56 protein-coding genes (2 of these 56 only partly in view) are annotated in these 57,671 nt (G+C 43.4%); 25 read left to right on the top strand and 31 right to left on the bottom strand.

Annotated elements, in window-relative coordinates:
- The 8 genes from QMA41_RS02360 to rmf all read left to right on the top strand — a co-directional run.
- Positions 1 to 1,781 carry the end of an NAD-glutamate dehydrogenase gene (locus QMA41_RS02360; protein ID WP_281628747.1) on the top strand. Its footprint begins 3,061 nt before the window's first position, so the window shows 1,781 of its 4,842 coding nt (coding positions 3,062–4,842); its start codon lies beyond the left edge, outside the window; its stop codon occupies positions 1,779 to 1,781.
- A gap of 85 nt (positions 1,782 to 1,866) precedes the next feature.
- Positions 1,867 to 2,877 (top strand): quinone-dependent dihydroorotate dehydrogenase, encoded by a 1,011-nt coding sequence (gene pyrD / locus QMA41_RS02355; RefSeq protein ID WP_038511585.1) that lies wholly within the window; start codon positions 1,867 to 1,869, stop codon positions 2,875 to 2,877.
- Between the two features lie 175 nt (positions 2,878 to 3,052).
- A complete protein-coding gene (locus QMA41_RS02350; RefSeq protein WP_281629155.1) occupies positions 3,053 to 3,604 on the top strand; it encodes a cell division protein ZapC in 552 nt (183 codons plus the stop codon).
- 461 nt (positions 3,605 to 4,065) lie between these two features.
- On the top strand, positions 4,066 to 6,189 hold the full coding sequence (rlmKL, locus tag QMA41_RS02345) for a bifunctional 23S rRNA (guanine(2069)-N(7))-methyltransferase RlmK/23S rRNA (guanine(2445)-N(2))-methyltransferase RlmL (protein WP_281628746.1): 2,124 nt from the start codon (positions 4,066 to 4,068) through the stop codon (positions 6,187 to 6,189).
- A 10-nt stretch (positions 6,190 to 6,199) separates the two neighbouring features.
- On the top strand, positions 6,200 to 6,442 hold the full coding sequence (locus tag QMA41_RS02340; RefSeq protein ID WP_029236078.1) for a glutaredoxin family protein: 243 nt from the start codon (positions 6,200 to 6,202) through the stop codon (positions 6,440 to 6,442).
- Complete coding sequence (locus QMA41_RS02335) at positions 6,420 to 8,336, top strand: ABC transporter ATP-binding protein (protein ID WP_281628745.1); 1,917 nt, start codon at positions 6,420 to 6,422, stop codon at positions 8,334 to 8,336. The genes QMA41_RS02340 and QMA41_RS02335 overlap by 23 nt, the downstream gene beginning before the upstream one ends.
- Positions 8,337 to 8,342: 6 nt before the next feature.
- Positions 8,343 to 9,923: a DUF3466 family protein gene (locus QMA41_RS02330; protein ID WP_006962149.1), complete on the top strand. Its 1,581-nt coding sequence runs from the start codon at positions 8,343 to 8,345 to the stop codon at positions 9,921 to 9,923.
- Positions 9,924 to 10,087: 164 nt separating this feature from the next.
- On the top strand, positions 10,088 to 10,261 hold the full coding sequence (gene rmf, locus QMA41_RS02325; protein WP_006962151.1) for a ribosome modulation factor: 174 nt from the start codon (positions 10,088 to 10,090) through the stop codon (positions 10,259 to 10,261).
- A gap of 142 nt (positions 10,262 to 10,403) precedes the next feature.
- Here rmf and fabA read toward each other — a convergent pair whose 3' ends face one another.
- Together fabA and QMA41_RS02315 are read right to left on the bottom strand one after the other, a co-directional pair.
- On the bottom strand, positions 10,404 to 10,922 hold the full coding sequence (gene fabA / locus QMA41_RS02320) for a bifunctional 3-hydroxydecanoyl-ACP dehydratase/trans-2-decenoyl-ACP isomerase (RefSeq protein WP_004743352.1): 519 nt from the start codon (positions 10,920 to 10,922) through the stop codon (positions 10,404 to 10,406).
- Positions 10,923 to 11,013: 91 nt separating this feature from the next.
- Positions 11,014 to 12,657 carry a Lon protease family protein gene (locus tag QMA41_RS02315; RefSeq protein WP_281628744.1) on the bottom strand — a complete coding sequence of 548 codons (1,644 nt, stop codon included), beginning with the start codon at positions 12,655 to 12,657 and terminating at the stop codon, positions 11,014 to 11,016.
- 167 nt (positions 12,658 to 12,824) lie between these two features.
- Between QMA41_RS02315 and matP the strand changes: the two genes are divergently transcribed.
- The 5 genes from matP (at position 12,825) to QMA41_RS02290 (ending at position 16,227) form a co-directional block, all read left to right on the top strand.
- On the top strand, positions 12,825 to 13,271 hold the full coding sequence (gene matP / locus QMA41_RS02310; protein ID WP_006962156.1) for a macrodomain Ter protein MatP: 447 nt from the start codon (positions 12,825 to 12,827) through the stop codon (positions 13,269 to 13,271).
- A 9-nt stretch (positions 13,272 to 13,280) separates the two neighbouring features.
- A complete protein-coding gene (locus QMA41_RS02305; protein ID WP_019275519.1) occupies positions 13,281 to 13,592 on the top strand; it encodes a DUF3634 family protein in 312 nt (103 codons plus the stop codon).
- Positions 13,593 to 13,703: 111 nt separating this feature from the next.
- Entirely contained in the window at positions 13,704 to 14,963 is a 1,260-nt protein-coding gene (locus QMA41_RS02300) for an HDOD domain-containing protein (RefSeq protein WP_281628743.1), read from the top strand.
- 232 nt (positions 14,964 to 15,195) lie between these two features.
- Positions 15,196 to 15,597 (top strand): GFA family protein, encoded by a 402-nt coding sequence (locus QMA41_RS02295; RefSeq protein ID WP_038511569.1) that lies wholly within the window; start codon positions 15,196 to 15,198, stop codon positions 15,595 to 15,597.
- 3 nt (positions 15,598 to 15,600) lie between these two features.
- On the top strand, positions 15,601 to 16,227 hold the full coding sequence (locus tag QMA41_RS02290) for a LysE family translocator (protein WP_039952383.1): 627 nt from the start codon (positions 15,601 to 15,603) through the stop codon (positions 16,225 to 16,227).
- A gap of 62 nt (positions 16,228 to 16,289) precedes the next feature.
- Here the strand turns inward: QMA41_RS02290 and QMA41_RS02285 are convergent, their stop codons facing one another.
- Complete coding sequence (locus QMA41_RS02285; protein WP_006962169.1) at positions 16,290 to 16,472, bottom strand: hypothetical protein; 183 nt, start codon at positions 16,470 to 16,472, stop codon at positions 16,290 to 16,292.
- A gap of 1,245 nt (positions 16,473 to 17,717) precedes the next feature.
- Between QMA41_RS02285 and QMA41_RS02280 the strand changes: the two genes are divergently transcribed.
- From QMA41_RS02280 to QMA41_RS02270, 3 genes are all read left to right on the top strand, one after another.
- The gene (locus tag QMA41_RS02280; RefSeq protein ID WP_281628742.1) at positions 17,718 to 18,827 is read left to right on the top strand and encodes a hypothetical protein; all 1,110 of its coding nucleotides are present in this window, start codon (positions 17,718 to 17,720) and stop codon (positions 18,825 to 18,827) included.
- 113 nt (positions 18,828 to 18,940) lie between these two features.
- On the top strand, positions 18,941 to 19,735 hold the full coding sequence (locus QMA41_RS02275) for a transporter substrate-binding domain-containing protein (protein ID WP_281628741.1): 795 nt from the start codon (positions 18,941 to 18,943) through the stop codon (positions 19,733 to 19,735).
- 100 nt (positions 19,736 to 19,835) lie between these two features.
- On the top strand, positions 19,836 to 20,144 hold the full coding sequence (locus QMA41_RS02270) for a hypothetical protein (RefSeq protein ID WP_171750473.1): 309 nt from the start codon (positions 19,836 to 19,838) through the stop codon (positions 20,142 to 20,144).
- Between the two features lie 44 nt (positions 20,145 to 20,188).
- On the opposite strand, the gene QMA41_RS02265 is transcribed toward QMA41_RS02270, so the two are convergent.
- The 3 genes from QMA41_RS02265 to QMA41_RS02255 all read right to left on the bottom strand — a co-directional run bounded on the left by QMA41_RS02265 (position 20,189) and on the right by QMA41_RS02255 (position 21,601).
- Positions 20,189 to 20,761 (bottom strand): NAD(P)H-dependent oxidoreductase, encoded by a 573-nt coding sequence (locus QMA41_RS02265; RefSeq protein ID WP_281628740.1) that lies wholly within the window; start codon positions 20,759 to 20,761, stop codon positions 20,189 to 20,191.
- Positions 20,762 to 20,823: 62 nt separating this feature from the next.
- Entirely contained in the window at positions 20,824 to 21,168 is a 345-nt protein-coding gene (locus QMA41_RS02260; RefSeq protein WP_171354095.1) for a MerR family transcriptional regulator, read from the bottom strand.
- 100 nt (positions 21,169 to 21,268) lie between these two features.
- Entirely contained in the window at positions 21,269 to 21,601 is a 333-nt protein-coding gene (locus tag QMA41_RS02255; protein ID WP_006962185.1) for a hypothetical protein, read from the bottom strand.
- A 254-nt stretch (positions 21,602 to 21,855) separates the two neighbouring features.
- Here QMA41_RS02255 and QMA41_RS02250 point away from each other — a divergent pair, with 254 nt between their 5' ends.
- Positions 21,856 to 22,866: a substrate-binding domain-containing protein gene (locus QMA41_RS02250; protein ID WP_281628739.1), complete on the top strand. Its 1,011-nt coding sequence runs from the start codon at positions 21,856 to 21,858 to the stop codon at positions 22,864 to 22,866.
- A 110-nt stretch (positions 22,867 to 22,976) separates the two neighbouring features.
- Here the strand turns inward: QMA41_RS02250 and QMA41_RS02245 are convergent, their stop codons facing one another.
- The 8 genes from QMA41_RS02245 to QMA41_RS02210 form a co-directional block, all read right to left on the bottom strand.
- A complete protein-coding gene (locus tag QMA41_RS02245) occupies positions 22,977 to 23,309 on the bottom strand; it encodes a hypothetical protein (RefSeq protein ID WP_281628738.1) in 333 nt (110 codons plus the stop codon).
- A gap of 95 nt (positions 23,310 to 23,404) precedes the next feature.
- Positions 23,405 to 23,875 carry a hypothetical protein gene (locus QMA41_RS02240; protein ID WP_144397560.1) on the bottom strand — a complete coding sequence of 157 codons (471 nt, stop codon included), beginning with the start codon at positions 23,873 to 23,875 and terminating at the stop codon, positions 23,405 to 23,407.
- Positions 23,876 to 24,086: 211 nt separating this feature from the next.
- Positions 24,087 to 24,629, bottom strand: coding sequence for a hypothetical protein (locus QMA41_RS02235; RefSeq protein WP_281628737.1), 543 nt, complete (start codon positions 24,627 to 24,629; stop codon positions 24,087 to 24,089).
- Positions 24,630 to 24,883: 254 nt separating this feature from the next.
- Positions 24,884 to 25,081 carry a hypothetical protein gene (locus QMA41_RS02230; RefSeq protein WP_281628736.1) on the bottom strand — a complete coding sequence of 66 codons (198 nt, stop codon included), beginning with the start codon at positions 25,079 to 25,081 and terminating at the stop codon, positions 24,884 to 24,886.
- A 114-nt stretch (positions 25,082 to 25,195) separates the two neighbouring features.
- Complete coding sequence (locus tag QMA41_RS02225) at positions 25,196 to 25,531, bottom strand: hypothetical protein (protein ID WP_043007986.1); 336 nt, start codon at positions 25,529 to 25,531, stop codon at positions 25,196 to 25,198.
- A gap of 170 nt (positions 25,532 to 25,701) precedes the next feature.
- Positions 25,702 to 26,238 (bottom strand): hypothetical protein, encoded by a 537-nt coding sequence (locus QMA41_RS02220; RefSeq protein ID WP_281628735.1) that lies wholly within the window; start codon positions 26,236 to 26,238, stop codon positions 25,702 to 25,704.
- Positions 26,239 to 26,285: 47 nt separating this feature from the next.
- Entirely contained in the window at positions 26,286 to 26,900 is a 615-nt protein-coding gene (locus tag QMA41_RS02215; RefSeq protein ID WP_281628734.1) for a hypothetical protein, read from the bottom strand.
- Between the two features lie 17 nt (positions 26,901 to 26,917).
- The gene (locus QMA41_RS02210) at positions 26,918 to 27,457 is read right to left on the bottom strand and encodes a hypothetical protein (RefSeq protein ID WP_281628733.1); all 540 of its coding nucleotides are present in this window, start codon (positions 27,455 to 27,457) and stop codon (positions 26,918 to 26,920) included.
- A gap of 207 nt (positions 27,458 to 27,664) precedes the next feature.
- Here QMA41_RS02210 and QMA41_RS02205 point away from each other — a divergent pair, with 207 nt between their 5' ends.
- On the top strand, positions 27,665 to 27,946 hold the full coding sequence (locus tag QMA41_RS02205; protein WP_281628732.1) for a hypothetical protein: 282 nt from the start codon (positions 27,665 to 27,667) through the stop codon (positions 27,944 to 27,946).
- A 257-nt stretch (positions 27,947 to 28,203) separates the two neighbouring features.
- On the opposite strand, the gene QMA41_RS02200 is transcribed toward QMA41_RS02205, so the two are convergent.
- The 5 genes from QMA41_RS02200 to QMA41_RS02180 all read right to left on the bottom strand — a co-directional run bounded on the left by QMA41_RS02200 (position 28,204) and on the right by QMA41_RS02180 (position 34,354).
- Positions 28,204 to 28,719 carry an adenylate kinase gene (locus tag QMA41_RS02200; protein WP_281628731.1) on the bottom strand — a complete coding sequence of 172 codons (516 nt, stop codon included), beginning with the start codon at positions 28,717 to 28,719 and terminating at the stop codon, positions 28,204 to 28,206.
- Positions 28,720 to 28,975: 256 nt separating this feature from the next.
- Positions 28,976 to 30,904, bottom strand: coding sequence for a hypothetical protein (locus QMA41_RS02195; protein WP_281628730.1), 1,929 nt, complete (start codon positions 30,902 to 30,904; stop codon positions 28,976 to 28,978).
- A gap of 86 nt (positions 30,905 to 30,990) precedes the next feature.
- Entirely contained in the window at positions 30,991 to 31,278 is a 288-nt protein-coding gene (locus QMA41_RS02190) for a hypothetical protein (RefSeq protein ID WP_281628729.1), read from the bottom strand.
- A gap of 189 nt (positions 31,279 to 31,467) precedes the next feature.
- Positions 31,468 to 32,685 (bottom strand): alanine racemase, encoded by a 1,218-nt coding sequence (alr, locus tag QMA41_RS02185; protein ID WP_281628728.1) that lies wholly within the window; start codon positions 32,683 to 32,685, stop codon positions 31,468 to 31,470.
- A 37-nt stretch (positions 32,686 to 32,722) separates the two neighbouring features.
- Positions 32,723 to 34,354, bottom strand: a complete 1,632-nt coding sequence (locus QMA41_RS02180; RefSeq protein WP_281628727.1) for a methyl-accepting chemotaxis protein — start codon at positions 34,352 to 34,354, stop codon at positions 32,723 to 32,725.
- 426 nt (positions 34,355 to 34,780) lie between these two features.
- Here QMA41_RS02180 and QMA41_RS02175 point away from each other — a divergent pair, with 426 nt between their 5' ends.
- The 7 genes from QMA41_RS02175 (at position 34,781) to QMA41_RS02145 (ending at position 44,277) form a co-directional block, all read left to right on the top strand.
- On the top strand, positions 34,781 to 36,622 hold the full coding sequence (locus QMA41_RS02175) for a carotenoid oxygenase family protein (RefSeq protein ID WP_281628726.1): 1,842 nt from the start codon (positions 34,781 to 34,783) through the stop codon (positions 36,620 to 36,622).
- 65 nt (positions 36,623 to 36,687) lie between these two features.
- On the top strand, positions 36,688 to 38,298 hold the full coding sequence (locus QMA41_RS02170) for a D-arabinono-1,4-lactone oxidase (RefSeq protein ID WP_281628725.1): 1,611 nt from the start codon (positions 36,688 to 36,690) through the stop codon (positions 38,296 to 38,298).
- 101 nt (positions 38,299 to 38,399) lie between these two features.
- Positions 38,400 to 39,455: a hypothetical protein gene (locus tag QMA41_RS02165; RefSeq protein ID WP_019277113.1), complete on the top strand. Its 1,056-nt coding sequence runs from the start codon at positions 38,400 to 38,402 to the stop codon at positions 39,453 to 39,455.
- Between the two features lie 893 nt (positions 39,456 to 40,348).
- A complete protein-coding gene (locus QMA41_RS02160; protein ID WP_006962203.1) occupies positions 40,349 to 40,855 on the top strand; it encodes a hypothetical protein in 507 nt (168 codons plus the stop codon).
- Position 40,856: 1 nt separating this feature from the next.
- Positions 40,857 to 42,272, top strand: a complete 1,416-nt coding sequence (locus QMA41_RS02155) for a leukocidin family pore-forming toxin (RefSeq protein ID WP_043008012.1) — start codon at positions 40,857 to 40,859, stop codon at positions 42,270 to 42,272.
- A 196-nt stretch (positions 42,273 to 42,468) separates the two neighbouring features.
- Positions 42,469 to 42,918 (top strand): hypothetical protein, encoded by a 450-nt coding sequence (locus QMA41_RS02150; protein WP_021456295.1) that lies wholly within the window; start codon positions 42,469 to 42,471, stop codon positions 42,916 to 42,918.
- Positions 42,919 to 42,921: 3 nt separating this feature from the next.
- The gene (locus QMA41_RS02145) at positions 42,922 to 44,277 is read left to right on the top strand and encodes a hypothetical protein (RefSeq protein WP_281628724.1); all 1,356 of its coding nucleotides are present in this window, start codon (positions 42,922 to 42,924) and stop codon (positions 44,275 to 44,277) included.
- A gap of 92 nt (positions 44,278 to 44,369) precedes the next feature.
- Here the strand turns inward: QMA41_RS02145 and QMA41_RS02140 are convergent, their stop codons facing one another.
- The 12 genes from QMA41_RS02140 to QMA41_RS02085 form a co-directional block, all read right to left on the bottom strand.
- Positions 44,370 to 45,608 carry a hypothetical protein gene (locus tag QMA41_RS02140; protein WP_281628723.1) on the bottom strand — a complete coding sequence of 413 codons (1,239 nt, stop codon included), beginning with the start codon at positions 45,606 to 45,608 and terminating at the stop codon, positions 44,370 to 44,372.
- Positions 45,609 to 45,834: 226 nt separating this feature from the next.
- Positions 45,835 to 46,668: a hypothetical protein gene (locus tag QMA41_RS02135; protein ID WP_281628722.1), complete on the bottom strand. Its 834-nt coding sequence runs from the start codon at positions 46,666 to 46,668 to the stop codon at positions 45,835 to 45,837.
- On the bottom strand, positions 46,652 to 47,107 hold the full coding sequence (locus QMA41_RS02130; RefSeq protein WP_281628721.1) for a hypothetical protein: 456 nt from the start codon (positions 47,105 to 47,107) through the stop codon (positions 46,652 to 46,654). The genes QMA41_RS02135 and QMA41_RS02130 overlap by 17 nt, the downstream gene beginning before the upstream one ends.
- A complete protein-coding gene (locus QMA41_RS02125) occupies positions 47,100 to 47,492 on the bottom strand; it encodes a hypothetical protein (protein ID WP_006962210.1) in 393 nt (130 codons plus the stop codon). Before QMA41_RS02125 ends, QMA41_RS02130 begins: the two co-directional genes overlap by 8 nt.
- 3 nt (positions 47,493 to 47,495) lie before the next feature.
- Positions 47,496 to 48,815: an EscN/YscN/HrcN family type III secretion system ATPase gene (locus QMA41_RS02120; protein ID WP_043008023.1), complete on the bottom strand. Its 1,320-nt coding sequence runs from the start codon at positions 48,813 to 48,815 to the stop codon at positions 47,496 to 47,498.
- Positions 48,799 to 50,844 (bottom strand): EscV/YscV/HrcV family type III secretion system export apparatus protein, encoded by a 2,046-nt coding sequence (locus QMA41_RS02115; protein WP_065740124.1) that lies wholly within the window; start codon positions 50,842 to 50,844, stop codon positions 48,799 to 48,801. The genes QMA41_RS02120 and QMA41_RS02115 overlap by 17 nt, the downstream gene beginning before the upstream one ends.
- Positions 50,845 to 50,846: 2 nt before the next feature.
- Positions 50,847 to 51,203, bottom strand: coding sequence for a hypothetical protein (locus QMA41_RS02110; protein WP_038511470.1), 357 nt, complete (start codon positions 51,201 to 51,203; stop codon positions 50,847 to 50,849).
- Positions 51,204 to 51,311: 108 nt separating this feature from the next.
- Positions 51,312 to 55,037 carry a type III secretion system effector BopA family protein gene (locus QMA41_RS02105; RefSeq protein ID WP_281628720.1) on the bottom strand — a complete coding sequence of 1,242 codons (3,726 nt, stop codon included), beginning with the start codon at positions 55,035 to 55,037 and terminating at the stop codon, positions 51,312 to 51,314.
- Positions 55,027 to 55,458, bottom strand: a complete 432-nt coding sequence (gene sicP, locus QMA41_RS02100; RefSeq protein ID WP_171347611.1) for a chaperone SicP — start codon at positions 55,456 to 55,458, stop codon at positions 55,027 to 55,029. Before sicP ends, QMA41_RS02105 begins: the two co-directional genes overlap by 11 nt.
- Before the next feature lie 25 nt (positions 55,459 to 55,483).
- Positions 55,484 to 56,497 carry an HrpJ domain-containing protein gene (locus QMA41_RS02095; RefSeq protein WP_281628719.1) on the bottom strand — a complete coding sequence of 338 codons (1,014 nt, stop codon included), beginning with the start codon at positions 56,495 to 56,497 and terminating at the stop codon, positions 55,484 to 55,486.
- Between the two features lie 16 nt (positions 56,498 to 56,513).
- Positions 56,514 to 57,164 carry a type III secretion protein gene (locus QMA41_RS02090; RefSeq protein WP_281628718.1) on the bottom strand — a complete coding sequence of 217 codons (651 nt, stop codon included), beginning with the start codon at positions 57,162 to 57,164 and terminating at the stop codon, positions 56,514 to 56,516.
- Positions 57,161 to 57,671: the 3' portion of a type III secretion system domain-containing protein gene (locus QMA41_RS02085; RefSeq protein WP_281628717.1), read on the bottom strand. Its footprint extends 68 nt past the window's final position; the window shows 511 of its 579 coding nt (coding positions 69–579); its start codon lies beyond the right edge, outside the window — the gene reads right to left on this strand; it ends in the stop codon at positions 57,161 to 57,163. The genes QMA41_RS02090 and QMA41_RS02085 overlap by 4 nt, the downstream gene beginning before the upstream one ends.

Raw genomic sequence — 57,671 nt, 5'->3', positions numbered from 1 at the left:
GGAAAGAGCGTGATCGTCTATTTAAGTTACCTCGTTCAAGCTGGGAAGATTACAACGCTAAGCTGATCTCTAAAGGTGGTGGCATCTTCTCTCGCCGAGCGAAGTCAATTGCTCTGACACCAGAAATCCAGAAGATGATCGGCACTAAGAAAGCGTCACTGGCACCAAACGACCTCATCAAGATGCTGCTTAAGATGGAAGTTGATCTTCTTTGGAATGGTGGTATCGGTACCTACGTAAAAGCGTCAAACGAAACGCACACTGATGTGGGCGACCGTGCTAACGACGTTCTGCGTATTGACGGACGTGACCTACGTGCAAAAGTTGTCGGTGAAGGTGGTAACTTGGGTATGACTCAGCTGGGTCGTATCGAGTATGCTCTGACTGGCGGCCGCGTAAACACGGATTTTGTTGATAACGTTGGTGGTGTGGATTGTTCGGATAACGAAGTTAACATCAAGATCTTCCTCAATGGCTTAGTAGCCAATGGCGATCTAACGGTTAAGCAGCGTAATAAGATCCTTGAGTCCATGGAAGATGAAGTGGGTGAGATTGTTCTTGATGACGCTTACTGCCAATCTGAATCTATCTCTGTGACTGAGCAGCAGGGTACGTCTCTCGTGAAAGAGCAAATTCGCTTTATTCATGATTTAGAGAAAGCGGGTCATCTAGACCGTGCACTTGAATACATCCCAGATGATGAAACGTTACTTGAGCGTGAGAAGCTAGGTAAAGCATTGACTCGTCCTGAGCTATCAGTGCTAGTTGCTTATGGCAAGATGGTTCTGAAAGAAGAGCTAGTTCATGATGACATCGCTAACGATGATTACCATGCACAGCAACTTGTTAATTACTTTCCAACTGAGTTACGCCGTAACTACTCACAGCAAATGGATAATCATCCACTACGTGCTGAGATTATTGCAACAGCGCTTGCAAATCAGATGGTTAACGAAATGGGTTGTAACTACGTAACGCGTCTACAAGAAGAGACGGGAGCACATGTTGTTGATATAGCAAATGCTTACGCAGCGTCACGTGAAATCTTCGGTTTAGGTGATGTGCTTAAGTCACTGCGTGAGCTCGACAACGAAGCGTCAACAGAAGCACAATACGATATGATGTTCTATGTTCGTCGAACGCTACGTCGTCTGTCTCGCTGGTTGTTACGCAACCGCACTGGTCGCCAATGTGTGAAAGCACTGATCGAACTTTACCAAGGTGATGTTGAAACGATCAAAGCCAAACTCGATGATATGCTGGTTCCATCTGAAGTCGAAGAGCACAACGAAATGGCTCAGGCGTGGATTGAGCAGGGTATTAGTCCTGAAATTGCTAATTATGTTGCACGCTTGTCTAGCCTATACTCAGTACTGGATATTTCTACAGTATCTCGAGAAAAGGGCAAATCAGTAGAGCAGAGTGCTAAGTTGTACTACAACTTGGGTGATCGTTTGTCTCTTCACTGGTTCTTGAAACAGATCAATGGCCAGGCTGTTGATAATCATTGGCAGGCATTGGCAAGAGCTGCATTCCGTGAAGATCTTGATTGGCAGCAACGTCAGCTAACGGGTCAGGTATTAAGTTGCAGCTGTGCACCAGAAGATCTCGATGTGATGAAAGCTCTGGATGATTGGATCGAAAATAATGAAATTTCGCTCCATCGTTGGGAAAACATCCTTAATGAGTTCAAAGTTGGTTCAGTGCATGAATTTGCTAAGTTCTCTGTAGCTTTACGTGAATTGATGCTGCTTAACTTAAACTGTTCAGCTAACGAGTAATCGACACATATTTCGTTGAATTATTCGGTAAAACAGTAAATAATACAGCCCCGTTTATACGGGGCTTTTTTCTATCGGAGGCACAATGCTTTACCGTCTAGCCAGAACTGGCTTTTTCCAACTTGATGCCGAAAAGGCACATGATCTCGCAATTCAAAACTTCAAACGTTTCACCGGCACTCCTCTCGATCTTCTTTATCGTCAACAACTTCCTAATCGTCCAGTCGAATGTATGGGCCTGACTTTCCGTAACCCTGTTGGCTTAGCGGCGGGTTTGGACAAAAACGGCGAATGTATTGAAGCTTTCGACGCAATGGGATTTGGCTTTGTTGAAGTCGGCACGGTAACACCGAGACCTCAAGCCGGTAACGATAAGCCGCGTCTTTTCCGTTTAGTGGAAGCTGAAGGTATTATCAACCGAATGGGCTTTAACAACTTAGGTGTTGATAATCTGGTTGATAACGTAAAGAAAGCCAACTTCGATTGTGTGCTTGGTATCAATATCGGTAAGAACAAAGATACACCGATTGAAAAGGGTGCCGAAGACTATCTGATCTGTATGGAAAAAGTGTATGAGCACGCAGGCTACATTGCAGTGAATATCTCATCACCAAATACTCCTGGATTACGCTCACTTCAGTACGGTGAAGCGTTGGATGAACTGTTGTCTGAATTAAAAGTGAAGCAGGCCGAGTTAGCAGAGAAGCATAACAAATATGTACCACTCGCACTAAAGATCGCACCGGATCTTAGTGATGATGAGATCAGCCAGATCTGCGAATCTTTACTGAAGAACAACATTGATGGCGTTATCGCGACAAATACGACATTGGATCGCAGTGTTGTTGAAGGAATGAAGCATGCCAACGAAGCGGGTGGGTTGAGTGGCCGTCCGGTTCAATCTCGAAGCACCGAAGTTGTTCGTCGTTTACATGAAGAGTTGGGAGAGCAAATTCCGGTCATCGGGGTAGGTGGTATTGACTCATACGTTGCAGCGAAAGAGAAAATGATGGCAGGCGCACAACTTGTCCAAGTTTACTCAGGTTTTATCTATCATGGTCCAACACTTGTGAGGGATATTGTTAAAAACCTATGATGACTTTGGTGACGCTGTCACACGAACATAAAGCTTGAATTTACTCAGTTTCTGAAGAGGGGATGATTTATCATTTCCTCTTTTTTTTTGCTTATTAGCGAATAGAATTTCGGTAAATGTATGGGAAGGTAATTTAGTGTTTTACCTGAATTGACTTTTACACGAGATTGGAATGATGCTTAAACCGAGCGACAAATGGACTTGGTACTATGATGACACAGAGCAGCACCTGATGCTGGATCTGGGTGATGATATGGTATTCAAGACAAATCTTTCCAAAAAGTTGATTGTAGATTGCGCAATCGGTGTTAACGAATTCTCCGTTGACGACGCATCTGCTTACCAAACATACAAAGAGCAAATTGCTCATCTAGACCTTTCAGAGCCTCGCCAGGCTGAATTAGCACTCTATTGCGTAGCCGCAAAGCGCTTTCATAAGCCAGTCCAACCTAAGAGCTGGTTCTTTGATTGCATCTCTGATGGCTTAAATGTGCCTGTGGAAGGCGATTTCGTCCAATTATCGAACAGCTACAATGATGGTTACTTTCTCGTTCTAGAAGTAGGAGACAACTCTAGCTTATGCGCCTCTATTAATTTGGAAGCGTTCGTTCTCAATGGAGTCAAATCTTTGGGGTTTGGCCAAGCGATTAAAGTCATGCATGATCGCATGTCGAGCGCTAATCATATTCTCTCTGGTCAGACACAACCTATGGCTCTGGTCAGCTAACGATTCGTTCCTTTGTTTCATTTCCCTGTCGGCCTTCGAGCCGACTTTTTTTTGCTTAAAAGAACCTTCCAATGAGAATGGAGGTAGGGGATAACGTGAGTCATCCATAATTTTTCGATTTATCTATCAATAAAATATTCCCACTTGTGATACTTCTACGCTCCTCATTTAACCTTTTATTCCCCAATTAGCCATTTTTTGTAATTAAATTACGCAAATTAAACATCTTGGTATAGTCCAATTTTGATGTAAATAAGTATTCACTACCAACTTAAGCCTTAACTCGCTGTACAAAGTTGTGTCAGCTCCAAACTTCAGTTTGAAAGTAAATGATCCGCATGAATATGCTGATGTTTTGTTCAATTGAGTGTATTGAGGGAGAGATAAAGGTGGATTGAGCTAACGTAATTGATGTGAGACAGGTATAATGAAGGGTCATTTATCAAGAATTTAAGAACACTATGCATCAATATCTTGCGGTTACGTCCAACGGTTTGGAAAACTTGTTGGTTGAAGAGTTAACTAAGCTAGGGATCACAAATGCCAAACCTGTTCAAGCAGGGGTACGCTTTAAAGCATCAAATGAGCAAATTTATCGTTGTTGCTTATGGAGTCGCTTAGCGTCGCGTTTCGTTCGTGTGCTATCTGAGTTCACTTGTAACGATGATATGGATCTCTATCTAGCAACGTCTTCCGTGAACTGGGTAAATCAATTCCATAGTTCAAAGATGTTTGTTGTTGATTTTAATGGTACCAACCGTGAAATCCGCAATAGCCAGTACGGTGCAATGAAAGTGAAAGATGCTGTAGTGGATAGCTTCGAGAAAAAGAACTTGCCAAGACCGTCGATCAGTAAAGATCGTGCAGATCTTCGCATCCATGTTCGTCTACATCGCGATAAAGCGATTCTTGGTGTGGATATGGTGGGTGGTGGCCTGCATCAACGCGGTTATCGTCCAGAATCTGGTCGTGCGCCACTTCGCGAAACCCTAGCTGCTGCCATTATTCTACGTAGTGGCTGGAGTGCTGATAAGTCGCTGTTAGACCCTATGTGCGGCTCTGGCACGCTATTGATTGAGGCGGCCATGATGGCGGCAAACATGGCACCTGGGGTAAACCGCGAGAAGTGGGGCTTCGAATCACTAGAAGACTTTGAACCTGAGCTTTGGGCAGAGATTAAATCGGAAGCAGCAGTACAGGCGAGAAGGGGCGTCAAAAAAGTTGACACTAAGTTTTTCGGCTTTGATAACGACGCGCGAGTGCTTAAAACCGCAAAGGACAACGCGCGTCGAGCAGGTGTCGATTCTCTAATTGAATTTAACCTTGGTGATGCTGCGCAAGTTAAGCGCCCTCAAGAGTTTGAAGCAGGTGTTATTGTTTCAAACCCGCCATACGGTGAGCGTTTAGGAACGCATCCAGGTCTAATCGCTCTGTACACCGCTTTTGGTGCTCAACTAAAATCTGAATTCGGAGGCTGCCAAGCGTCTATTTTCTCTAGTTCTGATGAGCTTCTAAGCTGTTTACGCATGCGTGCAGATAAGCAGTTCAAACTGAATAATGGTGCGTTACCTTGTCACCAGAAGAATTACTCGATTAGTGATCGTCCGGTAGAAAATAAAGGTGACAATGTCACTGAATCGGTGATCGCACCTGATTTTTCTAACCGCTTGAAGAAAAATATTGCCAAAATTGGTAAATGGGCGCGTAAAGAAGAACTCGATTGTTATCGAATTTATGACGCAGACTTACCTGAGTACAATGTTGCGATAGATGTGTATCTCGATCACCTTGTTATCCAAGAATACGCAGCGCCTAAGAACATCCCTGAAGAAAAAGCAAAACGTCGTTTGACGGATATCATTCGTGCAGCTATTCAAGTGACGGGCACGGAAGCAAACAAGGTTGTACTTAAAGTTCGTGAGAAGCAGAAAGGGCGTTCGCAGTATCAAAAACTGTCTCAAGAGTCTGAAACGCTCAACGTTCATGAATATGGTGTGCAGCTTAAAGTAAATCTTCACGACTACCTAGATACAGGCTTGTTCTTAGATCATAAGATTACTCGTCGTAAACTCGGTGAAATGGCTCAAGGTAAAGATTTCTTAAATCTGTTTGCTTACACCGGATCTGGAACAGTGCATGCCGCTTGTGGTGGTGCTAAATCGACGACGACAGTGGACATGTCAAATACCTATCTCGAATGGGCGAAAGAAAACATGAAGCTCAACGGGCAAGTAGGACGTCAGCATAGATTCGAGCAAGCTGATTGCCTTCAGTGGCTCGAACGCTCAACGGCACAATTTGATCTTATCTTTATTGATCCTCCTACATTTTCCAACTCTAAGCGTATGGAACAAAGCTTTGATGTACAGCGAGACCATATTCAGTTAATGAAGAATCTTAAGCGCTTACTTCGTAATGGCGGCACGATAGTGTTTTCAAACAATAAACGTCACTTCAAAATGGATATGGAAGGTTTGGATGAACTTGGTTTAGTTGCGAAGAATATTTCGCACCAGACTCTTCCAATGGATTTTTCTCGTAATAAACACATTCATAACTGTTGGGTTTTGACTCACAAGGAATAGTAGGTCACAGGTGATCACTTTATACAGCACAGAAGGGTGCCATCTATGTGAGATGGCATTTGATCTTACAAAACAGCTTAATATTTCTCATCAGGTCGAGATTGTCGATATTGCTTTCGACGATGAACTGTTTTCTCGTTACGGCGTCACTATTCCGGTGCTGAATTATCAAGGTAACGAGCTTAATTGGCCGTTTGATTTACAACAATTACAGCTTTGGTTAAACGAAAATGGCATTACTAACAATAAATAACGGATTACTGGCTTATGGCGATCATCCTCTTCTAGACAATGCAGATTTTGCGTTGCAAGAGAATGAACGAGTTTGTTTGGTTGGTAGAAATGGCGCGGGTAAATCCACCTTAATGAAAGTGCTTGCAGGTGAGGTGGTGCTTGATGACGGAAAACTAACGGTTACCCAAGATGTTGTCGTTTCACGCTTAGAACAAGATCCACCACGTAATCAGGAAGGCACTGTGTTTGATTACGTTGCTGGTGGACTAGCAGAAATCGGCGAGCACTTGAAGATCTATCAAGATCAGCTCGATCTGATTGCGGTTGATCCATCAGAGCAAAACATCAATAAGCTTGCACGTATCCAAGAGAACCTCGAACACTCTGGTGCGTGGCGCTTTGAAGACCGTATCAAGAACGTGCTCGCAGCGCTTAAGCTCGATGGTCACACCAAACTGACCGACCTTTCTGGTGGTTGGCAACGTAAAGCAGCACTTGCAAGAGCACTGGTACGCGATCCAGATGTATTGTTACTTGATGAGCCAACTAACCACCTTGATGTCACAACGATTGAATGGCTGGAGAATTTCCTCAAAGATTTTCGTGGTTCGATTATCTTCATTTCTCACGATCGTGCCTTTATCAAATCTATGGCGACGCGCATTGTCGACCTTGATCGCGGCAAACTTGCTTCGTTCTCAGGCAACTACGATAACTACCTAGTCGATAAAGAAGAGATGCTAAGAGTCGAAGAGATGCAAAATGCAGAATTCGATAAAAAGCTCGCTCAAGAAGAAGTTTGGATTCGTCAAGGCATTAAGGCTCGTCGTACACGTAACGAAGGACGTGTACGTGCGCTTAAGAAGCTACGAGAAGAGCGAAGCGATCGCCGTGAAGTACAGGGCAAAGCGAATATCCAGATTGATGATGCGTCACGCTCAGGCAAGATTGTCTTCGAAGCGACGAATATCAATTATGACATTGAAGGTAAGTCGATTGTTAAGGATTTCTCTTTCAATATCATGCGTGGTGACCGTATCGCACTGATTGGCCCAAATGGATGTGGTAAGAGTACTTTATTAAAATTATTACTTGGCGATATCGTACCAGACTCAGGGCGACTTCATTGTGGTACTAAACTCGAAGTCGCTTATTTCGATCAATACCGCGAAATCTTAGATCCTGAGAAATCTGTTATCGATAACTTGGCGGATGGTAAACAAGAAGTGATGGTCGGTGGACGCCAACGCCACGCACTTAGCTACTTGCAAGACTTTTTGTTTGCACCTAAGCGAGCTCGTACACCGGTAAAAGCGTTGTCGGGCGGTGAAAAAAATAGACTTTTACTGGCACGTATCTTCTTAAAAGCTAACAACTTATTAGTTCTCGATGAACCGACCAACGATTTAGATATCGAAACGTTGGAACTTTTGGAAGATTTGCTTGCCAATTATCAGGGTACGTTGTTGCTTGTCAGCCACGATCGCCAGTTTGTTGACAACACTGTGACAACTAGCTGGATTTTTGAGGGCGAAGGTGAAATCGAAGAGTTTGTCGGTGGCTACCATGATGCCCAGCAGCAGCGTGAACAAACGAAGAAAGCTCGCGCGGTTGAAAAACCAATCAAAGCTGAGAAACAGGTTGAGGAATCTCCCAAAACAGCGCCAGTAAAGAGTAAGCCTAAGAAGTTATCCTATAAACTGCAGCGTGAACTTGAAGTGCTGCCGGCAAAACTCGAACAATTGGAAGCTGAGATAGAATCAATGCAAGAGCAGGTGAATGATCCTGACTTTTTCTCTCAGCCATTAGAGCAGACACAACCGATTTTAGATAAGCTTTCTGCGGCAGAGCAGGAACTTGAAGTTGCTTTCGAACGCTGGGAAGAGCTCGAAGCAATGCAACAGGAAAGTTAACAAACAATGAGTAGTAAAATCTTTAAACTATCGTCCATTACATTAGCCGTAGCCGCTTCTTTTGGGGCGCATGCCGCAATATATAATGTTTATGATTACCAACCGGTGGTCAATGGTAATGCCAAAACATATGGCGTAGCTATCGAGCCTGGAAGCACGGATTGTTGGGGAAATGCGTGCACTCAGACGACTTCGCAAATTGCTTATGAAGAAAAGTTGTATTACGAAGGTTTTAACTATCGAGATGAAGCACCGTTTCGCTACGAGTTTGGTTATGATCTATTAGAAGAGGGTTATGATGGTTTTACTAGCTACTGTGGTAGCTATTTAGGCTACAATAGTACTCTTTGTGATGATTGGGCTACAGATCAGTATACCAACGGATATGCTCGAGAAAGCTCTACTGTAAACAATTCAATGGCGTATATTGAAAGTGGATCATCTCAAGTCCAGAGCGCCGAAAATAATGTGATTGTAAATAGTTTTGCGTCTGGCACTGGAGATGCGATCGGTACTTATTATGGTGGAAGTCTGAAAAACCGCACCGTTGCATATTCGGACACATCACTAGATTCGACTGGTTATGATCAGAGCAAAGTGTGGGCTAAATCCGGCAGTCTTTATGTAGGTAGCGTTTCTAAGCAGTCAACCAACAATACGAACGACTATTATTCTTATGGAGCTGTTTGGAACGGTAGTACTTTAAAACGTATAAATTGGGTTTCAGATGTAGGTGAAGATGGACGCAGCATGCCACAAGGGAGTGCACGTGATCTGGCTGATGTATCAGGTACCACATATGCTGTAGGTTACAACTCTGATTCAGATGAAAAGCCGGTCGCCGCTGTCTTTAATTTGACTGACTTGGATAGCATATCAACTAGCTTTGTGAGCCGATTCCAAAATGAAAGTAATTATCTTAACTCTATTCTGACTTCGATAAATACCAATGGTATTGCGATAGGTGAAGTCAAGTATGCGACGCCATTAAATGGTGCTTATGCAAACAGTCTGTTTTACATAACAGACCCTGCTAATCCCAATAGTAGTTACAGTGAATTCTCGGGCTCAATATTCTTCTCTGGCGCAAATGGTAAAGCTGGTGCTATCAATAATAACGACGAGGCTGTCGGGGCGATAGACAACCAAACCCATCAGGAAAGCGGTGGTGGTAAGCCTAGATCTCAAAGAGCATTCATTGCGCCATTAAGCTCAAATGCGAAAGCTCCTCTGAATAACAGAGCTTGGTACTTAGATGATCTTACAAATGATGGTAGTAGCTCATCGACAAACAACCAATTTCGTATTATAGATGCGACGGACATTAACGATTCGGGTGTAATTTCGGGCACTGCTCTTTATTGTTCAGGTGGATATGAAACTACGGCTATTGATTCAAAATGTAATGGTGGTATAGACGGCTCAGAAAAGATCGTCGCAGTTAAACTTGTTCCTATTAATGGTGCAACGGCTTCTGACATCCAAGCTCGTCCTGTAACTCAAGAAGACAAAGTTGATCGCCAAGGTGGTTCACTAGGCTTCCTAGCTCTGACTCTACTTGGTTTCTTAGGGTTCCGTAGAAAATAGGTTAAATTTTAATCTAGGGCACAGGTTCACATTTTTGGATCTGTGCCTTTTTTATACCTTGAGAAAGGCGGATTTTTGATCGATTCTTAATTGTGGAGTCATAAAAGCTCCACAAAAAGTTAATAGTAGTACGTTAGAAAAACTTTATGTATGAGGACGACACTATGAAGAGACAAAAGCGTGACCGCTTAGAAAGAGCTCAGTCTCAAGGCTATAAAGCAGGCTTAAATGGCCGCTCAACGGACTCATGTCCTTACCAACAGATGGATGCTCGATCTTATTGGCTCGGTGGTTGGCGCGATGCCAGGGAAGACAAACACTCTGGTCTCTACAAATAAAAGACTCAATCCACATACGACATAAGGAACAAACAAAAACCCCAACAATTGGGGTTTTTGTTTAGTCACTTAACGCACTATAACTAAATATTTTGATGACAAAAAAGCGACTCAAGAGAGTCGCTTTTAAAAGTATTCCAAATTAGAAAGCAGACGTGTCTTGGAACAAGCCAACTTTAAGATCTTTCGCTACGTAGATCTCTTTTCCATCAACAAGTACACGACCGTCAGCTAGGCCCATAACAAGCTTGCGATTTACAACACGCTTCATATGAATCTCATATGTGACTTTCTTCGCTGTCGGTAGAATTTGACCCGTGAACTTCACTTCGCCAACACCAAGAGCACGGCCTTTACCTTTACCGCCAACCCAGCCAAGGAAGAAACCCACTAGCTGCCACATTGCGTCAAGGCCTAGACAGCCAGGCATTACTGGGTCACCAGGGAAGTGGCAATCAAAGAACCATAGGTCTGGAGTAATATCGAGTTCTGCTAGAATCAGACCTTTACCGAAATCACCTTCAGTTTCAGACATCTTAGTCACGCGATCCATCATCAGCATGTTTGGTGCTGGAAGCTGAGGATAGCCTGGGCCAAACAGTTCACCTTGGCTTGAGGCTAGTAGATCTTCGCGGTTATAAGAATCACGTTTGTTTTGCATTATCAATTACTCCAAATTTTGATAGCAGCATGTTAGTGAACACGTGTACGCCAAACAACTCCGATCAGTCTAAATGTGACTAATCTTTGTTCTAAGAGAACCAGTTTTTGATGCGCTCCACAAATCCTTGAGGAAGTTCATGTTTTTCAAAGTTTTCAATTCGTTCTGCGATCTTATGAATCACGCTTGTTTCATCATCGCCACGGAAAGGCTTACCCATAATGATAGGAATTGCTTCATCAACGGTTTCGACAGACCAGATGTGAAACTCATCATTTTTAATGCTTTCTACTACATCTTTATTAAGGGCTAAGTGTTTTAGATTCGTTTTAGGGAGGATGACGCCTTGTTTGCCTGTAAAGCCTTGGTGTTTACAAACGCGATAGAAACCTTCAATTTTCTCATTTAGGCCACCAACTGCTTGAACGCGACCAAATTGATCTACCGCACCAGTGACTGCGATCTGTTGATTAATTGGATATTCAGATAGGGCACTCACAAAAGAGCACAATTCCGCGAGTGTGGCGCTGTCGCCATCAACCTCACAATAGGACTGTTCAAATACAACTGAAGCCGAATAAGGCAACGGCTCATCCAATTGTAGCGCGCTTGAGACAAATGCTTGCATGATCATCATGCCTTTTGCATGGAGGTTACCACCTAGCTCAGCTTTCCGTTCCACATCGGAAATATCGCCGTCACCAAAATGGATAACACATGAAATACGCGCTGGCTCACCATATGAAAGCGGGTGTCCGGAAACATCAATGACAGTTAAACCATTAACCTGGCCAACACACTCACCTTGGGTTTCAATGATTACCTGGCCATCTAATATGTCTGATAAGGCGCGCTCGGGCAGATAAGATTCGCGCTGATACTTCGAATCTAATGCCTTGTCGAGTGCACTCTCATCAATTATCTGGTCGTTAGAATGGATTGAAGCTTCTTGAAATATTGATAGGTACCACAGAGGCTCGATCGGCATATAGCGCTGATCTTCAGTGTACCTAGCTCCTGCAACCATTAATCTATGAATTGCCTCAGAAGCGAGAGTCGGTAGGCTGTGTTCTTTCAACAGAGACGACAAGTAACCCAAATACAGTTCGATGGATTGTTCACTTAACGTGATTTCGTGTTCAACCTCTGTATAAGAAGCTAAGCCCGTATAAAGTTCACCATCCATGTATTCTAGGTCAGCGATCTGATCTCTGTCGCCAACGACAACGAGTTTTACGTCATAAGAGTTGCTTGGAATATCGTTAGCGATATTACGTGGTGTCGTATTGATTGGGCTAACACTCTCACCTAGAAAAACCGATTTGAATACAGGCCAACTGCTTGGGTTGGCTAAAAGCATATTAGCGGAAACGATTAAGAATCCACTATCAGCTTTGGCTAATAATCCTTTCCGGTGTGCGACAATTTCGCCAGATTTATTACACGAATAGGTACCAAGAAGTTCGTTTATGTTGATGCTTTCTGTTGAAATGACGCTACTGTCAGAAACGAAAGATAAACTACGCTTAATATTAGAACGGTAGAAAGCGTTATCTGGCGAGTTTACAACGAGAATTCTGGCGAAACCTTTGATAGCAGCAAAGGTAGATAAGGCTTGTTTTAATCGAGGCTGAACGTCGAGAAAACCCACATCGGGTAGGCTTTCAAATCTCGATATTACATCGTCATAACTTGTGTATTGTGGAGTGACTGCACGCCAGCTTTCTTGGATCATCAACAGTATTCATGTACTTGAAAAGGTCAGAAATTATATAGAAAAACGGTTAAGTATGACATAGCGAATTTAATGTGATGATCTAGGTCGATTTTTCTACAATAAAGATTGTAACTAAAGTAATGGTGAGTTACGCTGTCACCCAAATTGAATGGAAACTGCTTACAATGAAATATCAACAACTTGAAAATTTAGAATGTGGTTGGAAGTGGACGTATCTCATCAGTAAATGGAAAAATGGAGAGGCGATCACTCGGTATGTTGATACGAGTGAAGCAGAGGCCGCGGTTAATGAATTGCGCCATTTAGAGCATGAGCCAACAAAAGTGTTGGAGTGGATTGAGCAGCATATGTCGCTTGAGCTGGATAATAAGCTCAAGCAAGCCATCCGTGCTAAGCGTAAGCGCCATTTTAACGCGGAGCAAATCCATACCAAGAAAAAATCAATCGATTTGGATTATCGCGTTTGGGAGAAGCTTTCGACTCGCGCAAACGAACTGGGCTGTACATTGTCTGATGCCATTGAATACTTGCTATCTGAAGCATCACGCAGTGAGAAAGCCAGCAAAGCGGTCAATAGCCTCAAAGAGGATTTGAGTAAGTTACTAGACTAAGGAGCATATATGCTTTACGTGATTTTGGTTGCTGCAATTGTTGTATTCTGGTTAGTGGCGGTTGATAGGCCAGTGTTGCGTGTTCAGTTTAAGTCTGGGCACATCACCAAAGAAAAAGGGCACTTTCCTCCGACTTTTCGCCACAATATATTAGATATTGCAGAGCGCGAACCTTTTGACGGTGAGCTGAAAGTCTATCAGCAACGCACAGGTTCCAAGTTGGTTTTTTCAAAGCAAGTTCCTAAGAAAGTGCAGCAACGGATCAGAAACGTATTTCCACATCAAGGCTTTCGATCAAAAGGTAAAAAGAAAGCGCATTAAGTTCAGTCATACTGAGAAAGCCCCCAGCTAATTACTGGGGGCTTTTCTTTTCCATACGCAGTAGCTTTTATTCTTTCATTTTTTGCATATCAATAAGTGGAACGGCATGTTGTGCTAGTATTACATCTATCACCCAGAGCCGAGCTTTCACACTTGTTACTCACTAATAAGAAATACAATGAAGAGGCTAATCAGCTTGCGAGCAAAATTGCGGCATCGACTAGAGAACGTTATGCCAAATGGCTGGTAAGTATAAAGTATGTGCTTGATCAGTCTGATGTAGATTCTGTGCTTAGTCGACAGAGCGAGTTTTGCGATACAGTGATTCTTAACGAGAAAGAGCGTGTAATGAAAAACCAGCGGCTGCTTCTCGAGTGTGAAAGCAGTAAAGTCGAGGAGAGGCGTCAAGCGGCTGAAGAAAGGCAAAAGATACATGAAAACGTAATCGGGGACATTTCAGAATCCGCTATTAATAGAATGATGGACAAACTATCTGAACTGGAGGTTTTAAAGCTCTTTGGACGTTTTCCCGATTTTTCATATTTTTTAAGTACTGCTTATTCGCCTTCGGTAAGTTACAGCAAACTTGACGTTTTAGCTGTAAACGATAACCAACTGAAAAATAATCTTTTCGAACTGTGTAAGAATCCCAAGTTTTGTGCCCGCCTCGGAAAATCTGTACGGAGTTTTACCGACACGAAGATGGCGATAGGACTTCTAGGGATCGACAATAGCCGAGTTCTGTTTCCAATACTAATGGTTAAGCCTTTACTCAGATGGGATGAGCCTACTACCAAACTGATTGCCCCTAAGCTATGGCAGCATATGATTTTGACTGCAAATGTTACTCGATTTCGCTTGGAAGAAGCCGAAGTCAGATCGCCAGAACAGGGGGTAGCAATTGGCATTTTGCGAACTATTAGCCAGTTTGCCATCGTGAACAACTTTCCGATGATGTTTGAGGATGCATTGGTTGAGCGAATGCAGTTTTATCGTGATAAAAACCTTCGTGAAGAATATTACGCTTGCGCAGAAATTAAGCCAATAATGAGCATTCTCCCTGATGTTATTATTGGCTTAGAAAAATCACTAACGCGTAAAGTCGTTGAGTTTATAGATTGGTCACCTACAAACGTACATTTAAAAAATGCTCTCTTAGAAGATTTGGAAGATACTCCGATGTTAGAGAGGAGCCCTTATGGTGTTGCATTGGCTCAAGCTCAGGCTTACTCGATATACGATGCTCTTGAGCGTAGCAACGTATTTGTTGAGAAACATAAACCTTTTTGGTTCGCTAACGTACAAATGCCGCCAGATGCATTAAAGGCCATTCGCAGCAGTCATCCAGGGCGCATTGAGTTAAGTTCTTAGGCTAAATAGTATGCTTTCTAAAGCACTATAACTAAAAACATTTGCTAATCTGTAAATAGGTTAGCCATAACTTACTGAAGGCTCAGAGTGTTACCTCCGACAAATTCAGCCAGTAGAAAGCTGAAAGTACAATTCCGTGATGTTACACACGAGTTATGATTACGTTTGCACATTATCTCTCAGGTTTTATTAAAGTGATGAATGTCATTATTGATTTGAGGGAGTATGCATAATGAAAGGTACTTGTCTGTGTGGTTCTGTTGAAGTGCGGGCTGAGGAAGAACATGAAGTCAGTTTGTGTCATTGCAATATGTGCCGACAATGGAGTGGTGGACCATTACATGCAATACATTGCCACTCGAAAGTTCAGTTTTCCGGAAACTCGATAAAACGCTATCGATCTTCGGAATGGGCAGAGCGAGGTTTCTGTTCCACCTGTGGTACCCATCTTTTCTATTATCTTATACCTGGTGATGAATACGTCTTGTCGGTGGGCTTGTTCCAAGAACATAGCTTTTCACTTAAAAACGAAATCTTTGTCGATGAGAAGCCAGGTTACTATGAGCTGAATTCAGGATCTCATAAGATGACCGCGCAACAGGTTTTTGAACAATTCGCGCCCAAGGAGTCATAAGTAATGTTTCCGATGGATGTCTTTGTAACTTACACACTTGCTTGTATTGTGCTCGTTTTATCTCCTGGGCCAGACAATTTGCTGGCAATAGGGCGAGGGTTAAGCCAAGGAAAGTTAGCTGCTGTGGTATCAGGTAGTGCCTCCGGTACAGGTATTCTGTTTCACGTCTTGGCTGCAACATTTGGTTTGACCGTCTTAATTCAGACTTCAGAGTTAGCTTTTTACATTGTCAAAACGGTTGGAGCAGGTTATCTGATATGGTTGGGTGTTAAGGTTATTCGAAATCGTCAGTTGTTTACGTTGGAACCAGCTAAAAAACAACCATTGAAAGTGATATTTTCGACTGGATTCTTGTCTGCATCGTTGAATCCAAAACCTGGCATGTTCGTGTTAGCGTTTATCCCGCAGTTTGTTAACCCCGATTTGGGATCAGTCACCATACAAATGATAGGTTATGGAGTATGGTTTGCTGTACTTACCGGATTTGGTTTTTCGTTAATGGGTGTTTTTTCATTTCAACTCTCAGATTGGTTTCATCGTAAACCTAAGCTTGTGACATCAATGAATCTAGGGGCTGGAGCCACTTTCATTGCATCTGGATTAGCGGTGGCATTCATGAAGCAAAAATAGGTTGTTTGTTCATGTTAATAAAAAAGAAGCTCTCAGCGCTGTCGTTGAGAGCTTCTTTTTTATCATGATTCGATAACGATATCAGAGTCGTCCGTCGTAAACAGGTTTGCTTTGTTTTGTTTGATGAGCTGTGCCGCGTATGAAGGGGTGACAGCATGAACATCGCCTTTAGCTTTTAGTGTATATGCTTCCCAAGCTTGATCACGGTATTTACCAGTTTGAGTATATTGAATTAGTACTTTCATCTTGACCTCACTATGTAACGGTTGGTGAACCTAGTTTTAACAGTAATGCGATCATTACAGTTATGCACCTGCTAAAAATGCAACATAAGATTAACCTCTTTAGTAATATCATGTGGCACGGCATTCGCAACATCGGCCTGCTTGAGTTGAGCTTCATTTACGAGCTTGATGAAAAAAGTTTTGGGATTAACTTCTCAATTATAAGTATTTATATCACTAACTGGTCTTACATGTATTAAATTTGGATTATTGCTAGATTATTAATGATTATGCATATAAGTAATTGAATTTAAAACTTTGAACGATTCATTTTAAAAATTTAAAGTATTGATTGTGATTGAAACATAAAGATTATTTCTATATAAATAACCGTTAATCGACTTATATAGATTCAAGTGTCTATATGCCAAGCTTTTTGCTGAACGAGCCTCACAGAGATGCATTGTGACGGCTTTCATAAAAAAATGAATTTGTTACTGTAAGCGGGCCTTGGGAATAATCCAAGTGCCTTACGTTTGCTGTTTCGGGTAAGCAGGCCGGCTCTTAATGAGCCGGTTCTTTTTTATTTTTACCTTTAAGCATGGCTGTTTAGAGCTGTACTCGTTTCGGCCCCCTAGTACGACAACATCCTCGATAGAACGTCATTTTCTGGCTTATCTAAGCTCCTAGCCAACAAGATGTACCATTGCAAATCCAATTTAATGACGAAACTCTAAATTTTTAACCACTTCTCATCTTCACGTAGAGCAATGATTTGTGAACAGGTTTACTTCGGGTTAGTTCACATGCAAAGCTAATGATATTTTTGTTATTCATGAGGCTATGGCTATGGTGAATATGTTGAACGGAAATATCCTGAAGACACCTTACGATCACTTTCTATGAAAGTTTCTAGGCTCAGTCATGAGCCTTTTTTTTCGCCTAATGCTTAGACGCGACGCACTTTCATTGTCCTGAAGCAATTCAGCAATCGGATTGAAACATCGCATGGTTATCTTGCTCTTGGCAATCAGGCAGATGCTATGTCGCCAATAATGTTACATGCTTTCATCCAAGACTATAGCGCTTGGAAGCTCCACTTTTTCACCGCTCATCTTATGAGCGGTGCTTTTTACTATCACCATTCATGTGTTTCCATTTATCTAGTAAAACATCAACTTACATAAAGACTACATATCACCGACAGTAACTTACATTTTATCCATTTATATTGCTCCTGATTAATAATTAGCAACAGGAATGCATATGAATATAAAACTGCTCACGTTACTAACCGTTCCAATGGTGACGCTAGCTGGGGTCAGCTCAGACTCCATGTTTAAATCGCTTGTAAAAGATAAGCCTAAGGCCGATTACGTGTTTAGTGCTCAAGAGCGTGCAGAATTGCTTGCAGAGAGGTTACCGATACTTAGCTCTATGCAACTAACCTATGAAGGACAAACATACTCCAAGATAAAATACGCTGATGAGTATGGTCGGGATACGTTAGTGCAACTAGAAAGTGTATCAGGAAAAACCGTCACTTTAATGATTGATGACATGTCAGATGCCGATGCAAGGTGCCTTATTTACTCTGATAAAAATGAATTTGATAGCTTTGATTGTGGCCCCAAAAAAATTGCAGTGTCCTCGAACAAAAGCTTGGTGGAATCGCAAACACAATTGGGCATGAAAACCCTGCGCTTGGAGTATCACCAAGAGGCACTTGAGTACCTTACGATGATCGGCTCTACCATCTTGACTCCGATTGTGACGCCAGCAGAAGTAAAGATAAAAACATCGTTTGCATTTGATGACTTTTACAACGATGCAGTGTGCGGTGGTCATTGCCAACAACGTATTGAGTCGACATTAGGTGTGACTACTTTTACTCAATTACAATCAATAGTGGATCAATATCAGGGAACACCAATGACCATGGTATTTGACAGCCATATTGGTGGTAGCGCGGATGACGACATCAATATGTATACAGGCTTGCTGATCAAAGACAACAATATGAATACGTTGGTCACTGAGAATGGCTCCGTATTCTCTGGAGGCACAGACCTCTTTGCTGCAGGGAACAAGCGTACTCTAGAGCGAGCCAGTGATGTAGGTCGGATTGAAATGGCTCAGCAAATAGGAGTTCATAGCTGGTTTGATGATGACTTAAAAAAATCCGCTAAGCAGATTCCTTACACGGACGAAAGCCACCGTAAACAGGCCACATACTTTACCCGAGTTATGGGTGACAAAGGCATCGACTTCTATTTGTTTACACTGGATTCTGCGCCAGCGCAGGGTGCGCATTGGATAACAAAATATGAGTCAGATAAGTATGACTTCATTAACGAAATCATCGATCAGCCGTAATGTATTCAAATGGAAGCTATCAGCAAACTACGTGTTTGTATCTGCGAAGAATTTATAGGACATTCACACGATCACGCTCTATGCTTTCTTTAGTTAAGTGAAAGGTAGAGCGTATGAATCAACTTACTCGCAAACTGTGCCTCTTTCTGGCGATGGCTTCTATTTCCATTCATGTTTCAGCCACAACAACGATCAGGCTGGCTTACTCAGATGTTGAATCTTATCCGTTTCAAATGGGAGATGGCGCTGACGTTGCAAATCCGCCTGGCTTAGCGTTGGATGTACTTAACCAAGTTGCCAAGAAATTAGACCTAAACATCGAGTATATACGCCTTCCAGGTAAACGCGTTCTGCAAGATATAGGAGCAGGGAAAGTCGATGGAGGGTTCATCTTTTCCTACAACTCACAACGGGCGAAATATGCTCGCTATCCAACAAGTGATGGTAAACCTGATGGGAGTAAACGTATCGCTACCATAGGGTATTACTTCTATACACTTGACGACAAACAACTCAATTGGGATGGAGAGAACCTAGCAGACACCGATCAAAAGGTCGGTGCGCACTTGGGTTTTTCTATTGTCAGAGAGCTAAAGAAGAAGCAGCTAAAAGTTCACGAAGTCAAAACAACGGAACAGTTGTTTAATATGCTGCAATTGGATCGTTTATCCGCCATTGCTGTCCAAGATACGATGGCTCAGCAGTTTTTGAGTAGTCAGAAAATCAGCAACATTAAACAAGTCCAACCTGCGATCACAACGAAGGATTACTATTTAGTATTGAGTCACGAGTTTGTTGATGTGAACCCTGAATTGGCGAGTAAAATCTGGAATGCAATTGAAGAATTGAGAGATGATACCTTTTCTAATCAAGGAGATAAGTATCTAGAATCACATACACACCCATAGTGACACTGTCATATCCATATCTATGTAATACGTCTTGAACAGGCGATAAGTGAGAGATAGACTGCTCTTCTTTACGTCGCAAATGCCAATTAGGTAAATTATGCAAAAAACATCTCTTGTCGCTCTACTCATCAGCTCCGCGTTTCCAGCGATGGCGGCGAATAATCCAAACATTGAGTTCATGACCCATATCACCTGCAAAATGGGAGGGTGTACCATGGTTTGTACTTCTGCCGAAGGGAAAAAGGACGTAAAAGCAAAGGGGATTAACAGTGCTGATGTGGTGACATACAAAAGTGGTACTGTGCAGCACAATTTAGTTGTTGGCTTTCAAAAGGTGGTAGTCACTTCACCCGCGGGTACTGAGTCGTGCACTCTAAACAACATTGATAAAATAGAGACTCAGTAGATGGTTAATCGGCGAATAACGTTTAATGTTATTCGCCCAAACAACTATACCATTTGAGATGCTAGTTCGCGCACCTTTGCTTGCCAATCCACAATCTTGTCGTTATCTACAAAACTGGCAGAACATAGAAAAACCGGTTCTAAACACTCTATCCCACAAAATTGAAGCGTAAATTGATTCAGCTGTGCCAAAACTGGATCTGCCTGCACTTGAGCGTATTCTTCTGGAGCATCCATCGTCAGAATTAGTTGAGATGCTTTACCTTCTAAAAGTGGAATTACTTTTGGGTTGCCACTTTCATATTTAAAAGCGAATCCAGGTAGAAGAGAGCGGTCAATCAGGCCCTTAAGCTTAGCTGGTATGCCTCCCCACCAAATTGGGCTCACAATCGTGATATGGTCCGCCCAGAGAAGCATCTCTTGAAACTCCTGCAAACTAGGCTCAAGCGTTTTCGAAGAGTCGTATCCGCCAGATAGATCAGGGTCAAAAGTCATTGATCCTAAATCAAATCGACGAACGTGATGTGCAGGAGCCACACCGCTTTGATAAGCATCAGATATTGTGTGGCAAAGGCTTTGTCGCTTTGGGTTACCGTTGAGTATTAATACGTTTTTCATCATCTTTCTCCTTTGAGTGGGATGATGAGTGTAAAGTCTGCCCATAGGGGGAGAGTCAACCACTATTCACATGAATTGATCGCTTCAATACAGGACTCTACATTTTTAAGCTTTTCGGCGAGTAGCGTTTGTTCTCGCAATAATCTTTTTCTTACCTCAACCAGAAAGCCTTCAATGCGCTGCCAGTCAACTTGATTGTTCTTGTAGACGATGATGCCCTTAAGATCAGAAAGCTTAACTCCGAGAAGCTTTGCCTGAACAATTAGGTTAAGAATGTCCACATCTGAATGTTTGTAGATTCTGTAGCGCCCTTGGCGCTGTGGCGTTTGGATAAGCCCTAACTCTTCGTAAAGCCTGATGGCTTTTATCGACAAGCCGGTTTTGCGGGAAACTTCACCTATAAACATGAAACCTCTGGGAGCGTATGAGTGTTTAAGAGCAAACGATGATGTGATGGCGTATTTTCACAAAGTAGGGCAATGATGCATCATTACCAAACTAGAGAAATCAAACATACTCTACAAATAAATGCTTCTTATAATGCTCATCAATCAGCTCACGTATCTCCTGAACAAAATACTCATGCTTTTCGTAAAACTTGTCACCGAGCAATAAGGTGTGCTGTACGACGTCATTCACTAACTCAAGTCGGGAACTTGGCAGCAAAAAATTGGTTTTATCATGCCTGATTTTAACCAACAGATCTCCAAGCCTTCTCAGCTCGGCCAATATGGCCTTTTGTGCTAAGCCTTTCTTATGCATATGGGCTTCCCAGAACCAGATGATCAAATGATCTTCACAAGCAATGGCTTTACTGTCTGGCTGGTTAATGGTATCCATTCGAAATAATCCGTTGTCTATAGATGCAACATAGTCATGCGCATTTTTTACTCACCTTGTGAGTCACTATGCATACATGAACGCAATAACAATGAACTTTATCAAAATAATTGAATATGAAAAAGTCATGCTTACATAGATTTACATAGACAAGGTTGGTGCAATAGCTACCTAAGTTCACTCCCAAAATTCGCTTTATGAGCTAACTTTTTAATATAGGTAAAACTCTAAAGCATATTAAGGGTAGGGTTAGCATGATCAGCTATATAAGAAACGTGACTATTTTCACTCTGTTACTCAGCTTTGCTAGCCTTTCTGAATCAAAGCTATTGCGCTTTGCCGTCGTCCCCAAAGAAGAGAACAACCCATTTTTTGAGGCAAGCCGAGAAGGCTGCATGGCTGCTGCAAAAGAGCTCAAGGATGTAGAATGCGTTTATCGAGGCCCTAAAAGCGTAGATATACGTAAGCAAGACAAAATCATTTCTGACTTGCTGGATGAAGGGATAGACGGTATTGCTATTGCGGTGCCTCAGGGTAAGTTTATGCTTGAACACAGTATGCAGAAAGTGCAAGAACTTGGTATTCCGGTGATCACTTATGATGCTGACTTCTCAACAGAAACTTTATCTAGGTATCCGAAATTAAGAGCGGCTTATATAGGCACTAACGACTTTGATTTAGGAAAGGCGCTGGGTGAGCAACTTAAGTCTCAACTACCGAATGGCGGGACTATCCTTATTCAAAGCGGTCGGCCTGATTCACCGAATTTAAATCTCAGAGTGATGGGAATACGCTCAGCCTTATCAGGTAAAGAATACGCGCTACCTCCTGGTGAGCGCCTAAAAGGAGAGAACGGGTGGACGGAGTTTAGTAAACCACTTCACAATTTCGGTCAGTTCGAAAGAGCACTTGAGGATCTCAAAAACGTACTCAACTCCTATCAAGAACGCGAAATTAACGCCATCGTGGCAGTAGGGGGCTGGACTCAGTTTTTAGAAGAGTATAGAGATGTCGTTACCCCTCACAAACAGGCCATACTCGACAAAGACATCGTTATCATCACTGCAGACACAGCCCAAGAACAACTCGTGTATTTAAAAGACAACCTAGCGCACGGCAATGTTGGTCAAAATCCCTATGAGATGGGCAAGCAAGCAATATTGACCCTCTACAAGCTTGTGAACAAACAAGCTGTAGAGGAGGTGATGTATATCCCAATGACTTACTGCACGCCCGACAACTATCAGAGTTGTACCGAGAATTAGCCTTAGGGGAGGTATTTGTGAAGTGATATCTTCAGCAAGCTGGTAGTAGTGTTTCTATGTATAATACTAACAGAGATTAGTTCTCGACCACTGGAAGAGGACAAGCTAATTTATCGTTTTATATATACTGTCTCTACAGCTGGAGAGCCGTATAAACATGTTTTTGACTCAATTAATACTTCTGCTCCTGAGCTCAAAGCGGCTAACAAAATCGAGAACTGTCGTTTTCCTGCTCCTGAATCTGCATCTTTTATTCTCAAATAATCTTTGCTGTCGCAGCCAGTACCTGCTTCTCCAGCATTCACAAGTTTAACCAAAGGTTTGTTTCCTTGACCTTGTACTATTTCTTCTACTGTGGTCCAAGGCGAGTTTCCAAACGCGAAAGATAGGCTAGAGAATAAGAAAAGTACACCTACCATCGCAGGCTTAATTGCACAATCCATGTAATGAACCTTATTATTTATAAAACAGATATTTTAAATCGTAAAAGAGCGAAATCTCAATAGGTTGAATGACGAGTGTTCGATAACATCTAAAACTAATCATTTTCGTTAGAACTGCATATAGCGCTTTCGTCCTTCTTCCGAATCACAACATACTGCCACCAATGGCCGACAGAAAATACAAAAATGATCAATGCAACTAAGTAAACTATCTCAGCAACAAGGGATAAGAGATTAACTGCTGAATATATGTATTCTTTTGAACTTTCTGCAGCAGCTAACCTGCCTTGTGCAAGCGCTACTTCCTTCAGCGATTTGGAATCATAGTACTTGTAATAATTAACTTCTGCTTGGGCAATAATAAAGCTAGATTGAACTTTCTCTTCAAGTGGAACCAGTGCAAATGTCTGCGCTAGATAGGAGGTAGCCAAAAAAGCGACTGAAGCGGCAACAGCTCTAAATCCGAATATATGAATAGCTTTTTCTCGAACAGCAGCATCTATGGCAATTTGTACATGTTCATAAATTGAACGGAATAGGAACCGTAATTGTTTACGTATATTCAAACCAGTTAAAACCTCGAAGTATCTGGATATACATCCAGCCATAACTCTATATGCATCAGAGGACATTTATTCAACATGTCCAGCATATTCACAATGCATTGCACTAACTAGGCAGCCAGGGTTAGATTGTAGGCTTTCTATTGCAATCCTTATTGCATTCAAACTATCTTCCACAAGTAAAGCTTCAATTGATTATTTGACTAGAAAGGTTTCAATGTTCGTTGCCTACTAATGATCTAACCATTTTGTCATAGCGATTAGTTCGTATTGAAAGGGCAATAAAGAAAGAACTAGGAACAATCAGTATCATTCCTGCAATACTCTCCCCTGAGTTACCAAATGCTAATAGCCAAAACGAAATAACGAACAAACCTATGGCCAAAACTAGTCCAGCACCTCGGAGTAACTTATCAAACGCCATGAATGGGCGAATTTTACCTAATCCAGAGTACTGAAACTTTCCGCCTTCGAAGCTAACCATTCCAGGAGTTTTTTTTAGCGCATAAATAATCTTTGAACAGTTATCATCGTTAACTAAGACTACAATATCGGAGTAATTCATCCTCAAACCATGAATAGACCTAAACAACTCAGTCACTGAATGCTTATTTTGTTTCTCAAGTGCAATTTCGAATGACGCTAGTAGTTCAGCATTGATCTTTCTAACCTGACCGAAATTGTAGAGTGTAGCGACGACCGTACCTATCGACGCGATCATACCAAAAAACAAGTTTCCGGCTTCTGGTATCTCCATAGTTTCCTCCGTGAGTGATGGCGCTGCTCATTTGCCACTTAGCGCACAAAAATTCCTAGCGCAAATCATAACCTTCCGGCAAAGAGCAATAAACTATCACAATCACAGAACGGATTAGAATTCGCACTTTAACTCTTGTTAGACAGGTCGATGAACTCTTTGACAAACGTATCGACGATACCCATACCGACTACTACGCCTTCTTGAGTGGCTTCAAGTGCCATCTGTTTCGCGTCGATTTTGCCTTTCTTTTGCTACTCTTTCTCGAGTGCGTCGACTTTTCTGTCGAATATCGAGCTGGCCGCTTTGAAGTTGTCGATCGCGTATTGCTTCAACGTTGAGGCAAGTTTAAGGGTAGGGACGTTAGCCCAATTGGGGGATTGCTCTTCAAGGGTTTGACGGGTGCGCTTGATGTCGTCCACCAAGCGCGAGAATTGTGTTCTTAGAGACATGGCTCGTTACCTTAACTGACGTTAAAAGAAACAAGCAGGGAGTTATGTATTCATCAAGGTGATTATAAAGAAAATGCCAAGGGTTGGGAATCACTCTTAAATGCTTTGCTATACTTATTTGGCTATGATGTACTTTAAGTTTTCAATTCCCCCTCTGATAGTACAACTATTTGTTCCAGCTACCAAAACAGTTTTTTGTGCAGCATAAGCGGTAAGGACAAGACTTAACGTCATTTGTCCCTCAGGCGTCGTTCCATCGAAAACGTAGTTGTACCATTGATTTGTGTGGCACTCGGGCAAATTAGATGGATTGGTATCTACCGTAATTAGAACTTGTTTTCCAAATTCAGGACCAGATAAAACTTGCTTTATCTTTGTCAGGTTAGCCTCGCTTGCCAACGTTAAACTTGGCAAAAGGTAGGCTAGTAATAACAAATGTATTTTCTTCATATATATTTCCTTCATTTCAAATTGAACGTTTGTACGGGAAATTATCCCCATCCAGTAACCAGTTTCGGGTAATCCCAGGCTTTAGCTGCAACTTTAAATGCTTGTTATGTGTTTACTCAAAGTAACCTTCAGAAGCAATTGCAACCGATTGAAAGTACAACCCTTCACCTCTATTCTCCACTTATCGTACCTCGACTCGATGTTAATGTTTCAAATAACGAGATATCGAACTTCTCCATCAAATGTTCTTGAAATGCTTCAGCTTGTTCGTATGCATGCACAACAAAGTCAGGATTCAAATATTCATCCCAATCGGCCTTCATGGCTTTTTGGGCTTCACCTTTGTTTCTTACCAACACATTTCGTTCTATGAGCTTACTGTGGGCTAACTCATTTCTAATATCTTTTAATTGTTTAAGTGTCCTCAATGGCTCTCGTTCCAAATCTAATGGCTCATCAATTGTCTTATATATTCGCTTAAGTTTTTCATACCAATTCTTCTTCTCATTCCAGTGCCTAATTTTTTTAAAACCAACATAGTTGACAAAAGCTTCGACCGCGAAGGATGTAGATATAATGCAGTTTTTACAATGTAGCCCCAAGCCTTCTTGATCTGACTCTGCCACTTTTGTTTTTACTATATCTATATTGAAATGTGCTAAATTGAATAGATTATTATGAGGGTTGATATTAACTCTTAGTCCCACGTAGCCTCCTAAAAACAATGTCTCTTCTAATTATATTCTGCTACCGTTTAAGGCTTAGTAGCTTCTTCTTTGAGTTTTATTTCCGCTACACAAACTTCGTGTAGCACATGCAAAACAAAGATCACCTGCTGAATGTTTATATACTCAGTATTTCTCTCATAGATGTATCGCCAGTTTACAAAAGCGTGATTTATTTTTTTCAGATGATCTTTAAACAAAACGCCTTGTTCCATTTTATATTGCTTCGACCGCAAACTAGATTCTTTATTAATCTTGTCTTTCACCTTATTGTGAAGAGATTTAAACAAAGATGTTAGTACATGAGATTCACTTATGCTTCCTCTGAGTTCTTGTAAACATTTTAAGTACAATTCAGCGCTAAATGCCGCATTCACGACAAATGGAGTAATGCTTTGAGGATTTCTTGGCAATGACTCTAAGTCTTTAGCGTAGAGATAGGCAGAAGTATTTTCGAACGACTTAGCTTGCTGATAGATAGATTGGTACTTAGGAATATCGCGCCACAATCCTTTTGATTTGATCAGTTCTTTTGCCAACCTGGCTGCTTCTTCTCGGTCTTCTACGTCTTCTACGTAACCAATGCATTGGTTGTTGTACAATACTGCTTTCATACCCGGTGGTGGTATGTGTTCAAACGTCATATCTGGACTCCTAGAAATTATTGATTCTCGTTTGCTTCGATTTTCTGAAAGGCAATTCTGAATTGTCCATCGGAATCGTGTTTCTCAAAGCAAATGTAGTTTGAAAACAATTGAGAGTAACCGTAATGCTCTAACATCTTTTCAATATCAGATGCACAGTAGTCATTTTTTCCTAGGTGGTTTGGTGACATTTTCCATTCATTGCCAATGAAACCGTGTGTGTCGAAAAACGCTAGTTGCTTTTGCCCATTTGAGTAATAAACGAGTATAAAACGCACTAGCTCATTGTATAGATGCCCATCAAAAGAATTGCTGAACTTTGTAGCTATTCGATGCGAAGTCTGCGCATCAGTGATTTTTTCATCCAAGCATTTTATTATTTTGTTGCCTAGGTTCGCATAGAATTCAATCTTACCGAAGAAGAATTGAGGGACAAATCTGTCACCATCAACCTCAAGGTTAGAGTATGGTGGCAGTGCTATCCCAACAGATTCGCCTGATTTGAGTATCATTGGCTCTTCGGGCTTATAAACTTCATACTTTATATCGTTCTCCAAAACTGCCTCTATTGACCAGATAGAAACAGTTTTGTCTTTTCTATTAGAAATGACAACTTGATCTATTTGTTCATCGCAATACTTACTGTTACTTACACGGTAGTTAATTGTTATCTTATGTCCGATTTTCTGATGAGCAAAATAAATAGATAAGCCAAGGCTCAGTGTAGCAACGATAACTCGCCAATTATCATTAACCCAACCAAGATGATAACTACGCGAGAATTACTCAACCGATTAATGGTTGAAAAACAACTACATAGCTTACGTGACGTCGCACGTTTTTTAGATATAACGCATTCTACAGTCCATAAGTGGGACAAAGGCGGCACAATGAGTGATGATATGTCTTGTGAAATAGCAGATATCTTAGGTCTAGATGTAGAACTTACAATGCTAGCAATCATCGCAGAACGTTCAAAAAATGAAGGTGCAATCAACGCATTAAGACGTTTAGAGGAAGCCGCTGATAGTAAAAAGATTGCCTGATTAAAGAGACAAAAAGTAAAGGTAACTGATTGAATTAACGAACAAAGTTACCTTTCTTTTTTGCCTCCCTTAGTGCGCATTATGTATATTATGTTAAATTAAGTGTTCATCTACGTGAAATCTGACTCGTTTATTGCCATTACTCCTCTCTTTCTTGAAATCCATTCAACATAATTGTATTTACCATAAAATACCTAATATACAACTTAACCATCTATCGATGATTAAGCTGTATATTACGAGTCTACTTAAACTCATTACTTAATGTGGTCACGTGAAAAATTGTTTAACTCTGAAATGGATCGGATGATGTGTAGAGATTTGTTTTCTGAAATGGATTCTAACCTTTGTATGAACTTGTCATTCCAAAACTTTGGGCTGAGTTTTAAGAATCGATAACTTTGGATTGTGCCATTCCAGATTGAGCTTCCATCTGGCCAACCTTCAGGTTTAACTATTAACCCTTTTAAAAGCCTCTTGGTGACTAGCCAATAACTCGTGAGGTACGGAAGATCGATGTAAACCAAGGTGTCAGCTTCATCTAGTCTCTGATTGAACGACTCTATTGGCCCAAGTCCGTCGATTATCCAACTTTCGGTTTCGAGGATATTGTTATGGGCTTCTTTGAACGTCGCTGCATCGACGTGCTCACCATTTTTCTTGTAGACGATCGAATCAAGTTGATGCAATTCAATGCCTGTCTCGCGTGCCAATTGTTTGCTCAGCGTTGATTTACCGCTTCCTGGCTTGCCGAAAACTGCGACTTTCTTCATGTTACCTCCTTATTGTAGGACTGATCCCACGAGGCAGATACAGAAAACCCACCTCGATTCGGTGGGTTTTAAAAATCTAACGCGTACTAATTCCCACCATTCCTATGGAATGATGATAATTCGGTTTGCGTGGCGTTTAAGATCTCTATTCATACTTTCATCCTTATATACACTTATCGCGATGTCAATTTATAAATAAGCGTTTACCTGAGCTGCTCTGCTCAGGTAAAGATCTAAGTCATTCTTCAGTATGAAATTATCGAGAATCTGATTCCTCAGTAATATGTTCTAAATCAATGAGATAAGGTGGAATGGTATAAGCCGTTCCGTTAGGAGTATCACCGAGCAACTTCCGATTTGCCACCATGCCACTTGATAGGTCTCCACTCCTAACATAAGTCCTGAGGGTCTCTATACCTTCAACAACATTAGGGTTCTGTGCACTGGTAGCGATAATGCCATTTAGCATACCTGACATCATCATCGCCTGTTCTGCTACCTGCACAACAGAATCACGGTAGCTTTGATCGGAAAGATCCTGCGGTTTACTAGGATGAACAACCTGCAGGTGCTCGTTGATTCTGTCTCTACTTACAGAAGTGGTTGCACCCATTAACGGAACAGTGCCTCCTTCATCATTGTGATAGTAACTTTGCTCGAAGTTCATGTTTCCTAAGCCAAAGTCCACATCAAAATGATGGCCGCCTTTTTCTTTTAAGTAAATCAAACGAGAGATGTCGGAAAAATGTTTAATGCCATCCCACTTGTCACTGCCACCTTTTTGCAAATGATCACACGCGGCTTTAACCATTTTGAGTAATTCAGACTTGGTCAGTACACCGGGTTTAGGCTTGGGTAACGGTTTCTTTCTTAAACGATCAAAAGTGCTTTGTGTTGGGTCCGGCTCAAATAGCTCATCGATGTCACAAGTATCATAGCCGTAACTTCGAAGTACGACCCTTTGTGTCTCGCGTGTATCAATCACTTCCACTTGGATCAGCTCGCGTTTCTTAAGTTCTTGTTCTAGTGCAGATGAATGCCAAATGCAGTGTTTAAACTGGCTTCCCTCAGATTTATCGATGGAATCAGTGAGTACATGCAGCGCTTCCTGGCTCATTGCACCACCAGACCAGAAACGATGAATGGTTTGTGGAATAGATTTGCTCTTACTCTTACCAATGCCAACTCCAGCGACCTTAGAAAAGATATCTAACACAGTCTCTGTTAGCTGTTCCTCTTTCGTGACTGGGAGGATCAATACTGGAACTTTGTCAGGAATCGAATGACTCTGCATGACATTAACCATAGTTTCACTGAGCTTATGTTGTTTGAATTGTCCCCATATATCGCCAAATGGGTGAACGGCTTTAAACTGCTTTAAAGGTGGCCATACTTCAGCGCCCTGCTCTGCTTCAGGTCGTTTCTCTAATGCTGACGTTCTTGCGGCAACAATGTCGTCCATTTCCAGTTTAAGTGCGTGTTCGTCGAGCCATTGAGTGGTCACCGCATTTAGCTGATCTTGGCTAATTTTTTCCAAGCGATATAGAAAATGTTGATCGGGTGCTGGTGCATCTTCTCGTTTATATGGCAGCAAGACACTCGTTAACTGGTTTGGCGATAACAGATCGTCATTCAGTATCGAGGCTTCAGACAAGGTTGCCTGAAACGTTGAACGCCCTTCTCCAGCTATACAATATTCACGGCTTAGCTTCCCACTAACGAAGTGATAAAAGTAGCCCTCTGTCGGAAACGCCAGTTTACTCTCGTTTGCTTTTATCGCTAACTTCACCGGTATAAATTCGGCGTTAATGTGTTTGGTACCTTTGGGTTTAGGTATAACGTCGAAGCAAGTCGTATGATGTTTGGCGAAGAGTTCATGGTGAAGCACCTTTTCTTCATTTTGAAAGCAATGAGCTGTCAGAACACTTTCTTTCTCTGGTGTTTCCTCCTTTCCCCATTGTGACACTGGCGCTTCAAGCTCAGTGCGCCCCAAAGACCATTGTCCAGTCTGGAGAGAGTTTAGCTCCTCGTTCGTGCAATGGATTTTTACGTTGATTTCATATTCTGGTTCAGGATCAGGCGTTTCTTGTACTGGTTGTTGAGGTTGAACGTTGGTGCCATTTTGCTCTTCTTCAATTGGGGCGTACCCCGCTCTCACGACTTTTCTATTATTCTCGTACTGCATGCTAATTAGCCTATGATGTTGTGGTTATTTATTGTTGTAATATTTCTTTTATCAGGCGGTTAACGGCCTTGCTTGATTAAATCGGGTTAAATGCCTGTACTTCTGATTTCTCGTAGTTCGTCTCTTAGCCTTAACTGATTGTTGCACTTGGCAAGCTCTTTCAGGTGAGTGATCTTTGCTTGATAAACTGGCATGCGCTCAGCAGTGATCTTAGAGCAGAATGCGCCAAGTTCTGAATTAGCCAACTTCATGAGTTCAGATCGCATTGGACCTTTGCAGAACTTCTTGATGGTGTTTTTGAGGACAACCAGCTCGCCAGTCGCGATTTGTTGAGGTGAGCTTTTGGCAATAATCGCAGCTGCTTCATTTTCCATATTTGTCTCCCTGACAATAGGTTTAAAGAAGCATTATTCTTATATTAAAGTGATTGAATATGAAATGAAAAAGTCTAAAAAGAAATAATGATGTCGCCAACACCATATATAGCCAGCGTTTATAGCCAATTTGAAGTTTATCTAAATGGTTGACTAACGCTGGCTTTGAACGACTTTGTGTGATCTTGGTTACGGTATGTAAAGCCTTGGATTTGCGGTTCCCCAAACGGTGTAAAGCTCTGGGAATATTAATTCGGCGTGTTCTTCCATTTCTCCGACACTAATTTGCGCGTTTGCTTGTTGGCCAAACAGTGTGACTTCTTGTCCCGTAATCACCCCTTTCACATCAGTAACATCGACCATCGTCGTGTTCATCGATGTTTTCCCTACAACCGGAGCCCGCTGCCCATTCACGATAACATGAGCCCGGTTCCCCATTTTTCTGGGGTAACCATCAGAGTACCCCACCGGTAGATTAGCCAATACACTGTCACGTTTGGTCACGTAGCTACTGTCATAGCCGACGGTAGAATTGGCAGGAACATTGTGTAAAGAGGCTACGCGAGTTTTGAAGCTAACAATTGAGGGATATTCCGGGTTAGTTGGCAGATCGCCATACAGCACCCCGCCGGGTCTCACCATATCCAGTTGCGCTTCAGGAACGTTCAATGCTGTATAAGAGTTTGATACGTGGAGTAAAACATCATCCCTTTTCAAGTTAGCATTTTCGATCAGCCACGCTGAACTTTGATTAAAATCGGCGAGTTTGCTTCTCACTTCATCAGCATCATAATTTGGGAAATGCGTCATGATGCCGACGATATCGATGCCTTGGTGCTTCGCAATATCAAGCGCCTCTTGCTTACCTTTTTCGGTGCTCATATCAATCCCATTTCGAGACATGCCGCCATCGTTCAATGCTAAATGGACTTTAATGGTTTTGTCCGTGCTTAGAGATTTGATCTGATTTGCCTGCTCCAAGCTCCCGACAAGTTCTTCAATATCAAGATCCATTGCTTGTTCGATTTCCTGAATATCAGCCGAGCGAACGCGAACTAACTGGCCTTCAAATCCGCTATCTCGAACGGTCCTTGCCTCGGCATTACTTGCAATTGCGATACAAGGAACATTGAGCTCAAGAATGGTCGGCATGAGGCCGCGTATTCCGTTGCCATAAGCATCAGCCTTCATCACCACACAAAGCTTGGTTTGACTGCTGAGATGAGACCGAAACTCCGCCATGTTTTGCTTGAATTGACCTAAGCTAATCTCAAGCCAAGCGTTCGATTGCTGTACTTGGTTCATTGCTGGCGGCGAGTCTGGTAATGCTAAAGGTGCCGCCATGGAACCCATCGGAAATAGTGCTGATGCGACTGCAAGTGAAACCAGTGTTGTGCGGAAAACCATAAAACCTCCCTATTCCAGACTGTCTTCGTCTGTCTCACTAATCCAGTTTGAATTTACCCATCGCTTGCTGGAGCGAAGCGGATAAACGGCTGAGTTCCCGACAGCCTTGCGCGGTACTTTCAGAGCCAGCGGAAACAGACTGAGCAGACATGTTAATGCTCTCAATATTTGAACTGAGCTCCTCAGCTACGCTGTCCTGCTGATTGCACGCGCTGGCTATTTGCGTTCCCATATCGGCAATTTCTGAGATGAAGCCACGAATCGCGGTCATAAGTTCCTGAGACTGGTTACCTTGCTCAACGCACGTTTCGATCTGCTGACGAGAGCGATCCGTCGTTTCTTTTGCTTGGCTGGCAATAGCCTGAAGCTTTTCGATGATGGCCGTGATTTCACTGGTTGAGTCTTGCGTTCGTCCGGCTAATGTACGAACTTCATCTGCTACAACAGCGAAACCTCGTCCTGATTCACCCGCTCGTGCCGCCTCAATAGCGGCGTTTAGTGCGAGCAGATTGGTTTGATCGGCAATGTCTCGGATCACATCTACAATGGTATTAACCTGATTCGACTGCTGTTCAAGCTCGGCAACACTCTCACCCGCTTCCCCCATGATCTGTGCGACATTTTGAATAGAGCCGACCATGGCTTTGGTATTGCGCGCACCTTCCTGGACTTTGCCATTCGCGTCATTGGCTTTTTCAGCAGAGACTTCAGTGGTTTGGGCTACATCTGCGACGGAAGATTTCATCTCCCCCATCGCCGTAGCAACATGGGTGACCTGTGATTGCTGGTCTTGCATTTCACGGGCTGACTTATTTGATGTTTGCGTCATTTCATCGACCGCGCGTCCTAGCTCGCGAACCACCGTGACGCTCTGGTTGATTAATTCTCTGAGGTTACTTTGCATTCGGGTAGAAGCGTCAGCCAGTTCACCTAACTCATCGTTACCCATCGCTGAGCGATCCAGTGTTCTGGAGAGATCCCCCTCGGCAATCGCATTGGCTTGCTTAACCACGACGACCAACGGACCGCATATAAGTCGAGTCAGAAACATAGTCATAATCACCATGACGACGACAATCAAAACATTAATGATCATTGCCGATCGGCTTAAACCGTCAACTGACGACAAAATTGCTTCCCGGTTGCTACTCATTGCCCCTTTGAGAATGTCGACCAAGATATTAATGTCAGCTTCGATGCTCTCAAACTCACCGAGTGAGTTCGCTAATATGGGGTAAGCGGTTTCCTTGTCCATGTTAGACATGGCTTGATTGAATGAGTCCATAGTCGCTAGATAACCTTGCCACTTCTTATCAAGTCGCTTGAAGGTTTGTTCTTCTTCACCAGGCCAAACGGTCTTTCCGTAGGCGCTGAGCCCTTTATTAATTTCCTGACGAATGTTCTCATTGCTTGAAATGGTGGACTGAACTTTCGCTGAATCACTCATCGCAAAGGCAGCGAACTGAGCTCTTCGCCATAACGACATTTGGTCTCGAATGGAGTCGACTTTCTCGACAGCAGGCAGTGTATCGTCGGTATAGTTGAGGAGTTCGGCTTTAATATTCCTCAGCTCACTCAGCATTAAAAAGCCGAAGCCCAAATTCATTACGGCGATAACGACAAACGCTAGGGCAATTTTTTTGCCAATCGAAAGGTTCTTCACATGCATACGTTAGGTACCTTACATCTAAGTTAAGAGTGCCTTGTGTATGACATCCTTCTCTCTTCAAGGACTTGGGGTACACACACTCTTTATTCAGCACGAGTACAGCCAGTCACAGCTGAATACTCATACTGTTTTAATACTCAATAAAGATAGGCAAGGATAATGTGAATAGCGAGTAGCAATAGACAATGCTTATGCAAAGATAGTAATCAGAACGATATGGTGACACTGTCACCATATCGTTTGAAAAATTAAGTAATGATAAAAGTAACAGATTTTCAGTATGTTATTGATGCTTCACTGTGTAATCGACTAGAGTCATTGCACCACTTCTCTGCCACAATTCATAATTTCTGATATTCCTCAGTACACTTTATAAATCTCACCTACTTTCCAATATATGCATTCAATTACTTATTGATGAGAGCTATGGAAAGACGTACTTTTTTAAAGGGATTAGCGGGTGTTACTCTCGTGCCTGGGCAGCTATTCGCTTCACCGACTGTGAATCACTCACTTTTCCCAGAGTCGATAATGCAAGCCGACTTCACGCCCTCTTCGGGCAACCTAAACTTGCTTTACGGGCAATTACCCAATGACATTATGGGCCATGTGTTCTTTGCTGAAGGCATTCCACTCGAACGGGATCACCTTAGCCCGAGTGGTCGTGGTGCGCTGACCCGCTTGGATTTCTCCCTTGGGCAAGTGTCGTTTATGCGCAAAATGATCGACACTCCCTCTGCTATCATGCAACAGCACATCCACTATTGGCCTGATAGATTCAAATTGCTTGGTGGTATGGCGTATTACAGCCCTTCTATGGGATTTGTGAACTACTGTAATACCGCGCCCAACTATCTCGGTGATAACCGTTTCGCTTTGAGTTACGAAGGCGGTGTTCCTTATGAATTTGATGCGACGACATTAGATCTCATTACACCCATCGGTCATTACGATGAATGGCGTAGCAGTTTACCGCCATGGATGGACGCACTGACGCCAGACAAATGGTTATTTCCTCAGGTACGGACCACTGGTCACCCATACTTTGATCTCGAATCAGACGAGTGTTTTACCATTAACTATGGCGGTAACGTTTCAAATACAGGCACCAAGAATGGATTTATCCGGCTCCTGAAATGGGATAAGAAAAGCGCCCTTCAAGGCTGGGATATCGTCGGACGAGATGGCCGACCAGCATTTATCGCTGCGACTGCGCATTCACTGGGTGTCACCCGCCATCATGTTCTGATCTTTGAAACAGCGGCACAAGTTGAGCCGCTAAGAATGATTGGTATCCGTTCAGTCTACGCTCAGCAACATCGCACGCCTGTATGGGTTATCCGCAAGAAAGACCTGCTCTCAAATCGTGACATTGTCACAGCCGATTACATTGAGCTTAACTTTGATACCTCGGATGTCATGTGTAATTACGATGATCATGAAAACGAAATTACGCTCTATGGGCAATATCTGGGCGCGATGGATAAATCTGAGCCGCAATATACTCGAGATAGATTGCTCTTCGGCGGAAGAGTCAGTGATTCGCTCGCAGGTTATCCTGCCGCACCGGTGGATGTCGGGGGCTTAGTTCGCGCGCGCATTCAGGTTCAACCTGATTCCGTGCGTGAAATTACGGGTGATTTTCGTTTAATTCGAGATGACCAGCTTTTCTGGGATATGAACGATCCCGCTTACCGAGGTCATTTCCAATTCCCTGAACAGTTTGACCATATCTACTGGGCCGCTGTGGGTTACAGAAAAGACCATGTTGTTGAGCGTGTCGCGGATGCATACGAGCAATACCCTAACCGCCTGTTTACCAATGACTCGTTACCTCAAGAAGACCAACCTTCCGCGCTCGTCCATATGGATTGCCAAAAGATGGCAGTCACCGATGCTTATCAATTTCCTGCTGACTGTGTAATGCGAACGCCTCAGTTTATGTCGAGACCCGGTAGCTACGCGCAAGATGACGGCTACGTCTTTACTGCGGTAGTTCGTAAAGAGCCAACCAACACCATTGGCAACGGTAAAGAAATCTGGATTTTTGATGCGAAAAACCTCTCTCAAGGCCCGCTTGCCATTTTAGGTCATTCCCAACTCAATTTTGCGACAACGAATCATGCGCTTTGGGTTCCAGAGATAGGGCCAAGACCGCTTGATGGATACAAAGCCAATGTTGGCGAGTTCTTCCGCAGTCGGGTTCCTCAACATCGACGTGCCGTTCGGGACGTTATCGAACAACAAATATTGCCACGATTTGGCTGATACCTAATTTCAATTTCGAGCTGATGAAGCTCAATGTCACGATGCTTTTAAATAAGGAATATTTAATGAGAATAAGAACTCTCGCGCTCGGCGCTACTTTAATATCGGCTGCATTAGGAACAGCCTTTGCGCTTCAAACGAGCGAGCCCGAACGCGAAATTTCCAACTATCAAGGGACCTATACCTGTCACCCTGAAGCTATTTACGACCCTCAATCCATTGAAGGCGTTCAGGCCATCGTTAAAGATGCACTGATACGCGACAAGAAAGTGATGACGGGTAATCGTAAATTTGCCAGCCAGATCGATGCCGCCTGCGCGGGTGATGATCAAGTTCAACTCACGCTCAAGAACATGGATAAGATCGTCCATTTCGACGCTGCGAACAAACGTGTGACGGTTGAAGCGGGTATGAGGTTTAACGATTTAAATGATTTTCTTCGTGAACAAGGTTACGCGATCAACATGGTCACTGAGTTAGCCATCTTCACCGTCGGCGGAATGCTTGGCAGTGGTACACACGGCTCAACATTGGAAAAACCTAGCAATATGCTTGCGGACTATGTGACAGAGCTTAAAGTCGTTGATGGTCAGGGAGACGTTCGTGTATTAAACGGCGATTTACTCAACGCTGCTCGCGTCAACTTGGGCGTGCTAGGTGTCGTCGTTGAAGTCACGCTGGCTATCGAGGAAGCGTTCAAAGTCAAAGCAGAAGTGACAGGGTATCGTGACGATTCCGGATTGGAAGATGTTGTTCTGGACATCGCTCGCAGTAACTACTCAGCCAATATCGCTTGGTTCCCGGGTCTTGGCCGCTATACCACCACCTTGTACAACCCTGTTCCATTGGAGACGCAAGGTGAAGCGTATAATGCTCAGGCGGATGTGTCTGATGCAGAAGAGTTCTTCTTCGGCTTGCTGTTTAATGCCGCTCACGAATTTCCGGGTACTGGATTGCAATGTCTAGCCGCCGTTGCGCGTTATAACGCCAGAGCAAAGTCTTACTTCCGCGATAATAATACGGGCAAAAAAGTGAGTGAACCTATTGGTTACTCTGATCAAATGCAGTACTTCAAGTGTAAAGATCCCAACAAATGTATTTGGGACAGGCTTCCTATCGCACTTCAGGAAGTGGCCATTGATATTGAGCGCTTGCCTGACTGGATTCGTGACGTACGAGAGATTGTCGCGGCTCACCCAAGAACGTGCTTCCCCCTCAATGGCATTTACTTCCGATTTGGTCAAGCGTCAGACAGCTATATTGGTATGAGTGCTGGTCGCGAAACCGCATTTGTAGGTATCGAGTACACATTACGCCAAGAAGGTAAAAAGGAACCGAAGAATTACTTTGTGAATCTGGAGATAGAACAGATGTCGCTGCGTAAGTATGATGCGCGACCTCACTGGGGCAAGAACTCGGTTGCCATCTTCGAGGACATGCCTTCTCGATTCCCTATGTGGCAAGAATTCTTACAGGCGAAAGCCGAGCTCGACCCTTACAACGTGTTTACTAATCCTTTCTGGGAACGCGTGAGTGGTGATATCCCTATGGATGACTATTTAACACCGGGATGTAACGTCCGTGGGGAATGCTACTGCCAGACAGATGAGCACTGTCAGTCTGGAACACAATGTCAGGCTGGGCTGTATTTCACCGACGCTCGTATTTGTCGCTAGCTATTGTGAATTGGCCACGGGGAGAACTCCTTGTGGCCGATTCAACCTCAAAACTTATTTCCCTTTACTCATCCTCTATTGATTTAAAGGAACACAAGACGATGAATCTCAAATCGATTTTGCTTGCCGTCACAGCTTCGTTTTCTCTGCTGAGTCTAACTGTGTCTGCGACTACCTTAGATGATATTCGGCCACATGTACCAAGCTCGGATAAAACTTGGGCAGAACAGTGGTTCTATAATGTTGCGGTACCGGATGTGGGTTATTTCAAAATCAGCCTCCAGAGCTATATAGCGCCTGATTTTGATGAGCCAACGCCCAAAGCGTACGTTCACCTTGCTTTTACCCCACTCAATGGAAAAACCATTAAGTACGATATCTTCCGTGATGAACTCATTATGAAAGGTTTTGATGATGCGACGCTTTTTCACTATGAAATCCCGGGAGTTGTCGTCGCTAATCAAGACTCGGTTGAAGTGACCTACAATGACTTCCATTTCTCGATGCGTTGGGATGGCGAGCATGCTCATTATTGGCGAGGATTAAACCCAGGGCAGACTCCATTTGGTATCATTCCAGAATTGCCAGGTGTCGGAGGCAAATGGTTTCTTTATACTGTAGGAACACCAATTCAATACAGCTTCTCTGATGGTGACGTGTCTCTTTTTGGAAGCGGTTATGCTCAGGTTGATAAAGGCTGGTATGACAAAGAGTCGAGTGCAGGCATGGTTTATAGTATGGGACTCTCCGATGATCTCTACTACATGTTCACAGGCGCTAAAATTGGTAACTCCAACATAGAGCTATGGGCTGGACGCTACATTTCAGACAACTACGACCTTATTTTTTATCCCGCCATTGGAAATCTATCAGTCAAGCGTGAATATGATTCTTGTGCTGGCTACCTAAAAGTTGAAATGAACAAACTCAGGTACAAAATGGTTATGGAAGCAAAATCTGATTTAGATGATTTCTATCCTCTTGAATTTCCTTCCGTAATCATTTTTGGTGGTGAACAAAAGTACATGAAGTCGATGAAAGCGGATGTAAAATTCTCTCTGTATGATTTCGGCCAATTGGAAGAATCGATACACATGCCTCAAGCATTACTAGAGTTTAGTGGCCCTTTCTATTGCGATGAGTTGCCTAACGAATAGACCTTAACGCCTATCTACTTGGTTGGGCTTCGTCCAGCCAAGTTTCACCTCTCTTATCTCCTCGTTCTAGGCTCACCTCAATATCAGGTATTGACCTGAGTTTATTCAACCCTTGTTCTTGCTAATATTTATATTAAATAAAATTACTAAATTAGAACCTGTTAATTTAGTTGATTTTAAAGTATTGGTTTTAACTGAACACCGTATTTAAATAATCATCCTTAAAAATCCATCTGGCTTATTAGAGCAGACGATAAAAAAGAAAAATATTTAAAGTTTCCTATAAGAAACGTTTGTGATCTATGTTTTGATTTTTAACTAAAAATCAAATTGGTGTTTGAATTTTAATTAGAGTAAATACTTTATTGTTGTGTTTAATATTATCATTTTTGAGACACGTAAGTGATGAAATTATATTTATGACTAGATTAAGATCTATTGATTGTTTTGATAATCGTAATCTAAAACTTGCGCATGGATTTAAAGATGTTTTATAACAATAAGTTACAAATAGCTTGGTGTGATAAATTCAATTTTAAATCTACTTTTTTAAGTCCCTTTTCTAAATAATAAAAATAGCATTTAGATCATTAACAGAACAATATCTGTATTATTTATGAGCAATTGCGAGGAGGGTTAACAACACTTGCATACTGAATGGAGATCACATTATGTGTTGGTTGATGGTCATAAGAATTCAGAAAAACCATCTAAAAAATCTCTTTTCGGAAATCTATTTATCATGTTACTAAATAAAACACGGGGATTGATTTGGAATATAGCTTGGTTCCAAGAGGTATTTATTCTCGTTCAAGGATGACAACAAAATATCATGGAAAGTTAACTGACGTTTGAATTGTTATTAAGTAATAACTCTTTACGAGGATTTTTGTATGCACAATAACAAAACTAAAGTGTTAGGGACACTTACCCTACTCTCTTCTTTGTTTGCTGCACATGCATTTGCTGATATTCAGATACTTGGAAGTGAGAGTGAAGTTTCACAATCAATCACTGAGCACTATCAGCAATCAACTCAGTTTTACAACGGAAATTTGGCTAAAACCGATGCACTCTACATCAATGTAGGAACCGCATCAGATGATGATATTGCGCTGGCAAAATCACATGTCGTTAAAGGTGATACGGTCGTCATCGACCTGAGACAAGTCTCAGGTGAAGATGCCAAGATTGACCTTAGCCAATCGTTAACTGGGCTTGGCAGTGATGCACCTGTTGTGGTTACTGGCATGTATCAAGGCGATAACATCATCAACTCCATTGTTGCAGACGTCCGCGATGAGAATGGTGACCCAGTGAATAACCCAGCGGCTGAGTTAGATAGTATTAACCAGTCTTTGGTTCATGCTCTTGATCGTCTTGGCTTTGGAGGTGAGTAATATGAAAACTTCTACAATTTTCACTCTTTCTTTACTTGCTGCTTCTGTCAATGCGTTCGCGGACGACTACGTCCCTGTTGTTGAAAAGGTCTACTACATCACCAGCTCAAAGCTAACGTGTAATCTTTATACAAGTAAAGATTTCGATACGAAGCGAGATTGGTGTAACGCTGGCGCATCGGTTGATATTCGCGTCAACGTATCACAGATGCGCTCGGTTCAGTCGTCTACTTCGCAGGGTTTCACACCTGACGCTAAGATCGTACGTTTTACTGTTGAGGCAGATAAAGCGGGAACAGGCTTCCATCTCGTTGATGATCTTCAACAAGATCACAGCTGGTTCCAAAGCTGGGCGAACCGTCGCACGTACATTGGCCCATTTGCGAGCAGCTACGAGCTATGGGTAAAACCAGTGTCTGGCTACGTACCTAAGAAAGTCAGCGATTTCCCTCATAACGAAAACAAAGACTACCAACACCGTGATACCCACGGTTATTCGATCGGTATTAACGGCTCAGCCGGCGCGGAAGTTGGCAAAGATGGCCCTAAAGTCAGTGCAGAAGTGAGCGGTTCATTCAGCTATAAGAATGAAAAAACACTGGTATTTGATACCAAAGACTACCGCGTGAACAACCGTTCTTCTTTAAGCGATTTTGAAATTGCTTTTGAGCGTGAGTTTGATGAGTGTCAAGAGCTACGCCGTGAAGAACTTGGCTGCTACTTTACATCAGCACACTGGGGAAGCGGATGGGTATTCGATAAATCGAAATTCAACCCAATCTCTTACGCTAACTTCAAGCCTAACTATGACGTCATATACGAAGCTCCTGTCTCTCAGACCGGAACTACGGATTTCGAGATTGGCGCGAAGTTCATTGCTAAAGCACGCTATGGTGATGTTATCCCATCAGCACTGTTCTCTGTGTATGGCCCCGGTGGTTGGGCAACGACAGGATGGTCAATTCCACGTACAGTTCGTATAGACTGGAGTCACCCACTGTTTGAAGCTGAGGCACATGTGACCTTGCAGTCGTTAAGCAACAACGACTTGTGCCTAGATGTTTATGGTACCAACGGCGATAAAGAGGCTGAGGGTGGTCAAGTGGATGGCTGGAGCTGTCACGGAAGTTGGAACCAGACTTGGGGTCTAGATAGCGATGAGCGCTACCGCAGCCGTGTTGCACCAGATCGTTGTCTGACGGTTTCTGATGATAAGAACCTAACCGTTGAGTCATGTAGCTCTAACCTTGCGCAAAAATGGTTCTGGGAAAACGACAAGCTGATCAGTCGCTACGTCGATGGCACCAACAAGCGTTATGTGCTTAACATTCTAGATGGTCGTAACGTTGGCGTGACGCCTGAAGATGAAGCTACACACGCGAGATGGAAACCAACGCTGCAGCAAATCAAACTTTAAGTTTGTAATGAAGAAAAAGCGGAAGGCATTGCCTTCCGTTTTTTGTTGTAAGTACCGTACAAGACATTGCAGTAATGCTGAGTTTTTAATGGTTTAGGTCAGACCAGCTTTCATAAGAGTCACATGAGTTTAGATATTGAGTTTGCTGGGCACGTTATAACGTGAATAGGTCATATTTCAACACGAGAGTAGCCCTATGCCTCCTCCAATTCACTCGATGAACTCACAACCTGTTCTAAATCAGGAACTGGATACATTGATCAGTCACTTTTTGGTGAATATAGGATTGTCACCGGAAACACTGCGTGATTTGCACGCCGAAAATACACTGGCGATTCAGATTCAGGGATTGCCTGATGTCATGTTATCGAGGATGAATAGCGGCCTGTGGCTTTGGAGCCAATTACCAGATCTGACCAACTCCAAACTGATGGATTACGCTGCTCCCGTACTCTCTCTAATTATCCCTCCGCTAGAAGGCGTTGAAGGTGGTCAAGTCACTTTGGGTTTAGGTGACGACGGGTACGAGCTCAAAGCTTTGGTCAGTTCACAAACGTTAGTTGAGGAAAATGGTTTAGAGACTGTTTTCCGAGGATTTACTAGCAAGTTAGCGTTACTTCACCATGAACTTCAATTGGGAGACTAAGTCATGCCCGAAATTCAAGCTAATCATAGTATTGCTACCTCCTCTACTGCTTCTACCAGTCAATCATCAGGCGCACAATACGGTGAAGTAACAGGAGTAACCACAAGCAACTTGAGTATGTCTTCCTCTCAACCTCCACAGGGTGCTTCACCTATAACTGAGAGTATTCCTCAGGTGATAGGGAGCAAACCGCTACAAGCCAGTCAAAGTAAAGAGATCGATCCAATCATCGGTCGCAGCGCTCATCATAAAGCGAAGTTTCAGCAACATAAACACGAGCAGGCAAATGTACAGAATTACGAGCCGAAAGCAGGTCAAAACAACTTTAATGTCGTTGGGGATATGGATGCGAAAATAGATCTCACTTCACAAGGAGATCATCGACGCCAACCTATACTAGACATACTTTCTACAGTAGCGGGTGTAGAGATTGGTACGAATAAGAGCAAACCTATTCCACAAACCATTCATCGTTTTTGGTCCGGTGGCGCGATGAGCCAGGAAGCGATGCATGTCCTGCTCGAGTCTGCGGACAAATCTAAGGGGAGCCAGTTTAAGCACAGCATGTGGTACTCTTCTTCATTAGAAGCAGAACTCATGAAACGTGACGTGCTCCTAGAGGAAGAAATCGACAAACGAGATACGCAAAGGACCATACTGCGCGCTAATGGGTACGAGGTTTGTGATATTGATACGATGTTTAAGCCAGACCCAACACAAAGCACGTTCGATCGTTTAAGAAAGAAACCGCTACCTAAACCGGAGCCGGGTGTACTGTCTAAATCTGAACTGAATAATATGGTTAGAAAAGCATGTGACCATTTACAAAAAGGTGGTAATGATAAGTGGGACGGCATCAAGCATTTTTCGGACATTTCCCGCTTGATTTACTTAAAGGAAAAAGGCGGCCATCATTTTGATGTGGACTTTGGCCTAGGAAACATGAACTTCGAGCAAAGCTACTATCACAATGATGAAAAAGGCACCGTTCCGTTAATGGGAGCAACCACCTCTGTAAGTAGAGACAGAATCAACGAGCACCTGCAAGTGGTTCATCCTAGTAAGCCGCAGGATCTTTCCGATCAAAGCTACCGTGATTCTGTTGTGCAGGTAGCAGAACAGGCGATGATGATGTCAGGCATGTTAAACGGGATTATTGCAACAAGCGCCCAGAACCCTAATGTTATTGAAGGGATTGAGTTACTTCGTCCTGATATTGCTAACAAAAGCGGAGAACTTCCATCTGGTATGCTGGCAAACAAAAGTTTGATTGGGGACATACCTAACGGTTCTGCTTATACCATTCCTCCTTATCTCATTGACTTAGAACACATTACTGCAGAGTCTGACTCGCGATAAGCTAATAAGTAGAAATAACTGAAACCTAGTTTTTAAAATTGTTTGAAATAAACTAAAAACGGAAGGCAGAGCCTTCCGTTTTCTTATTTTGGTTAGCTCAGTAAAGTACCAGTTGTAGTCAACAGCGACTCATAATTCAGTGAATGATACATTCCAGCGATATGATCGACTTGTCGATAAATCTCTTGGTTGTTGAGGTCGTATCCCGCTGCGGCTGCAGCGTTAAAAAATTGCTCTCTTGCTATGTCTCCAGCGCGATGAAAATCTGATCGCACGCCGCCACTCTCAGCCTTGTATTGAAAGTTTGGCTCAGCCTGATATTCGCAGCGAGTATTTTGATAATTCTTCAACGATTCTAGTAAATGAACAATTAACCCAATATCACGGTAGCGTTTTTCTCCGTCTTCATCGCGTCCCATATTCCACGCTTCGTCATTTCTTGGTGGTAGAGTCAGTGTTGGCAATAACCTCTCTACCTGAGTTGGTGGTAAAGGTTTTGACTTCAAACCTATCTCTTTTATTGATGTTCGGCTTAGTGACATAGGTTCAACGGGTTCTTGTTGACCTGCAAAGTACTTGTTGACGGAGGCGTGAATTTGATTGAGTGAAGCTAACCCTCGTTGCACCCATTCTCTTGGAGTACCATTCCCCACCCCTTCTAACTGCTCTAGACGAGCGCGTTGATCAGAGAAGTGACTCACACATTTCATTTGCACTGCTACCCATTTTTGAGCAAGTTGGCTGTCTTTTGACATCTGACTTTTTGCCTGTGGGCTGAGGAGTTCCGTCGCTAGTAGATTTTGTTTGCAAGACGTAACACCTTGGTACGTATCGTTCTCATCATTAAATGATACGCGAGCCAATGCGTCCTGTAGCCCGTTGCGATTGACGTTACCTTCAAGCAAATATTGTGAGTGATTCGTCAGCTCTCGCCCAAGGATACAATCCGCTTCTTTCGATGTTTCACCATAATTCACACGTGTTTTTTCCAACACATCCGTGATTTCAAACTCAAAACTGTATGTGCCATCATGGTTATCGATAACTTCTCCTTGAAAGCGATTAGTAAAGCCACTACCCGCCAATTGATTCAGCTTGCAGAATGCTTCCATTTTCTTAGAGGCTGACTCAGAAGTTTCAACATCAACTTCATGTGTGATTTCATATAGATGCGCAAGCGCTTGAGCTTTATCTGTTCCACAAAACCAATCTTTGATTTTATCCCAAAGCCCCATGTAGGTAGCTTCTTCTTTTGTATTTGCTTGCTTTACATGTTCAATGCGAGCATCGCTAATGGTGCGGTCAAAAGTGCCGCTAATATTGAGTGACATAAGAACCTCTCCTCTAGATTGACATACGGAGCCTTGAAACGGGTAACTAAAGGAGTACCTATGCTGTCGCAATAACTATGAAATGGCTTTCAAACGTTCAATATCAAAACAGGAAAAATAGACGAGAAATGTGGTTTGACCAGATGTGACTCTTTGGCGTTGAGGCTTATTATGCAAAAAGCCGATAAGTCAGACCAACCGGCCCAGCCCCAAAATTCCGTTAGATTTAAGCGGCTTCTGTATGCGTATTGTTCGCGTAGAAAACCACCCCATCATGACTGACTAAGAGTTCGCCTGAGGTAATGCAATGGTTGCCGGACACGAGTTTACACGCGGTTTCACACGTCAGTGGTGCTTCGATAGTTTGCCCCTCAACCAATTGCAGCAACGTAGGTAAATCAACTTCGAGTGAGGCAACATGAACATAACTGACCGCTTCAGAAAATGAGTATGGAGCGAATACCTGCTCCACAGACCATGTTTGCTCTCCCTCGAACTGAACGATTGCCAGCGGTTTATCCCACCACAAGATCGCTTTACCTTCATCAGGGTCTACACCTTCTTTTAACCACACTCCATTGCCTTGTGAGATTGGCTCAATATCCGTTGTGTAGCCTGCGACCAAAGGCACACTAACTTTGATACTTTCCCCTGAGTAATGCGTCCAATGCGTAGTCAGACGCTTTAGCCATGCGGCGCTAAACCCAACCAACACGAACTGATAACCCTGACACTGTACGACCGGATAGATGCCATCGAGCAGACAGCACTCAGAGCCTTGCGTGCTGATATCTCTGACAAACGGAATGCTCACTGCGGAAAACATTGCAGCGACGAGTGTTGGGAAAAGATCTTCAGGGATCATGCTTAACGATTCGATAGCAGTTATCTCAGTAACACCCTGATTCCAATCGGAATGGCTGCACCATATGCCGCTCTTTGAATCACTTCGATATGACCAAAACTGACCTTCCCCCGCAACTTTCTGTAACGACATCTGACACTGCTGGTTTTCTAAACCAGTGCCAATCACCTTGCTCATTTCAATTAGATCTGTCATGGCGGTTTACCTCTATTGTCATTTTTAACGCGGATTCATTGAGACGGCTTTTTATTTTCGGCATGATGCGATTCAGTGCGTCTTGCTGTTTTTGGTTCTTGGGTTTCAGAGTTAACGCAACGCCTTGCGCGTCCCATTGAGCAAAGATCACTAAGCCCGACATCGGGCCGTTGAGCAATTTAAACGAAAGACTATTTTCACCTCTGTGTAGCTCTGCATTGCCCCATTTGGTTACATGATTCACTGCGGATAATTCATTTAAAATGGAAGGTGGCACCCGCGCGGAGGTATCTGGTGTATCGGTTTGTGCTTCTACATCTGGTTGTGTATGGAAAAGAGTCGTAAATCGCTGTCTAAGCTCAGGATCGGCTTCATGACGACCAGCAACGCCTTCAACACGCCAAGCAGTACTATTCACATGTTCAATTTTGTTACTCATCCAGCACCTCTTTTAGCTTTTCCTGACCTCTTATCAGCTTTGTTTTCTGGCTCCATAGTTCTGACTTTTCACGTTCCAACTGCTCGATTCGTTTATGCCAGTCCTCGACTGAATCGGCTTTAGAACGCTCTTCAATATACTGACTCCGCTTTTCTCCTAGGAGTTGGTTCAGTTGACTACGATCCATAACATCTTCAGTTTGCAGAGGGTTTGTTAACGCCTCCCGTGAAATAAGCCACTCTTGATACGAGCGTTGTTTTTCATGCTTGCATTTATCTTGTTGTTCGTTGAGCTGATTCCATTGGGCTTGTAGCCGCTCTTCTTTACGTTTACGCACATGAAGCAGTTGTTCGATAAGATCAATTTCCTGACTGGATAGTGCCATCACTTACCCTCCGTTTAATTGATTTAACTGCTGAAGTGTCTCTTTGAACGGTGAAGGTTCGTTCGCCCCCTGACAGAGAAAGCGCTCAATTGAGTCAAACTTAGCCACTGCCTCGTCTGTGGCAGGATCCTGACCCGGTTGGTATTCACCGACTCGAATGAGTAACTGTACTTCTTGATAGAGCGCTAACAAATGCCTTAGGTGCTTGGCGTCATCTTTGTGCTGGGCAGTGACAATCTGATCCATAACGCGGCTTACACTTGCATTAACATCAATCGCTGGATAATGTCCCGCGCCAGCTAGCTTGCGTGATAACACAATGTGACCATCAAGAATTGAGCGTACTTCATCTGCAACAGGCTCGTTCATATTGTCTCCTTCCACCAGCACGGTGTAGATAGCGGTAATGCTCCCGACAGGCGCTGGTCCCGCTCGCTCAAGTAAAGAAGCAAGTTGAACAAACACACTTGGCGGAAACCCGTTAGCTACTGGTGGTTCACCTGCGGCAAGGCCAATTTCACGCCCCGCTCGCGCAAAACGAGTCAATGAATCAACCATAAGCAGAACATTCTTACCTTGGTCACGAAAATACTCTGCAATCGTCGTTGCTGTTACTGCTGCTTTCATCCGTTCCAGAGGTGGCTTATCAGACGTCGCAACAACCAATACTGTTTTTTCTTTCGCGGCTGGTGGAAGGCAATATTCGATAAACTCACGGACTTCTCTTCCCCGCTCTCCAACTAAGGCCAACACGATAACATCCGCTTCACAGTGACCCGCTAGCATGCCAAGCAGTGTACTTTTACCGCCACCAGCTGCGGCAAAAATACCAACACGCTGACCCACGCCTAAAGCGAGCGTTGAGTCGATAGCTCTGATCCCAGTCGGCATGACTTTACTGATCAACTTACGCTTTAATGGATCGGGAGCTTCGCCGTGATTTTCTCGCCATTTACCAACCCAATTACTCTCATCCATCGGGTGACCCAATCCGTCTACCACACGCCCGAGCAATTCTTCACCGACCATCACTCTATGACCATGCCCCATGGGCTCTACATTCATGTCAGTCCCGATCCCTGTTGTTGAGCGAAAAGGTGATAGCCACGCCTCTTCACCTTTAATGGCCACCACTTCTGCTTTGAGATCATTACCAATCATGCACAGCTCGCCTTGCCTTGCTCCGGGTAAGGTGGAACGAATTAACGTCGACGTGACTTCCAGAATTTTTCCAAATCGGCGAAATGTCGGTGCCAGAGGCAGATCGGGAAACAGTTGCTGATTGAGTGCTTCGGCTAAATTCGTTTTATCCGGCAATTGCATTTGGCACCTCCGCTAATGTGTCGACTTGCGCAATCACTTTGATGCTGGCGTCGTCGCCTATCTCCTGAAAAGACAACACAGGTGTCATCGGCATGGTTGGCTCAACGATCTTTCTCAGATAGCGCCTTACGTCCAATGACGTCAGCAGTACACAAGGCATGTGACCCGGCAATTTGTCTTTAATCAACGTAATGATCTTCTGCTCTTCTTCTGGATCTAACGCGCTATATGCCCCAACCGCTGACTGACGAATAGATTCACGGATTTGGTTTTCGATACTGTCACCAATCAGCAACATCGGAATCCAGCCCTCTTCAACAGTAAACTTGCGCCGGATATGTCTGCGCAGGGCGACACGCACGTACTCCGTCAGCATAATGGTGTCCTTCTCTTTCGACGCCCATTCCACAAGCGTTTCGAAGATGGTACGTAAGTCTCGGATTGAGATGTTTTCTTCGACTAGGCGCTGAAGAATTTCAGTCACTTTGCTAACAGGTAATAAACGCTGCAGCTCTTTGACCAGTTCGGCATAACGCATTTCCATGGAATCCATCAGGTAACGCGTTTCCTGCACACCCAAAAACTCTTTGGCGTAATGCTGAGCGGCCATTTCAACAAGGCGAATAGCAATATCGTTACCCTGATAGTAATCCTGCCCTGAAAGTTGGATGGTTTCTAACGCCTCGACTGGATGCCAATGTAAGATTTGCTGATTAAACGCTAGCTTATTCTGCTCACTGTCTAACCCATCGATGCCTTTCAGTGTCAGGATGTTCTGCTTCGCCAAATTCAGCTTGATGATAGGCTCTTGATATAAGAGCAGTTCAAATTCATCTTGACGGCCATTGCGTAGCACTTGCATCTGAATTTCAGGAAGAGGTAAACCCAGTTTTTCAAACATCTTCCATCTAAGCGTTTGAAGCGACTTGTTTAGATTTTCTTCAATCAAGTCTTCACCAATCGCCAACATAAGAGGCACAGCTCCGGGCGTCATTTCTTGCTCACCACTGGCTTCAACATTCTCATTGGCAACAAAGCCCTGATGATCCTCTTTGTTTTTCTCTTTTCGAGTTAACCAAAAAGATGCCCCCAACACTGCTAAACCTAAAGGACCAAATACGAACCAAGGAAAACCTGGAATGATCGCAAACACAAACATCACCGCTGCGGCCATCTGGAGTGATGAAGGCTGACGAGAAACTTGTTGAACCAATTCATTGGCAAGGTTGTTTTTGGTTTCACCCGGAACACGAGTCACGATTAAACCCGCAGTTATTGAGATAAGCAGTGATGGAATTTGAGCAATTAACCCGTCACCAACGGATAAAATAGCGTAAGTATTTAGCGCTTCTGACGCCGACATATTGTGCTGAAGGACTCCAACAGCAATACCACCAAAGATGTTAGTTAAGATCACGATAACACTCGCAATGGCATCACCTTTTACGAATTTCATCGCCCCATCCATTGCACCGTAAAGCTGGCTCTCTTTTTGAACCACTGAGCGCTGACGCTTCGCTTCTTTCGCATCAATTATCCCAGCACGCATATCTCCATCAATACTCATCTGTTTGCCGGGCATACCATCAAGCGAGAATCGTGCACTGACTTCTGCGACACGCTCTGAACCTTTAGTAATCACGATGAACTGAACAATAGTGATGATGGCGAAGACGATAATACCAACGGCCAGATTCCCACCGACCACGAAGTCGCCAAAGGTATACACGATTTCGCCAGCGTCATGTTGAAGCAAAATCAGTCGACTGGTACTTATGGTCAGCGCGAGGCGGTATAAGGTGGTGATCAGCAACATGGAAGGAAACGCAGAAAACTCAAGCGGATCACGAATATAGATTGCAATCATAAGCAGGATGATAGACATCCCCAGATTGACGGCGATTAGTACGTCCACCAAGGTTGTCGGCAAAGGTAGAATCATCATAAATACAGCGATCACCAGCATTGCGCTGAGGATGATGTCTTGTCTTCCGGCTACTTTCGCTAACCAACGTGTTGCGATTGACATAGCTACTCTCCTCCACCTAATTGTGACAGAAACTGACGTTGCTTCTGACACAAACGAAACCACTGATGTGCATCAAACTGTTCAGGGCATAGTGCGCTAATAAACAGTTGGCTCTTAATCGGAAAAATACGTTGAGGTAATCCATTGAATTGTTCGGGCTGGTTTCTCTTAAGTGCACTGTCCAAGTCATGACCATTACTCTCCAATAGCCACGAAGTCAGCATGAGTCGAGTGCCCTGCACTTCCAGCCTTAAGCCAAAAGGTTTCTGGTGAATCTCTATGATGTCTGAAACCTGAACTACTGGCAGCCTGAGCAACGCAATAAGCTGTTCAATGTTTCTCGTGATTTGCAGATCCATAATCGTTCCATAAATTACCTATGGTTCTATGATGCGAGGATTATGGTGATGGGGATATCAGGTCTACACCTGAAATAAGCCCCGGATTGTTCCGGGGCGACATGAGTCTTAAGCGGCCTGCTTGACTAACGCTTGTTCGACTTGCTGGTAACAACTGTCCCAATCAATAGCGCCATTCTCATCCTTAAGCAGTGCTTCAGGTACATATGATTTGGCTGTTTCTATCAGTTCGGCTTTATTGCGTGCATTCTGTTCAATCATCTGTTGCTCACGTTCAGAAGCAATACTCGAGATCTGATAACGAAATGATTTTTCTCGTTGGTCCTCAGGTAAATGACTAAGTTGTATCAGTTGACCAGCATCTTTAAGTGAATCACCCAGTAAGTCTCCTAATCGCTGATCATCTTTGGTTTTGTTTGCAAGCTGCCTTAAGGCTTCATCGACACGCTGCTGAGTCATTTTTTCTTTTGCTCTGTTGTGCGCATCATTCATTCCGAGGAAGTTAGTCGAAGCAATTAAGTTCATTGCTGTTCTGGAAAAATAAGCACTAATTGGCGTTGTACCAACACCCGCAATAGCGGCAATGGCAAGTCCCCCTGTTCCAACAATAGCGAAGACAATTAATGCTACAATCGAAGCCCCGCTCAGTGTTACTGCTGCTGTGGTCGCAACGGAAAAAGCTTTCGCTTTCCAATTCATCTCTTGCCAGGTATTTTTAGCGTCCTGCCACATCCGGCTCATTGCACCCGCTTTGCTGGTTTCGAAACAATCTCTGGAAAGCGTACCGACGTCTTGAAGTGCTTGACGTTGCATCGCATAGGACGCAACAGCTTGTGCACGCTCGTTGAAGCTGCCTTGCTTACGAATACCTGCCATCAAAGCATTGACCATCACTTCAGTGGAACGATGTCGGTTAACAACGTTGGCCATTTTGCGCTCTGACCATGTTTGTACCAAACCTCCGAACATGCTAGCCATCGGTTTTACGAGTGTGGAACCTGGAACTAAAGCAGAGACGAGTTGACTAGCTCCATTTGCAACAAGGCCACTTCCGGCAGCTCCCTTCGCTGCACCAGCCATGTATGGCGCACACTGTGCCAAATGAAGTAAAGCAATCATTTCTGCTGTCATTGACATAGATTCGTGGCTAGGCAGAAACTCTCGACGTCCCTGCAGGATGTCTTTAACTTGATTTTCTATGGTGCCCGTTTTCCAGACTGTTGACGCCATAGCAGCAAGATCATTGCCAAACCAACCACTGTTCGAACTGATTATCTGATAGGCGTGTGTCAAGTTACCAGCAAGTGCTTGTGACTCTACAGGATGTACCATTGCCCAGTTATGCAGTTGTCCAAGTGTATTCATAACACCCTGATAATTAGAACTAAGTTCACCCGAAGACAATGTGTTATAAAGCTTCTGATAAGCCTCTGTATAACTATTAATGCCTACCTTTGCCATTTGGCGTTCCAGAATCAAGGTACTTAAATCAGGGCGATAATCCCCTGACCAATTGCCTGCTACATTCTGCTTTACCCACGCAGACCAAGATTCTAGGCTGTTCCCGCTTACACCCGGATAACCTTTTTCCTTTGTTACTTGACGGTCAAAATGAGTTAGCTCGAGCATGGACTTCTCATACTCGTCATCCAGCAGCTCGATATCTTTCACGAGAGACGCCTTACTCAACTCAAGACTTTTCAATTGAGCTACTTCTTTTTCTGACTCGACTTCAGGCTTACTTCGCCAGTCCTTTCCATATAGATCAACGACATATTTTTCTTGCTTGTCTAACTCGACTTGTAGCTCTTTACGCTCTAATACCAGAGTACGTACCTGATCGTTATTAGCTCTCAAAGGTGATAAGAAAGACAAGAATCCTTGCAGGTTAAGTCGTTTCGTATTTGCGTCGATGGTTTGATCTAACATGGTATCCAGACGCGCCAACTTGTTTCCAAGAAGTACTTTAGTATCTTGCGCTATTTGTACAGTCCTGCATTGCGCTTCAAGTTTTGTGAGACGAGTAAGCTGGTGCTTGGCATCTTCATGCATTACTGTAATTTGATTAGTGACACCGTCACTAATATCAAGGCTCGCTAGTGCTTCTAACGAGGCAACATAGGCTTTTGCCGCACTAATCTTCTCATCAAGATAATCGGTGTATAAAGGCAAGTTTCGAGTGATGTTATCAGCCAACTGCTTGCGTTGAATATCTGCATAGATATCAACACCAGCTCGATTGTTTCGCTCATGAGTGATGCTGTTCTTTCTGTCTAACCAAGAAAGACGATGCTGCGCTTGAATAACATCTTCGGCTAGCTTACGTGTTTTATCACTGATTTCGACATGAGGAAGCTCATTTCTAACCTGTTCCGTCAGATCTAAGTCATCGTAATCGGTCAAGTCATCGGGCATTAAGCTATCACCCTTTACGACTAACCAGACGTTTCCTGTCAACGCTGCTAAAGTAGCGGCAAATTGGTCTTCCACCGTCGAGTCAGACTCAATAAACTGCTGCATCTCTTTGGCGAATACAGCCGCACCGTGGCGAAGCTGGATAATTTTACTGGGAATATCCAATCGAGCTTCGATGCCCTTTTGTTCTTCCTTAAGTTCAGATCTACTCTGGCTAAGTGCTTGTCTAATCAGATTGATCGCACCAAGTTGTGCCTTTTGTTCCTCTTTAGGAAACGGCGTTAGCACGTCATTGGCTAATGATGGCACCTTCTCCGCCAAAACTTCAGACAATACTCGAAGATTAACGGTCGACATATCTGAGGCATATTGAACAAGTTTATCTGACAGACGGTTTGCTAAAGTCTCACTATCTAAGCTTGGCGAATTAGAAATGAGTTCGTAGCTTAGTTTTGTCAGCTCTGGGGTAAGAGCAGATTTCAACGAAGGTGAACAAGTCGCATAGAATTTCTCAAATGCTTGGTACCCCGTAGATTCCAATTTCCAAGCATGGCTGTAACTACTCGCCAATGAATTGATTACGTCAAGTCTATCGTTCTCTTTGAACACTGATCGCTTTAACTGAATTGCGTCATTTTGTTGCGCTTTAGGGAGCCGCTCAATAGCCGATTCTACTTTTGCTAACGCATCCTTTAGCTCTTGTGCTTTCGCTGAGAAAGTTTCAATACTTGTTGCTACTACTTCAACAGCAAGTGGTTTCTGGAAAACCTGAGCGAGCTTATCTGCTTCATCGGCAAGAGTGTTTTCCTTAATTGCTTGATTATAGGCAGAGACTTCTTTTTGAAGGTTTTGCATCGATGCAGTTTCACTATAAAAGAAACTACTCATGTAAGAGAGAGAGCTTGGCGAAGGCAACGGTGCTGGGCGGATATAACCAGTGATAGACTGTGCCGCTTGCTCCAAGTTAGACATCGGGATAGTTTTAGGCGAATTTGACGTATCCACTGGTTTATTATCAGTTTCAATCTGTCTATCTGCACTGTTAACCGACTTAGCGTCTTTCTTTTCAACAGTGACAGAATCCTGCGTCAACTGTTTGATTAAACGAGATGTCAGCGGTGTCTGACCGCTAAAGTCCATCTTGTTGGCTACCTTGCCTGCAAACTCTTCACCATATTCATGCGCTAACGCGCTCAGGAATACACCTAGTGTTTTAAGGTTTCCCTCAGTTTGCTTTTGTACAAATTCCTGAACTGCACTCAGATCACTTAGTAAAGGAATCTGGGTTAACCATTGCATCACCTTTTCTGCAAAGCTGAACTGAGATGTGACGATAATTGGGTCGCCAGAAACGCTATCAGCCAGTGTTAGCTGGCCATTTTCGACACTGGTTGTAAATTGGTTCAGTTCAATCGGCATAATAAACGCCTCCTAGTGATGTAACGTGTTCATTGGAAAAATTATTTTGATGAAAGTCGGTGTGTAGTTGTTCATATTGACTAACCACTTCAGTGAGTTGTTCGAAAATCTCGTCACCGTTTTGAGGAGAATGAATACGAACCTGATATAGAAGCGCGCGGGTGCTCTCTTCATAGAAGATATGACCAATACCCAGCTCATTTAACGCATGGTTAAGCTGAAGTGCTCGCTTAAAAGTTTTACCCTCAATTTCAGGTTCTACTGTCGTCAGCATGCATCTCAGCATCCAATCTTGATCATTTGGCGCCATCGACACCATAAGATGCTCATCCAACAGCAACATGCATTGGTTTGACTGGTCAAACACCAAAGGCAGCCCCAATTTTTCACCAAGGCGGTTTAGCAGTAGTTCATGATTCATTGTCGTTCTCCCCTTAACGGATTGATCATTCGTTCCATTGGTCTAGAAGTTCGAGCATGGCTTCCTGAACGTGCTCTTTTTGTTCTGGATCTCGATAACAGGCTTCAGCCATTACCGCCATTAAGTCTTTCCAGCGTCGCAGGAACACCACTTTACGTTCATCAACCAGCGCTAACCGATTGATAATCAGTGATAGTGCGTCTGGATATATCCAGGACTGCTCAAGCAACTCTATCGTGGCAGACATAACAGAATGAGGCTCCAACACCATCGCCTTAGCCAGAGAGATGCAATGGTCTTCAAATGTAAGAAACAGCAATAACCGTTTTAAGTCTTCAACTGTGGCAGCAACTTTGGTCATATCGTCACGTCTTTGGCCTTCATCAAGCGGTTCAGCCATGGAGCGAATAAGGATGCGAATATACTGTCGTCTATCTTCATGCTGCTCTAATAGCTCAAACCAATGCGCTAGGCCTTTTTCACCTCGTTTGGCATGTTGATAGAGCTGGCGAACTGCACGTAAGCCATTCTTATCAACATTCATCCCTTGCGCGGCAGCTAAGATTTCTAGCTCGATTTCTTCTTCCGCGAGCAGTTCAGCAAGGCGTTTCTTGAGCTGTTTCTTCATCGCTGGGTCTAAACCCTTAAAACCAAGAAGAGACGTCAAAACCAAGGCGATCTTTCCCTTGTCTAAGCCTGACTTTTCTAGCGCAGAAAACACCTGAGAAGCGTCTTTCATTTGAGAAAGCTGCTCAGAGATTCGATTGATTGACTGGCGTGCCATCTCGTCCATTTGCTGGAGAAGTTTTTCCATGCCATTCATCATCGGGTCCTGCGCTTTAGCGGCTAGGTTCAAACGCTTCATCATGCTACTCAGCCCAAGGCTTAACCCCTCCATGGTTTCTTCCATCGCTTCGGCTCTTACTTCAGCAAGGGCTGCACTCGCTAGCGAGGCGGTTGACTCATTGGCTGGCGCGGTGTTGGGCGTATTTTGCGGGAATGCATGAAACTCTGCACCGGCGTTTCCATCAACTCTCATTTTCTAAACTCCTCTCTTAAGCTGTCGACTGCTGACTAGGATGGGAGAACGAATCGAGTAGTGTTCGCAATTGCTGATCGAGATCGATTCTTACAACCAAACTGTTTGATGACAGCTCTGCTTGAGCTCGATTCAACTCAGTTTTGACCTGCACATTTAAATTCTCCCCAAACTCACGTTCCATCGTCGAATAATGTTCTTGAGGAACAAAAAGCGTCAGGCTCTGTTTGGTTGTTTGAGCAGCGATTTGAGCGCTTATTCGCTTGACCAAAAATTGGCTGATGTCCTGCTCTGTGGACCATTGCTCAATAACATTGCGTACTTGCTGACGAATACGCCCTTTCAAGTTTTCGATTAGGCTACGTTCAAGCTCCCCTTGTTCGACAAGCCAACTAACCGACTCCTTTATTGCCTGTTGCTGGGCTTGTTCTCGCCATGTCGATTCCAATTGCTCCGCGTTTTGGTGTGCTGCTTGAAGGATACATTCGGCTTGGTGATGGGCCTCATCCCTTTTCAGACGTGCTTGACGAATGATTGCAGCTATTCGTTGACGGGCATTCGACTCACAATGTGTTCTGCGGATGGCTGATTCAATTTGTTGTTTGGAAACCGTGCCACCAGATTTGTCTAAGTCACAATGCGTTACTGATATAGCAAATGGCTTCATAAAAAACGCTCCAATCTGAATATCCAGCTTTCGACACGCTCTATGTCGTCTTGAGCAAGTGCAATTGGTGTATCGAATACCGGTAAGCTCAGGCGAAACAGCGACCAAAAAGGTTGATCGCTCCAAAGGTGGTAGATGGCGCTGGCACTAAAAAGCTCAGCTTGTTCCAGAACATTGTTTGCTGACCATGCTGGAGGTTCGCTACCCGCTGGCCATAGAGCTATCAACTGTTCAATTTGAGGTTGAGTAAATTTCTGTCGTAAGACGCTTCGATAGCTGCTATCCCACAAGTAATCTGGGCAGTTTTGCGACAACAACCCAGCGGCTGTCGCAAGTAGAGAGATTCTTGGCAAAACAGACAGCCACTTATTCATTTCCTCTGAGCACTCACTTAGCCATACTGGCTGACACCCTGAGCGGCTTAGAATGACGTTATCAAGTCTCTTGCTCACCAATTGATTGTGTTCTCGGGCAGACTGCAGAACCTCCAAATCCAATTTTGACCAC

Origin of the sequence: Vibrio sp. St2 (genome assembly GCF_947311885.1) — a bacterium.
In the GTDB taxonomy this organism is placed as follows: Bacteria; Pseudomonadota; Gammaproteobacteria; order Enterobacterales; family Vibrionaceae; genus Vibrio; species Vibrio coralliilyticus.
This window is presented reverse-complemented; position numbering and strand designations above follow the sequence as displayed.

Bases quoted from the DNA above. Each gene is read 5' to 3' on its own strand.
- QMA41_RS02090 (WP_281628718.1), bottom strand. From the start codon at position 57,164: ATGAAGCCATTTGCTATATCAGTAACGCATTGTGACTTAGACAAATCT.
- QMA41_RS02235 (WP_281628737.1), bottom strand. From the start codon at position 24,629: ATGGAGATACCAGAAGCCGGAAACTTGTTTTTTGGTATGATCGCGTCG.
- QMA41_RS02230 (WP_281628736.1), bottom strand. From the start codon at position 25,081: ATGTCTCTAAGAACACAATTCTCGCGCTTGGTGGACGACATCAAGCGC.
- QMA41_RS02255 (WP_006962185.1), bottom strand. From the start codon at position 21,601: ATGGATACCATTAACCAGCCAGACAGTAAAGCCATTGCTTGTGAAGAT.
- QMA41_RS02195 (WP_281628730.1), bottom strand. From the start codon at position 30,904: ATGCAGTACGAGAATAATAGAAAAGTCGTGAGAGCGGGGTACGCCCCA.
- QMA41_RS02275 (WP_281628741.1), top strand. From the start codon at position 18,941: ATGAATCAACTTACTCGCAAACTGTGCCTCTTTCTGGCGATGGCTTCT.
- QMA41_RS02110 (WP_038511470.1), bottom strand. From the start codon at position 51,203: ATGGATCTGCAAATCACGAGAAACATTGAACAGCTTATTGCGTTGCTC.
- QMA41_RS02140 (WP_281628723.1), bottom strand. From the start codon at position 45,608: ATGTCACTCAATATTAGCGGCACTTTTGACCGCACCATTAGCGATGCT.
- QMA41_RS02105 (WP_281628720.1), bottom strand. From the start codon at position 55,037: ATGCCGATTGAACTGAACCAATTTACAACCAGTGTCGAAAATGGCCAG.
- QMA41_RS02160 (WP_006962203.1), top strand. From the start codon at position 40,349: ATGCACAATAACAAAACTAAAGTGTTAGGGACACTTACCCTACTCTCT.
- QMA41_RS02315 (WP_281628744.1), bottom strand. From the start codon at position 12,657: ATGATCCAAGAAAGCTGGCGTGCAGTCACTCCACAATACACAAGTTAT.
- QMA41_RS02280 (WP_281628742.1), top strand. From the start codon at position 17,718: ATGAATATAAAACTGCTCACGTTACTAACCGTTCCAATGGTGACGCTA.
- QMA41_RS02260 (WP_171354095.1), bottom strand. From the start codon at position 21,168: ATGTTTATAGGTGAAGTTTCCCGCAAAACCGGCTTGTCGATAAAAGCC.
- QMA41_RS02130 (WP_281628721.1), bottom strand. From the start codon at position 47,107: ATGAGTAACAAAATTGAACATGTGAATAGTACTGCTTGGCGTGTTGAA.
- rlmKL (WP_281628746.1), top strand. From the start codon at position 4,066: ATGCATCAATATCTTGCGGTTACGTCCAACGGTTTGGAAAACTTGTTG.
- sicP (WP_171347611.1), bottom strand. From the start codon at position 55,458: ATGAATCATGAACTACTGCTAAACCGCCTTGGTGAAAAATTGGGGCTG.
- fabA (WP_004743352.1), bottom strand. From the start codon at position 10,922: ATGCAAAACAAACGTGATTCTTATAACCGCGAAGATCTACTAGCCTCA.
- QMA41_RS02200 (WP_281628731.1), bottom strand. From the start codon at position 28,719: ATGAAGAAAGTCGCAGTTTTCGGCAAGCCAGGAAGCGGTAAATCAACG.
- QMA41_RS02115 (WP_065740124.1), bottom strand. From the start codon at position 50,844: ATGTCAATCGCAACACGTTGGTTAGCGAAAGTAGCCGGAAGACAAGAC.
- QMA41_RS02190 (WP_281628729.1), bottom strand. From the start codon at position 31,278: ATGGAAAATGAAGCAGCTGCGATTATTGCCAAAAGCTCACCTCAACAA.
- QMA41_RS02125 (WP_006962210.1), bottom strand. From the start codon at position 47,492: ATGGCACTATCCAGTCAGGAAATTGATCTTATCGAACAACTGCTTCAT.
- QMA41_RS02330 (WP_006962149.1), top strand. From the start codon at position 8,343: ATGAGTAGTAAAATCTTTAAACTATCGTCCATTACATTAGCCGTAGCC.
- QMA41_RS02285 (WP_006962169.1), bottom strand. From the start codon at position 16,472: ATGAAAGTACTAATTCAATATACTCAAACTGGTAAATACCGTGATCAA.
- QMA41_RS02165 (WP_019277113.1), top strand. From the start codon at position 38,400: ATGAATCTCAAATCGATTTTGCTTGCCGTCACAGCTTCGTTTTCTCTG.
- QMA41_RS02245 (WP_281628738.1), bottom strand. From the start codon at position 23,309: ATGGATTGTGCAATTAAGCCTGCGATGGTAGGTGTACTTTTCTTATTC.
- QMA41_RS02170 (WP_281628725.1), top strand. From the start codon at position 36,688: ATGAGAATAAGAACTCTCGCGCTCGGCGCTACTTTAATATCGGCTGCA.
- QMA41_RS02290 (WP_039952383.1), top strand. From the start codon at position 15,601: ATGTTTCCGATGGATGTCTTTGTAACTTACACACTTGCTTGTATTGTG.
- QMA41_RS02295 (WP_038511569.1), top strand. From the start codon at position 15,196: ATGAAAGGTACTTGTCTGTGTGGTTCTGTTGAAGTGCGGGCTGAGGAA.
- rmf (WP_006962151.1), top strand. From the start codon at position 10,088: ATGAAGAGACAAAAGCGTGACCGCTTAGAAAGAGCTCAGTCTCAAGGC.
- QMA41_RS02175 (WP_281628726.1), top strand. From the start codon at position 34,781: ATGGAAAGACGTACTTTTTTAAAGGGATTAGCGGGTGTTACTCTCGTG.
- QMA41_RS02120 (WP_043008023.1), bottom strand. From the start codon at position 48,815: ATGCAATTGCCGGATAAAACGAATTTAGCCGAAGCACTCAATCAGCAA.
- QMA41_RS02265 (WP_281628740.1), bottom strand. From the start codon at position 20,761: ATGAAAAACGTATTAATACTCAACGGTAACCCAAAGCGACAAAGCCTT.
- QMA41_RS02335 (WP_281628745.1), top strand. From the start codon at position 6,420: ATGGCATTACTAACAATAAATAACGGATTACTGGCTTATGGCGATCAT.
- QMA41_RS02305 (WP_019275519.1), top strand. From the start codon at position 13,281: ATGCTTTACGTGATTTTGGTTGCTGCAATTGTTGTATTCTGGTTAGTG.
- QMA41_RS02095 (WP_281628719.1), bottom strand. From the start codon at position 56,497: ATGAGAGTTGATGGAAACGCCGGTGCAGAGTTTCATGCATTCCCGCAA.
- QMA41_RS02215 (WP_281628734.1), bottom strand. From the start codon at position 26,900: ATGACGTTTGAACACATACCACCACCGGGTATGAAAGCAGTATTGTAC.
- QMA41_RS02270 (WP_171750473.1), top strand. From the start codon at position 19,836: ATGCAAAAAACATCTCTTGTCGCTCTACTCATCAGCTCCGCGTTTCCA.
- QMA41_RS02225 (WP_043007986.1), bottom strand. From the start codon at position 25,531: ATGAAGAAAATACATTTGTTATTACTAGCCTACCTTTTGCCAAGTTTA.
- QMA41_RS02350 (WP_281629155.1), top strand. From the start codon at position 3,053: ATGCTTAAACCGAGCGACAAATGGACTTGGTACTATGATGACACAGAG.
- QMA41_RS02205 (WP_281628732.1), top strand. From the start codon at position 27,665: ATGATAACTACGCGAGAATTACTCAACCGATTAATGGTTGAAAAACAA.
- QMA41_RS02145 (WP_281628724.1), top strand. From the start codon at position 42,922: ATGCCCGAAATTCAAGCTAATCATAGTATTGCTACCTCCTCTACTGCT.
- QMA41_RS02250 (WP_281628739.1), top strand. From the start codon at position 21,856: ATGATCAGCTATATAAGAAACGTGACTATTTTCACTCTGTTACTCAGC.
- alr (WP_281628728.1), bottom strand. From the start codon at position 32,685: ATGGTTTTCCGCACAACACTGGTTTCACTTGCAGTCGCATCAGCACTA.
- QMA41_RS02150 (WP_021456295.1), top strand. From the start codon at position 42,469: ATGCCTCCTCCAATTCACTCGATGAACTCACAACCTGTTCTAAATCAG.
- QMA41_RS02135 (WP_281628722.1), bottom strand. From the start codon at position 46,668: ATGACAGATCTAATTGAAATGAGCAAGGTGATTGGCACTGGTTTAGAA.
- QMA41_RS02180 (WP_281628727.1), bottom strand. From the start codon at position 34,354: ATGCATGTGAAGAACCTTTCGATTGGCAAAAAAATTGCCCTAGCGTTT.
- matP (WP_006962156.1), top strand. From the start codon at position 12,825: ATGAAATATCAACAACTTGAAAATTTAGAATGTGGTTGGAAGTGGACG.
- QMA41_RS02155 (WP_043008012.1), top strand. From the start codon at position 40,857: ATGAAAACTTCTACAATTTTCACTCTTTCTTTACTTGCTGCTTCTGTC.
- pyrD (WP_038511585.1), top strand. From the start codon at position 1,867: ATGCTTTACCGTCTAGCCAGAACTGGCTTTTTCCAACTTGATGCCGAA.